Genomic DNA, 54,686 nt, shown 5'->3' with positions numbered 1-54,686 from the left:
GACGACCGAGGACTTGCCGCCGAAGTCGTACGACCACACGCGGTCCAGGATCTGCGCCTTCGACAGCACACGACGGGGGTTGCGCATCAGGAACCGGAGGAGCTCGAACTCGGTGGCGGTCAGCTCGATCGGCCGGCCGGCACGGTGCACCTCGTACGACTCCTCGTCGAGCACCAGGTCGCCGACGACGATGCGGGAGTCGCCCGCCTCGGAGATCGAGATCTGCGAGCGGCGGATGAGGCCCCGCAGTCGCGCCACCACTTCCTCGAGCGAGAACGGCTTCGTGACGTAGTCGTCGCCGCCGGCGGTGAGCCCGGTCACGCGGTCCTCGACCGAGTCCTTCGCGGTGAGGAACAGCACCGGGGTGTCGTCGTTGTTCTGCCGCAGCCGGCTGAGCACCTGCAGGCCGTCGAGGTCCGGCATCATCACGTCGAGCACCATCGCGTCGGGCTTGAACTCCCGCGCCGTCGTCAGGGCGTCCTGCCCGCCGTTCGCGCTCTTCACGTCCCAGCCCTCGTAGCGGAGCGCCATGGACAACAGGTCGGTGAGGCTGGCTTCGTCGTCGACGACCAGGATGCGCAACGGGGTTCCGTCGGCACGCGTGAGGCGCGGGGCTGCTGCAGGCTGGGAGATGGTCACGTCTTCGAGTATCGAGGAATTCCTATGAGCTGTCTGTGGGCCGCCCCTCCGCGCTCTGTGGATCGCTCCGAGTGCACTCGGCCGCTCCTTCGTAGGTTGGGGGGATGCTGCGATCCTCCGCTTGGCCACCGTCCGCCAAGCACGTCGACACCGCGGGGATCGAGGAGACGGCCGGGAGGCCCGGCTCGAGCCCGGCAGACCGTCTGACGGCCGCGCGCACGCTCGCCACCACCACCCCGCTCCTGTCCGCGGGGACCGCCGGCGGGTTCCTCGCCACGCTCGCCGCCGTCGCCGCGGGCGACGTCGCGACCGCCCGCACCGTCGAGCCGCACCTCGACGCGCTCGGCATCCTGCAGCAGGCCGACGTGCCGGTCCCCGCCGACTCGACCTGGGGCGTCTTCGCCGCCGAGGGCCCGGGGCTCCGCCTCGAGGCCGCGCTCCAGGACGACGGCACGGCGCTCCTGACCGGCACGAAGCCGTGGTGCTCCCTCGCGTCGACGCTGTCGCACGCGCTGGTGACCGCGCACGCCGGCGACGACCGTGTCCTCGTCGCCGTGGACCTGCGCCAGGACGGCGTCACCGCGCACGACGAGGCCTGGGTCGCCCGGGGCCTGCCCGACGTGCCGAGCGGCCCGGTGGACTTCGACGGTGCCACGGCACGGCTCGTCGGCGCACCCGGCTGGTACCTGCAGCGACCGGGCTTCGCGTGGGGCGGCATCGGCGTCGCCGCGTGCTGGTGGGGCGGTGCGGTGGGCCTCGGCAGGGTCCTGCGCGCGCTGGCCGCGGCCCACCCGGAGTCCGAACTGCTGCAGGCCGCGCTCGGTGCGACCGTGCTCGACCTCGCGGACGCCGAGGACGTCCTCGCCGACGCCGCCGCCCGGATCGACCGGTCCGAGGCCGCCGATGCTCCGGACGCCGACTGGCCGCTGCTCGCCCAGACGGTGCGCTCCCGGGTGCGCCGAGCGGTGGACGCCGTGCGCGAGCGGGTCGTCGCCACCGTCGGCCCGGCTCCCCTGACCTCGGACCCCGCGGTCGCGGCGCGGGTCGCCGACCTCGAGCTCTACGTGCTGCAGGACCACGGGGCCCGTGACCTCGCCCGGATCGGCCGCATCGTGACGGAGCGCGGCGGTGTCGCGTGGTGAGCTTCGACCACCGCGAGCCGGGCACCGACCCCGCGGTGTGGACGCCGTTCCTCGACACACGGTCGGCCGCACCCGTCGACCTGGACGGCATCGGCTCCGTGGTCGTCCTCGCGCCGCACCCCGACGACGAGACCCTCGGTGCCGGCGGGCTCATCGCGACCGCAGCCGATGCGGGACTCCCCACCCACGTCGTGCTCCTCACCCGCGGCGAGCGCTCGCACCCGGACTCACCCACCACGACGGCGTCGGAGCTGGCCACCGTGCGCGACGACGAGTTCACCCGGGCCCTTGCCACGCTGCACCCCGGGGCCACGGCGTCGTCGGTCGGGATACCCGACGGCGGGACGCGGGAGCACCGGGACGAGGTCGCCGACGCCCTGCGGCGAGCGCTCGACGACGCCGCGCGGCCGACGCTCGTGGTGGCGCCGTGGCGCGGGGACGGTCACCGGGACCACCGCATCGCGGGCGAGGTCGCCGAAGCGGTCACCGCCGAGGCCGCCGGGGTGTCGCTGCTGACGTACCCGATCTGGGCGTGGCACTGGGACGACCCGTCCGCGTCCGCACAGCCGTGGGACCGAGCCCGGGTCCTGCCGTTGGCCGACGCCGTCCGGGAGCGGAAACGCGCCGCCCTCGACGCCTACGCCTCGCAGGTCCGCCCGCTGTCCGGTGCCGCCGGGGACGAGGCGATCATCGACGACCGGCACGCCGCGCACCACCTGCGGTCGACCGAGTGGTTCTTCGTGCCGGAGCCGACGGCGTCGCGCTCGCGGGAGTCGTTCGACGCGCACTACGAGCGGAAGCCGGAGGGCTGGGACTTCGAGCGCTCCTGGTACGAACGCCGCAAGCGGGCGGTGACGCTCGCCGCGCTCCCCCGCGAGCGGTACCGGTCCGCGCTCGAGCTCGGCTGCGCCACGGGCGTCCTCACCGCAGCGCTCGCCGAACGGGCCGACGCCGTGCTCGGCACCGACATCTCGGCCGCACCGCTGGCCCGGGCTGCCGTCCGTGCGCCGAGGGCCCGGTTCGTGCAGGCCTCGCTGCCCTCCGAGTGGCCGACGGGTCGGTGGGACCTCGTCGTGATGTCCGAGGTGGGCTACTACCTGTCCCCCGCCGACCTCGACGAGACGATCGACCGGGTGCTGGCGTCGCTCGACGACGACGGCGTGCTGGTCTCCTGCCACTGGCGCCACCCCGACGACGAGGCGGTGTCGAGCGGTGACGCGGTGGACGCCCGGCTCGCGGAACGGTGGCCACGACCGGCGCTCGTCCGCCACGTCGAACCGGACTTCGTGCTGAGCGTCCTGCCCGGCCCCGGCGTCGTGTCGGTCGCACGGGCCGAGGGACTCGTCCGGTGACCGCGCCCTCCGGCGTCACGCGGATCGACGTCGTGCTGCCCGCCCACGACGAGGAGGACCGCATCGCCGCCTGCCTCGACGCCCTGCTCGCCGCCCGCGCCCGACTCGCCGGGGAACACCCCGACGTGGCGGTCTCGGTGACGGTCGTGCTCGACGGCTGCACCGACGACACGGCGACGGTCGTCGAGCGCTTCCCCGTCGACGTCGTCGCGACCGCCCACGTCGGCGTCGGTCGGGCGCGCACCATCGGGGCCACGCACGCGCTCCGGCAGCACCCCGCCGACCCGGCGTCCCGCTGGCTCGCCCACACCGACGCGGACTCGCGGGTGCCGGAGGGCTGGCTGGTCCAGCAGGCCGACGCCCTCCGGTCCGGGGCGCACGTGCTCGTCGGCGCCGTCGTCCCCGACCCGGACGACCTGGACCCGGTCGTGCTCGCCCGGTGGACGCAGGCGCACCCGCCCGGTGCCGCGCTCGGGCACGTGCACGGCGCGAACCTCGGCGTGCTGGCATCGGCGTACCTGGCGCTCGGCGGGTTCGACCCCGTCCCCGAGCACGAGGACGTCCGGCTCGTCGAGCGGGCGCACGCGATGGGGTTCCGCGTCGATGCGACGATCGACCTGCCGGTGGTGACGAGTGGTCGGTTCGCCGGCCGGACGCCCGGCGGCTACGCGGAGCACCTGCGCCGGGAGTACGGCGACGCGAGCTGAGGGCCCCTTAGACAGCTCATAGGCTGCCGATGGGGCGGCCACTGACCGGCTGCCTACGTTCTCCTCCGTCGGCCCCGCCGTGCGCTCTGCGCGGCCGGTGACCCCAGCCGGCCACCACCGAGGAGAACCATGTTCCTGACGTACCTCAGGCGCGAACTCACGAACCGCAAGAAGCAGACCGTCATCATCGCGATCGGCATGGCGTTGGCCATCGCCCTCGTGGTCATCGTGTCCTCGATCGCGGGCGGCGTGAAGGCGGCACAGTCCAGCGTCCTGCAGTCCGTGTACGGCGTCGGCACCGACATCACCGTCACGAAGACGACGACCCCGAGCGCGTCGGGTTCCGGTCGGCCGAGCTTCGACTTCGGCAGCCAGAGCGGTGACGACAGCGACAGCAGCGGTTCGACCGACCTGTCGCAGTCACGGCTCGCCGTCGCCCGCGGCACGAGCACGCTCAGCGCCGCGAACCTCACGACCGTGACGGGCACCGACGGCGTCAAGGCGGCGACCGGTGTCCTGACCCTCGAGAACAGCACGTTCTCGGGGCAGGTCCAGCAGTCGACCGACGGCAGCAGCACGGACAGCAGCAGCTCCGACGGCAGCAGCACGGACAGCTCCACCCAGCAGGGCCCGCCGAGTGGCGACTCCGGCCAGGGCGGCGGCTTCGGCGGCGGCTCGTTCAACGTCGACTCGTTCACCGTGACCGGCATCCCGGTCTCCGGCGACGCCGTCGGCCCCCTGACCAGCACCGAGCTCACCAAGGGCCGCACGTTCACCGCGAAGGACGCGGGCAAGGACGTCGTCGTGCTGGACGCGTCCTACGCGAAGAGCGAGTCGAAGGCGGTCGGCGACACCGTCGACATCGGCGGCACCGACTTCGAGGTCATCGGCATCGTCACCTCGACCGGCTCGTCGTCGACGACCGGCTCGAACACCTACATCCCCCTCGACACCGCGCAGGCACTGGCGGACCTCGACGGCAAGGTCACCTCGATCTACGTGTCCGCCGAGTCCTCGTCGGACGTCAGCGCGATCAAGACCGCCCTGCAGCAGAAGCTCACCACCGCCACGGTCTCCACCGAGTCCGACCTGGCGTCGAGCGTCTCCGGTTCGCTGAGCACCGCGTCGAGCCTCGTCTCGAACCTCGGCACCTGGCTGTCGATCGTGGTGCTGGCGGCGGCGTTCCTCATCGCGATCCTCTTCACGATCTCCGGCGTCACGAGGCGCACCCGCGAGTTCGGCACCCTCAAGGCCATCGGCTGGTCGAACGGCCGCATCACCCGGCAGGTCGCCGGAGAGTCGCTCGTGCAGGGCCTCATCGGCGGTGTCCTCGGCGCAGCAGCTGGTCTGATCGGCATCCTCGTGGTGAACATCATCAGCCCGACCATCTCGGCGAGCGCCTCGAGCACGACCGGTGGCGGCGGCGCGGGTGGCGGCGGTGCCATGCCCGGTGGCGCGGCGACCGCGGCCGCGGGCAGCGGCACGACGGGCGGTGCCCCGGCCGGTGGCTTCGGCGGCGGCGCGAGCACCGCGTCGACGACCGACGTGGTCCTGCACGCCCCGGTGACCGTCGAGGTGATCCTGCTGGCGATCGGCCTCGCGATCCTCGGTGGCCTCATCGCCGGCGCACTCGGCGGCTGGCGCGCGAGCAAGCTCCGTCCGGCCGAGGCCCTGCGGAGCGTGGCCTGATGCCCGGCCCCGCCACGGGCGCGGTGCCGACCGCCGGCCCCGCACCGACCCCGAGCACGCGACCAGAAGGAGTGACCGTGACCAGCACCGACACCGCACCCGGCCAGGCGGAGGCGAGCCGCGCCTCCAGTCCGATGTACCGGCTGACCAACGTCAGCAAGACGTACAAGCAGAAGAACCGCACCGTCACCGCCCTGACGAACGTGGACCTGACGATCCCGCAGGGACAGCTCGTGGCGATCCAGGGGCCGACCGGCGGCGGAAAGTCGACGCTGCTGCAGATGCTCGGGGCGCTCGACCGGCCGACGGCCGGCTCGATCCACCTCGGCGGCGACCGCGACGTGGCGAAGCTCGGCGACCGTGCGCTGACCGACCTGCGGGCGACCGAGATCGGCTTCGTGTTCCAGAGCTTCAACCTCATCCCGACGCTGACGGCGCTCGAGAACGTCGAGACGGCGTTCGCGGGGTCGCTCGCGAACCGGGCACGTTCGGAGATCCGCGAGCGGGCCACGGCGGCGCTCCGCGAGGTCGGGCTCGGCGAGCGGATGGAGCACCTGCCGGCCGAGCTCTCCGGCGGGCAGCAGCAGCGCGTGGCGATCGCCCGTGCCTTGGTGAAGAACCCGAGCGTCCTGCTGGCGGACGAGCCGACCGGCGCGCTCGACGAGGGCACCCGCGACGAGATCATGGGGCTCATCGAGAAGCAGTGGAAGGAACGCGGGCTGACGGTCGTCATCGTCACGCACGACTCGTGGGTGGCGAAGCGGGCCGAGCGTCGCCTGCACCTCAAGCAGGGGCAGGTGCGCGAGGTCTGAGGTGACCCGAGTCTCGCGGTGGGCGACAGTCCTCGTGGCCACGAGCCCGAGGACTGTCGCTCAGACCGAGTCTCGACCCACGGGGTAGTCGCAGTAGACGAACCAGCGGGAGTCCGGGGACCACGGCGGGACGTTGACCGTGCCCTGGCCGCCGTCGAGCACGACGAGGGTCTCCGGCACCGGCATGATCCGGGCGCCGCGGACGAGCACCCCGGGCAGCCGCCGCAGTTCCACGCGGTGGTCGGCCGGGTGGCCCTGCACCCCCGGCTCGTAGGACAGGTAGAGCAGGTGCTCCCCGTCCGGCGAGACGTGCGGGAACCAGTTCACCCGGTCGTCGTTCGTGATCCGGACCGGGTCGGTCGCCCCCGGCCAGAGCGCGACGAGCTGCGCGGTGCCCGGCGTGAACCGCTCCGAGTTCCACACGAGCATCTCGCCCGCGAACGAGACACCGTCGTCGGGGTGCTCGTCGCGGGTCAGGAACGTCGGGTCGCCGGTGGCGGGGTCGACGAGTGCGACGTCGGTGGTCCAGACGCCCGCCTCGGTGCGCTCCCCGACGATCGCCGCGAGGGTGTCTCCGTCCGGGGCGATGCCGTGCAGGTAGAACTTCCGGACGACCGGCAGCGCGGTGGTGACGTCGGTGAGGGTCGCGGCCGCTCCCCCGGCCGGCACCGGGACACGGTAGAGGTCCCCGTCGCGGCCGCTCACCACGACCGACTTGCCCGAGGGGTCGAGCACGTGGTCGTTGTTGATCTCGGGGACGCCCGGCATCGGCACCGGGACGAGCGCGGTCTCGTCGAGGACCTGTGCGCCGTCGGCGAGCGGCAGCAGCCACAGGTCGCCGTTCCCGTTCAGCACGAGGGTGCCGTCGTCGAGCACGTTCGGCGCCTCGACGAGCACCGTCCTCGACTCGAACACCAGCCGCGATGTCCGCGACGCCACGTCGTACACGTGCACCCGGCTGGTCTGTCCTGGCAGCAGCTGCCGCCCGCGCGCTCCACTCATGCGCCCCATCCTGCCCGGGCGGCACGGACCGGAACGCGAAAGCGACAGATTCCCGGCGATGTTCGCCGGGAATCTGTCGCTTTCGCGGAGCTGGAGCTGGAGCTGGGGTCGAGCCAGCTGCCTACTTCACCGCACCGGCGGTCAAGCCGGCCACGAACTGGCGCTGCACGATGAGGAACGCGATCACCACGGGGATGGACACGACCAGGGACGCGGCCATGATCTGGTTCCAGTACACGTTCGTCTGCGTGGAGTACTGCTGCAGACCGACCGCCAGGGTCTGCCCGTCGCCGTTGGTCATGACCGAGGCGAAGAGCACCTCGCCCCAGGCCGTCATGAACGAGTAGATGCCGACCGCCACCAGACCCGGACGGGCCGAGGGCAGGATGACCCGGAACAGGGCACCCATCGGGCCGGAACCGTCGACCATCGCGGCCTCGTCGAGCTCACGCGGGATCGTCTCGAAGTAGCCGGCGAGCATCCAGATCGAGAACGGGAGCGTGAAGGTCAGGTACGTGATGATCAGGCCGGTCCAGCTGCCGACGAGCTGGATGCCGAGCGAGTTCCCGAGGTTCGTGAAGATGAGGAACAGCGGGAGCAGGAACAGCACGCCGGGGAACATCTGGGTGGAGAGCACCGCGGTGGTGAAGGTGCTCTTGCCCTTGAAGTTCCAGCGCGAGACACCGTAGGCGGCGAACGTCGCGATGATCAGCGAGAACACCGTGGCGACCGTGCAGACCACGAGCGAGTTCACGAAGTACTTGCCGAGCGGCACCGTCGACCACATGTCGATGAACGGCTGGATGGTGATGTTGGTCGGGATCCACGTGAAGTCGTTCTGCACGTCACCGAGCGGCTTGATGGCCGTGGTGATCATCACGTAGAGGGGCACGACCGTGAACAGGGTCAGGATGACCAGGGTCACGACCTTGAAGGACTTGGCGCCGAATGTCTCACGCACGGACGGACCTCCGGTTGGTCACGGCGAGGTAGATGCCGGTGACGATGAGCAGGAAGATGAGCAGCAGGACGCTCATCGCGGCACCGGAGCCGAAGTTCCAGGTGATGAAGGACGCGTTGTAGATGTGGAAGCTCAGCAGGTCCGCGGCCGGGGGCTGCGCGGTCGAGCCGAACAGCACGAACGGCGTGTTGAAGTCGTTGAAGGTCCAGAGGAACATCACGAGCACGAGCGTCACGTTGACCGGGCGGACCATCGGCAGCGTGATCGAGCGCCACTGCCGGAACGGCTTCGCGCCGTCGACCGAGGCGGCCTCGTACACGTCGTTCGGCACCGACTGCAGGCCGGCCATCAGCATCAGGAAGGCGAAGGGCCAGGTCTTCCAGATCGCCACGACGACGACGGAGACGAAGGCGTTCGAGCCGATCAGCCAGAACGGGCCGGTGCCGTTGAACAGGTGCAACTGGTCGACCAGGACGTGGTTCACGGCGCCGGAGTCACGCTGGAACATGAACTTCCAGGTGATGATGCCGGCGTACATCGGCAGCGCGTACGGCACCAGGAACAGGGTGCGGAACAGCCCGCGGCCCCTGAACGGCTTCTGCAGTGCGACCGCGGCGGCCATGCCGAAGGTCCAGGAGAGGCCGACGACGAGCACCGTGAAGCCGCAGGTGATCAGGAAGGAGTGCAGGACGCCCTTGCCGATCGCCTGGTCGAAGTCGACGACGACCGAGTAGTTGTGCAGTCCAGCGAAGGGTGCAGCGCCCCAGTTGGCGATGAAGTACTTGGTGAGCTGGATGAACGAGATCCAGATGCCGGTGAGCATCGGGACGATGTGGATGAGCAGCTCGAACAGGATGGCCGGCGCGACGAGCGCGTAGGGCAGCCAGTTGGTCTTGCGCTTGCGACCTGGCGGACGGCCCGACAGCGTCGAGCCCTTCGTGTGCGTCAGGTCGATGCGCTCCGCATCGGGCAGGACCGTCGTGGACATGGGCGGGGGCCTTTCGGCAGGAGGGGGTTCGGGTGCTTCGCACTCCGGTCCGTGGCAGCGGACGGGAGGCACGGCGTGCGTGAGACGGGACGCTCACTGCCGGCGGATGGCCGGCTCTGGGGCTGTGGGGCCGGTGACGACCTGCCCCGGCGCGTCCGGCTGTGGACGCGAGGGGTGGAGGCCCGGGGGCGTCCTTGCGGACGCGCCCCGGGCCTCCTGGCTGGATCAGCCGTTCGCCTGGGACACCTGGTCCTGGGCGGTCTGCAGCGCGGTCTTGATGTCGCTGTCGGACACGGAGCCGCCGGTGGCGATCTTGGCGAACATGTCGTTCATCGCCTTGCCGACGGTGGACTCGAACTGGTCCTCGGCGGGGACCAGCGGGAGGGGCTTGGCCTTGTTGTTGTAGATGTCGAGGAACGTCTTCGTCTGCTCGTCGGTGACCGAGTCAGCCGCGGCGGCGAGCACCGGGAGGGCCGAGTACGGCTTGTCGAGCGTGGTCTGCGTGTCCGCGCTCGTCATGTACTTGACGAACTTGAGCGCGCCGTCCTTGTTCTTCGTGTTCTTGAAGATCGACAGGTTGATGCCGGCCGGGAACGACGCGATGTCCGCGCCGTCAGCGGTGGTCGGGAACGGCACGACGCCGAACTCGTCCGTCTTCATGCCCTGCGAGGTGATCGTCGCGTTCGCGTTGTTCTGCGTCAGCATCATCGCGGCCTTGCCGTTCGCGAAGTCCGAGACGGCCTGCGTGCCGTTGTCGTACTGCGCGTTCGAGGTGTTGACGACCTTGTCGGACTGCATCAGGTCGAGGTAGCGCTTGATGCCGTCGACGTTCGCCTTGTCGGTGAAGGTCGGCTTGCCGTCCTTGTCGAACCACTCGCCACCGTTCTGCGCCGAGGTGATGAACGCGAAGTGCGCGTTCTCGGTGTACGAACCGCCGGCGATGGTGAAGCCGTACTTGCCGCCGGTGGTGAGCTTCTTGGCGTCCGCCGTCAGGTCCTCCCACGTGGTGGGCGCCTCGACGCCGGCGGCCTTGAACATCGCCTTGTTGTAGTACAGGCCGTACGCGAGGCCGTAGAGCGGGACGCTCGTGACGGTCTTGCCGGGGGCGCCACCGGTGGAGAGCGCGACCTTGCCGAACTTGTCGGCACCGCCGATCGCCTTCATCTCGGAGTCACCGAACTCCTGGAACGCGTTCGTCGCCTGGAGCGAGGTGGCCCAGGTGTTGCCGATGTTGACGACGTCCGGGCCCTGGCCCGAGGTGACGGCGGTCTGGATCTTCGTCTGCAGGTCGTTCCAGCCGATGACCTGGAGGTTGACCTTGATGCCCGTCTCCTTCGTGAACTTCTTGAGGACGGGGGTCAGCACCTCCTTGTCGTTCTGGAGCGACGTGCCCTGGTTGGATGCCCAGTAGGTGAGCGTCTTGGAGTCGCCGGCGGATCCGGACGAACCGGAGGAGCAGGCTGCGAGGCCGGTCACGGTGAGTGCGGCGGCCGCGGTGATGGCCAGTGCGCGGATGGCAGTGCGCATGACTCTCTACTTTCTCGTCGTTGAGATGGTGCAGGGATGGTGCATGGGTGGTGCTGTTCGGGTGCTGCTGTTCGGGTGCTGCTGTGGTGTGCGGGGCGGACCCGGGCCGGTCAGGCCAGGGTCTGCTCCGCGGGGTCCCAGCCCTCTGGGAGGGTCTGGGAGGGCGACACGGTGCTCTCGACGAGCACCGCCTCGCCACGTTCTGCCGCCTCGGCGATGGAGACCATCACGTCGAGGACGTGGAAGGCGAGCGCACCGGGGACCCGGTTCTCGTCGCCGGCGCGGAGCGAGCGGGCGAGGTCGACCACGCCGGTTCCGCGCGAGTAGGTGGAGCCGACCGCGGGGATCGTCTCTGGCTCGTCGGCACCGAGCGCGTACAGCTCGGTGTCGCCGTCGAAGTTGTTCGGGTCCGGGAACACGACCGTGCCGGTCTCGCCCGCGATCTCGACGACACCCGTGCGCCCGCGGTCCGACTCGAACGAGAACACGCTCTGCGCACTCCCGCCGTCCTCGAACTCGATGAGCGCGGAGTGGTTCGTCGGGACGTCGACCGGGAACTCGGTGCCCGCCTTCGGGCCGGAGCCGATCGTGCGGGTGGCACGCGACTTCGACGCCGTCGCCGTGACCTTCTTCACCGGGCCGAACGTCTGCACGAGGGTCGTGATGTAGTACGGGCCGATGTCGAACAGCGGCCCGGCACCGTACGCGAAGAGGAACTCGGGGCTCGGGTGCCAGGACTCCGGGCCGGGGCTCTGGAAGAGCGTCAGGCCGTTGAGCGGCTTGCCGATGCGGCCGTCGCGGATGGTGCGGAGCGCGGTCTGCAGGCCGGCACCGAGGAAGGTGTCGGGTGCGACGCTGACGGTCTTGCCCGCGGCGCGTGCGGCGTCACGGAGTTCGGTCGCGCTCTCGCGGTCGAGGGCGTAGGGCTTCTCGCCCCACACGTGCTTGCCGGCGGCGAGGACCTGCAGGGCGACCTCGACGTGGGCGGCCGGGATCGTGAGGTTGACGACGATCTCGATGTCGTCGTCGGCCAGGAGCTCCTCGACGGTGCCCGACCCGGCGACGCCCCACTTCTCGGCCTGGGCGGCTGCGCGCGGCAGGTCGATGTCGGCGATGAAGCGGACCTCGACGTCGGGGAAGACGGTGAGGTTCGACAGGTACTGGTCGGAGATGACCCCGGCGCCGATGACGCCGACGCCGACGCGGCCGGTCCGGGTGCTGCTGTCGAGGGCGGTGGACGCCGTGGTGTCGGTCATGCGCGGGCCCCCTCGAGGAACGTGTAGGAGTCGGCGACCGCCTGGAAGACGTCGCCCTCGTGGCCGTCGAGCTCGACGACGTGGAGTGCGTCGGGTGCGGCGGCGAGGATCTCGCGGATCGGCATGATGCCGTTGCCCACGGCGACCTGCTTGTCGTCGTCGTGGGAGCCGTCGCCGTCCTTGACGTGCAGGAACTCGATCTTGTCGCCGTACTTGCCGATGATCGCCACCGGGTCGTCACCGCCGACCGTGACCCAGTAGGTGTCGAGCTCGAGCACGACGTCGTCGGACAGCGCGTCGGCGAAGACCTCGTAGGCGCTGACGCCGTCGATGCGGTTCGAGAACTCGAACGCGTGGTTGTGGTAGCCGAGCACCAGGCCGTGGTCGGCCGCGCGGGGGGCGAGGGCGCTCAGTTCGCGGGCGATGGCCTCGACGTCCTCGCGGGTGGTCCAGCGGGCCTCGTCGATGTGCGGGTCGATGAGGGTGCCGAGTCCGACGGTGACGCTCGCGTGGAAGATCCGCTCGAGGTCCTGCTCGCCGGCGTCCAGCAGCCGTGCGTGTCCGCTCGGGGCGGCCAGGCCGGCGTCGCGCAGCGCGGCGGCGAGTTCGTCGGCGTTGTCGACGAAGCCGAAGGCCTCGACGTTCGTGTAGCCGATGTCGGCGATGCGCTGGAGCGTGCCGGGCAGGTCGGCCGAGAGGGCGTCGCGGACGGTGTAGAGCTGAACCGAGATCGGTTGGGTCACCAGGGGTTCTCCTCGTCGAGATGGTGCGGTCGTCACTGACCGAGCGTCACACTATGACCACTTCTGTCGGCGGTCAAGCAGAAGTTCGTGGAAGGTCGACGAACTTCGTTGCGTGGCGCGTTCGATGTGTGCTTCACTCCCCCCATGGTCGACTTGACTCGGACGGCAGCGTCGCCTCCGGTCGGGACGAGCGAGCTCTTCCAGATCCTCCGCGACGGCGTGCCGCGGACCCGGGCCGAGCTCGCCGCACTGACAGGACTCGCACGCTCCACCATCGGCGTGCGCCTGGACTCCCTCATCGAGGTCGGTCTCGTCGGCCCCGTCGACACCGCCGTCTCCACCGGAGGACGGCCGCCGGCCCAGGTGGCGCTGAAGCCCCGCGCCCGGCTCGTGATCGCCGCCGACCTCGGCGCCTCGCACGGCCGTGTCGCCGTCACGGACCTGGTCGCTGCCCCGCTCGCCACCCGCGAAGCGCGCATCGACATCGCCGCCGGCCCGGTGGAGACCCTGTCGTGGCTGGTCGCCACCATCGACGAGCTGCTCGACGAGGTCGGCCGCGCCCGACAGGACGTCATCGCCATCGGGATCGGCGTGCCCGGTCCGGTGGAGTTCTCGACCGGACGCCCGGCGAACCCGCCGATCATGCCCGGGTGGGACGGCTTCGACGTGCCGTCGTGGCTCCGCCAGCACATCGCGGCGCACGTCCTGCTCGACAACGACGTGAACATCGCGGCCCTCGGCGAACGGGAGCACGGCTGGCCCGACGTCGACCACCTGTTGTTCGTCAAGGTCGCCACCGGCATCGGGTCCGGCATCGTGTCGGACGGCGAACTGCAGCGCGGCGCCCAGGGCACCGCCGGTGACATCGGCCACGTGCGGGTGTCCCGCGCCGGCGACGTCCCCTGCCACTGCGGCAACACCGGGTGCCTCGAGGCGGTCGCGTCCGGTCCGGCGATCGCCCGTGCCCTGCGTGCGAAGGGGCACGACGCCCACACCGGCGCCGACGTGCTGGACCTGGTGAACCGCTCCGACCTCGACGCGATCTACGCCGTCCGACAGGCGGGCCGCGACATCGGCGAGGTGCTCGCGACGTGCGTCTCGCTCATGAACCCGTCGGTGATCGTCCTGGGCGGCTCGATCACGCAGGCTGGTGAGCACCTGCTCGCCGGCGTCCGCGAGGTCGTCTACTCGCGGTCGATGCCGCTCGCCACCGAGCACCTCGTCATCGCCCAGTCGCGTGCGGGGTCGCTCGCCGCGCTGCAGGGCGCAGCGGCGCTCGCGATCGGCTACGCGCTCTCCCCCGCCGGGGTCGACGAGCTGGTCGCGTACGCCGAGGGGCGTGAGCTGGTCTCCTGACGTGGGCGCTGCGCCTCGTGAGCGCGTCGGATTCGGTCTTGCCGGTGGTCGGGGGGAGAATCGTCGGGTGACGATCGTGCAGCCCACCCTGTGGGGCGACCTGGACCCCGGCCCGGAGGAGCTGTCTGCCTCCGCCACGCCGGCTGCGGTCCCCGGGCGCGATGCGTTCACCGCCCTGCGCGGCCACACCGAGCGGATCGTCGCGCACTCCTCGGACCGCTTCGCCTGGCTCCGCGCCCGCGCCGCGGGCATCACTGCGACCGACGTCGCTCGGCTCGCCTCGCTGCACGCGGTCGAGGCCGTCGTCACCGAGAAGCGCTACGGCTCACGGTTCTCCGGCAACGCGTTCACCGAGCACGGCAAGGACCGCGAGCCCCACATCGCCGCCTGGGTCGCGGCCACGCACGGCATCCAGCCCTCGGCGCACCTGTTCCACGCCGCCGCGAACCGGGCGCACCTCGCCACCCCCGACGGCGTCGGTGTCCAGGGCTCGCGGGTGGTGCTCGCCGAGATCAAGACCACCGCGAAGGGCTGGCGGAGCATCCCCCGGCACTACCTGCGGCAGATCTGGTGGCAGCAGTACGTGCTCGGTGCCGACCGCACCCTGTTCGTCTGGGAGCGCCACGACGGCTTCGTCCCCGTCGCCGACGAGCCCGAGTGCCGCTGGGTCGACCGTGACGACGACCAGATCCGCGGACTCGTGCAGCTCGCCGACCTGGTGCTCGACAAGCTGCGCGACTTCCGCTCGTAGCCCGTCAGCTCAGACCTTGACGAGTCTCAGCCGGCTCATCCCCACGACCAGGACGCCGAGCAACCCGATCGAGACGCCCACGCCGACGCAGTAGATCGCCACGACGCCGTACCCCTGCGCCGGGTCGAGGAACGGGTACGGCACCCAGCCGTCGGTCGCGCCCCGGATCAGGATGACGATCGTCCACACCGCCGGGTAGACCAGGAACCACCAGACGTGGCGGAGGAGCAGCTTCGACCGGTCGGAGAACAGCAGCCAGTCGAGGACCGCGTACGCGGGGATGACCTTGTGCAGCACGTCGTTCGACCACTGCACGCTCGCCGACACGTCGACGTTCGTCAGCAGGGTGTTGTAGACGATCCCGGTCGTGGCGATGTAGACCGTGCCGGCGCCCCGGAGCAGGCTCACCCGCAGATCCCCACGCTTGCGGCGGGCCGAGGCGACGAGGGTCACCGCCAGGGCCACGGCGATGATGACGTTCGACTGGATCGTGAAGTAGCCGAAGAAGTTCCACGGGTTGTAGACGTCCGTCTTGGAGCTGACGAGCCACTGGGCGACGATCGCGACGACGACGGCGATGACGGCGATGAGCCGGAGCGAGTTCACGAGGGTGCGCACGGGACCACGCTACCGGGACGCCGGGCCCGACATGCGAAGAGGCCCGCACCGGAACCGGTGCGGGCCTCTTCGAGACTGATCAGAAGATCAGATGCTGTTGACGTCCAGCGGGATGCCGGGACCGAAGGTCGTCGAGACGGCGCCCTTCATGACGTAACGGCCCTTCGAGGAGCTCGGCTTGAGGCGGTTGATCTCCTCGAGCGCGGTCGAGATGTTCTCGTCGAGCTGCTCCGGCGTGAACGAGGCCTTGCCGACGACGAAGTGCACGTTGGCGTGCTTGTCGACGCGGAACTCGATCTTGCCGCCCTTGATGTCGTTGACGGCCTGCGCCACGTTCGGCGTCACGGTGCCGGTCTTCGGGTTCGGCATGAGGCCACGCGGGCCGAGCACCTTGCCGAGACGACCGACCTTGCCCATGAGCTCGGGCGTCGCGACGGCGGAGTCGAAGGACGTGTAGCCCTCGGCGACCTTCGCGATGAGCTCGTCGCCACCGACCTCGTCGGCGCCGGCTGCGATCGCGGCCTCGGCCGCTGCACCCGTCGCGAACACGATGACACGGGCGGTCTTGCCCGTGCCGTGCGGCAGGATGACCGTGCCGCGGACCATCTGGTCCGCCTTGCGCGGGTCGACGCCGAGCTTCAGTGCGACCTCGACCGTGGAGTCGGTCTTCGCAGAACCGGTCTCCTTGGCCAGGGCGACTGCCTCGGTCGGGGTGTAGAACTTGTCGGCCTCGATCTTCGCGGCCGCGGCTTCGTAGGCCTTGGACTTCTTCGCCATGGTGGTCTCCTTGCGAGATACGTGGTTGACGAGCCGGCGCGGCTCTCCCACGGAAAGGTGTCTGGGTGTGGGCCGGAGCCCGATCGGTGCTTAGGCCTCGACCGTGATGCCCATCGAGCGTGCGGTGCCGGCGATGATCTTCGCGGCCTGCTCGATGTCGTTGGCGTTCAGGTCGGCCTGCTTGGTCTCGGCGATCTGACGGACCTGGTCCATCGAGATCTTCGCGACCTTGACCGTGTGCGGGGTCGCGGACCCCTTCTGCACACCAGCAGCCTTCTTGATGAGCTCAGCGGCCGGCGGGGTCTTGAGGACGAACGTGAACGAACGGTCCTCGTAGACGGTGATCTCGACCGGCACGACGTTGCCACGCTGCGACTCGGTCGCCGCGTTGTACGCCTTGCAGAACTCCATGATGTTGACGCCGTGCTGACCGAGTGCCGGACCGATCGGCGGGGCCGGGTTGGCGGCTCCCGCGTTGATCTGCAGCTTGATCAGGCCCGTGACCTTCTTCTTCGGTGCCATGACTTGTCTTCCTCCTGGAATCGAACGCACGGGGATCCGTGCACTCTCCCGCTGGTCCGGCCGTTCCGGACCGCGGTGAAGGCCCACACGCACGAGGCGTGCGGGCCCAAACTCGATGAGTCTACCCGAACGGGGAGACCTGGACTAGAGCTTCGTGACCTGGTCGAAGCTGAGCTCGACCGGGGTCTCGCGCTCGAACAGCGAGACGAGGACGGTGAGCTTGCCGCTCTCCGGCTTGATCTCGGAGATCGACCCCGGCAGGCCCGCGAACGAGCCTTCCTTGATGGTGATCGTCTCGCCGACCTCGAAGTCGACCTCGGCAGCGGGCTGCGCCTGCAGGGAACCGCCGGACTTCGAGCCACCCTTGGTCGGGGCGGCCTCGGCGACCTGCACGAGGGACTTGAGCATGCCGAACGCCTCGTCGAAACGGAGCGGCGTCGGGTTGTGGGCGTTGCCGACGAAGCCGGTGACACCGGGGGTGTGCCGGACGACGGACCACGAGTCCTCGTTGAGGTCCATGCGGACGAGCACGTACGAGGGGATCCGGACGCGGGTGACCAGCTTGCGCTGCCCGTTCTTGATCTCGACGACGTCCTCCATCGGGACCTCGACCTGGTAGATCGACTCCTCCATCGACATCGACACCATGCGGTTCTCGATGTTCGACTTCACGCGGCGCTCGAAGCCCGCGTAGGAGTGGATGACGTACCACTTGCCCGGCTTCATCCGCAGCTCGACCTTGAAGGCCTCGTACGGGTCGACCTCGGCCTCTTCGGCGTCGTCGTCCTCGGCGTCGATCGCTTCGTCGGCGGCGAGGGTCTCGTTCGCCTCTTCGGATGTCTCGGACTCGAGCTCGATCTCTTCCTCGTCCTCGACCGCCTCGACGGCGGCCTCGGCCTCGTCGGCGGAGTCGATCTCGAGGGCGTCCTCGACGACGGCGTCGGCCTCGGGGTCCTTGGACTCCTGCAGTGCCGTCAGCTCCTCGTCGATGCCGAGGGATTCGTCGTCCTCGGACTCGACGGAGATCGCGCGCTCCTCGGCGGACTCGGCGGAGCGCTCCTCGCCGGTCTCGACGTCGCCTTCCTGGTTCTCCTCGACCTCGGAGGACTGCTCGGCAGCCGTCGCGAGGTCGATGTCGTCGCGGGAGTAGTCAGACACAGTCGATTCTTTCCGTTCGGTGGTGCGGGTCGGGATGGCGGACGGTCCTGGTCACGATCGGCACCGTCTCGGGCGACCGTACTCCAGTGGACTGCCGCACTCGGCAGTCGACGTCCGGGTCAGGCCGTGGGCCCGTTGCCGAAGACGTACCCGACGCCGAGACCGAACACGAAGTCGAGGATCGACACCAGGATCATCATCACGACGACGAAGACGAGGACGACCAGCGTGTAGCTGAAGAGCTCCTTGCGGGTCGGCGTCACGACCTTGCGCAGTTCGCCGATCACCTGACGGATGAAGAGCACGATGGCAGCGATCGGACCCCGGCGCTCGGCCCGGTCCTGCTTCGCCTTGGCGACGACGTCGTCCGCCGTCGTCTCCATGTCTTTGCTCGCCAACTTCTACCCTTCCAGAGTTGCAGGGCGGACAGGACTCGAACCTGCAACCTGCGGTTTTGGAGACCGCTGCTCTACCAATTGAGCCACCGCCCTTCAGAGCACGTCCGTCACCGATCGTGTTCCGGTGGTCGAGTGTACGGGAGTCCGTCACACGGTGTCCACTTGGCCCCCTCCACGGCGTGCCGCGCCGATAGGCTGGCACCCGTGAGCACCGCAGCCCCCGGCCCCGAGTCCACCGCAACCCCCGCCGCCGCGCCGACCGACCGGCCGCGCATCGCGTCCCGCATCGCGGCGATCGCCGAGTCCGCGACGCTCAAGGTCGATGCGAAGGCCAAGGCCCTGAAGGCCGCGGGCCGACCCGTCATCTCCTTCGCCGCCGGCGAGCCCGACTTCGCCACGCCCGACCACGTGGTCGCCGCCGCGGTCGAGGCCGCACAGGACCCGAAGAACCACCGGTACACGCCGGCGACCGGGCTGCCGGAGCTGAAGCAGGCCATCGCCGAGAAGACCGCACGCGAGTCCGGCATCACCGTCGACCCGTCGCGGGTGATCGTCACCAACGGCGGCAAGCAGGCCGTCTACCAGGCGTTCCAGACGATCGTCGACGCCGGCGACGAGGTCCTGCTCCCCGCCCCGTACTGGACCACCTACCCCGAGGCCATCCGCCTGGCCGGTGGCGAGCCGGTCGAGGTCTTCGCCGGCAGCGACCAGGGCTACCTCGTCACCGTCGAGCAGCTCGAGGCCGCGCGCACCCCGAAGACGAAGGCGCTGCTGTTCTGCTCGCCGTCGAACCCGACCGGCGCGGTGTACACCGCCGAGCAGACCACGGCCATCGGCGAGTGGGCACTCGAGCACGGCATCTGGGTGATCAGCGACGAGATCTACCAGGACCTCGTGTACGACGGACTCCGCTTCACCGGCATCCTCGACGCCGTGCCGGCCCTCGCCGACACCACCATCCTGGTCAACGGCGTCGCGAAGACCTACGCGATGACCGGCTGGCGCGTGGGCTGGTTCATCGGCCCGGCCGACGCGGTCAAGGCCGCGTCGAACCTGCAGTCGCACCTGTCGTCGAACGTGTCGAACGTGTCCCAGCGCGCCGCGATCGCCGCCCTCAGCGGGCCGCAGGAGCCGGTGGCGGCCATGCGCGAGGCCTTCGACCGCCGTCGCCAGGCCATCGTCGCCGGGCTCAACGCGATCCCGGGCTTCGTCACGCCGACCCCGCAGGGCGCCTTCTACGTCTACCCCGACGTCACCGCACTGCTCGGTCGCGAGTGGGCGGGCTCGACCCCGACGACGACCCTCGAGCTGGCCGACCTGATCCTCGAGCACGCCGAGGTCGCGGTCGTCCCCGGCGAGGCGTTCGGTCCGTCCGGCTACCTGCGCCTGTCGTACGCGCTCGGCGACGACGACATCGCCGAGGGTGTGGCCCGCCTGGCGGAGTTCTTCGCGTAGTCGCTGCGCCCACGACACCCCGCAGAACGCAGAACGGGCCGCCTCGTCGAGGTGGCCCGTTCTGCGTTCCGGGAGGCCCGTGGCCGGGTCGTGCCGGTTCGTTCAGTCGAGCAGGTCGCCGACCACGACGGGCTCCGGCACGAGCGACACCCCGAAGCGGTTCAGGACCGTGACCTGCACGTACCGTGCGAGCTCGGCCACCTGGGCCGCCGTCGCGCCGCCACGGTTGGTCAGGGCCAGGGTGTGCTTCGACGAGATCGCCGCGCGCGACCCCGGCACGGCGTAGCCACGGTGCACCCCCGCGTGCTCGATGAGCCAGGCGGCGCTGAGCTTGACGTCGTCGCCGGCCGGCCACCGTGGCGCGTCGGCGGGGAGGGTCTCGGCGAAGGCCGCGGACACGATCGGGTTCGTGAAGAACGACCCGGCACTCCAGGTGTCCCGGTCGTCTGCGTCGAGGACCATGCCCTTCGAGGCGCGCAGGCGCAGGACCTCGTCGCGGACCGTCGTGGGTTCCACGAGGGCACCGAGGTCGACCCCGAGCGAACCGGCGAGCTGGGCGTACCGCACCGGCACGCCGTGCTCCCCCGCCGTGCCGAGCCGGAACTCGACCGTCAGCACGACACCGCGGCGTCCGTGCTTGAGGGTCGACGTGCGGTAGCCGAGCGCCAGCTCGGCCGCGGGCACCCACGTGCGCTCCCCCGTGGCCGCATCGAGGAACTCGACCCGGGTGAGCACGTCGGAGAGCTCGACCCCGTAGGCGCCGATGTTCTGCACGGGGGCGGCGCCGACGGTGCCCGGGATGCCGCTGAGGGCCTCCAGGCCGGTCCAACCGTTCGCGACGGTGGTGGCGACGAACGCGTCCCATGGTTCGCCGGCGGCGACGCGGACGGTGACGCCGTCGGCGTCCGCGTCGGCGTCCACCCCCGACGTGCGGACCAGGACGACGGTGCCGTCGAAGCCGGAGTCGGCGACCAGCACGTTGCTGCCGCCGCCGAGGACCAGCCACTCGTGGTCGTCCCACGCGGAGCGCGTGTGGGCGACGAGCTCGTCGGTCGTCGTGGCCGTGAGCAGCCGGGCGGCCGCCCCACCGACGCCGAGCGTCGTGAGGTCGGCGAGCACCGGCTCGTGCACGGTCAGCGGAACGCCACCGTGACCTGCGCCTTGCCGAGCACGGTCTGCCCGCCGGCGGTCACGGTGAGGTCGATGCGCTTCGGTCGGCCGTCGTCGTCGACGGTGCCGACCTTGGCGACGATGCCGATGGTCGCGCCCTGCTCCGGGTCCACGACGACGGGGCGGGTGAAGCGGACGCCGTAGCCCGCGACCCAGCCGCTGTCGCCGAGCCACTCGGAGACCGGCTGCACGGCGAGGCCCATCGTGAGCATGCCGTGCGCGAGCACGCCGGGCAGGCCGACCGAGGCCGCGACGTCGTCGCGGTAGTGGATCGGGTTGAAGTCACCGGAGGCGCCGGCGTAGCGGACGAGCGAGTCGCGGGTGACGTGCACCTCGCGCTCGGCGACCACTGTGCCGACCTCGATCGCGGTGGCGGGTGCGGCGGTCATGCGTCGTCTCCTCGGACCACGAGGGTCGACGTCGCCGTGACGACGTGCTCCCCCGAGGCGTCGTTCATGGTGCTCTGGGCCGTGACCATCGCGTTGCCGCCGAGCGTCTTGACGCTCGTGACGGTCAGGGTCGCGGTGAGTTCGTCACCGGCCACGATGGGCCGGTCGTAGGTGAAGGACTGCTCGCCGTGGACGACACGGGAGAAGTCGATGCCGGCGTCCGGCTCGGCCAGGAGCTGCGCGAGCGTGGCTTCCTGCACGACGACCGCGAAGGTCGGCGGGGCGACGACGTCGGCGTACCCGGCGGCGCGGGCCGCATCGGGTTCGTGGTGGACGGGGTTGGTCGCGAACACCGCGCGCGAGAACTCGCGCACCTTCTCGCGACCGACCAGGTAGGGCTGGGCCGGCGGGAACGTCCTGCCGACGAGCTCGGGGTTCACTGACACGTCGGCAGTCTACCGACGCCCGTCCGGGGGCCTGTCGATGCTGAGGATGCATCGGCTAGGCTTGCTGCGCCGGTTCGGGGGAATCGGCGGTCCGGTCGCGACACCGGATCAGGGGACGGGGGAGCAACGATGGACACCAGGACCGAGTTCGCCGTGCACACGGGCGACCGGTGCACCGCGATGGAGGCCGCCGGCGCGGCACTCCGCACGGCGGGACACCGCGTCGAGTCGACCGGTGGGACCCTCACCGCGACGACCGGCAACCTGCTGCTGACGATCCTGCTCGGCGCGCTCGTGCACCCGTCCCGCGAGTTCCGCCGCTACGAGCTGTCGACGACCGTCACCGGGGCGTCCACCACGATCACGCTGCGGCACAGCGGACACGGCACGGCGGTCTCCGGCGGCAGCATCGGCGCGAGCCGGCGACGGGCCGCGTGGCACGAGGTGAACGCGGCGATCGAGCGCGCCCTGCGCGCGGCCGGCGTGCTGCAGACGCGCACCGACACGGGGTCGCACTCCGCGCTGTAGGGCCGATCCCAGGGCGGACGGGAGGCCCGGGGCGCGTCCGCCACGCACCTCCTGGCCCGCACCTGGTCCAGCGCACAACCGAAGTGCGTCCGCACCGCTGTGCACGCAGCCCGGGAACGACGCAGCCCGGGAACGACGAAAGCCCGGCGAACAGATCGCCGGGCTTGCTGTAGCGAGGGCGGGACTTGAACCCGCGACCCCACGATTATGAGTCGTGTGCTCTAACCAACTGAGCTACCCCGCCAGAGATCCGGAGCGACACGCGCACCGGGTCGGAGCCCCGAGTCAGGATTGAACTGACGACCCCCTCCTTACCATGGAGGTGCTCTACCACTGAGCTATCGGGGCGATGTGCCGCGAACGGCACCACACGAGGATAGCAGACCTCCGACGCTGCTCCGGAACCGGGCGAGACGCCCGGGCGTGCCGCGTCGGCGACCGCTAGTTCGCGTTGGTCTGGAGCCACGCCAGCGGGTCCACGGGGACCCCGTCGACGTGCACTTCGAGGTGCAGGTGCGGGCCCGTGGAGTTGCCCGTGCTGCCCACGAGACCGAGCTCGTCGCCGACCTCGATCTGCTGACCGGTGACCACCTTGAAGGAGTTGTCCTCCATGTGGCCGTACACGCTGACGAACTGCTTGCCGTCGACGTCGTGCTCCACCCAGACGTCGTTGCCGAAGCCGCCGTCGTTCGCCTGGACCTTGATGACGGTGCCGGCGGCGATGACCCGGATCGGGGTGCCCTCGCCGGGAGCGAAGTCGACGCCCATGTGGTTCGTCGAGCAGAACGAGCAGCCCGCCACCTGACGACCGCCGAAGCCGGAGGTGATCGGGACGCCGGTGAGGAACGGCCACTGGATCGTGCCGGTCGGGTCGTTGGTGAAGCTCGAGGCGTCGACGTTCTTGTACTGCGTGGCGTCCGACACCGTGTACTGGTCGCGGCTCGTCGACCCGTCGGCTGCGGCGCTGACGCTCATCGACTGGGTCGCACCGCTCGCCGTCGACCGGGCCGCGGTCGAGCCGGTCTCCGGCACGTAGAGCGCCTGGGCGGGCAGCGACGTCGAGACGACGAGGCCGGCGACGAAGAGGAGCGCACCGACGGCCGTCACGCGCGAGGCCGCACGGCGGAACGAGGCGCCCTGCTTCCGGGCAGCAGCAGCCGGGGCGGGCGCGGCAGCGGTGCGGCTGGCCGCGATGTGTCGGGTGGCGCGGTCGACCTGCACGGCCGGTGCGGCACGGCCGGTCCGCCGACGGGACGCCGGGACCTGGCCGATGACACGGCGGGGCTGGGGCGCGACGGACTCCGCTGCAGCCGTCGCGGTGCGCGGCGCCGTGGCGCGGACGTCCGGCGACGTGGGAGCCGGCGGCGTCGTGATGCGGGAGGCCGGACGGACCGCCGACTCGGGCAGCGCGGGCGACACCGGTGCGAGGTCGATCGGCGACACGGGAGCCGCGGCCGACGATGGCGTGGTCAGCCCGACGACCTCGTCGAACGACGGGCCCGCGGCACGGTCGGGTGCGACGTCCTGCGCGTGGTCCTGCGTGACGGGAGCACCCTTCGCAGCCGCTCGCTCCGCCTCGATCCGTGCTCGTCGGGTCAGGTGGACGACCGGGGTGGCGGCGTCGACGGGACCGGTGGGGACGGACGTCAGTGGGGAGTGGGGCATGCGTGCGGTGGCGATCCTGATCGGGGAAGGGGCGCGCTCGTTGGTAACGAGCAGATAACGGGACCTGAGCACGGTAGCAAACGTCGTCGCACGTCGCCAGTCGTGGTCGTGTCCACCGGGCACCCCCAGACCGAGGGACCGACGGACCTCAGACGCCGAGCGCCTCGGCTTCCAGCCCGCGCAGCAGCGCCTCGAGGTCGTCGGCCACCCCGGGGCTCGCGAACAGGAAGGAACGGGTGCCGCCGGCCTCCCAGATGCGGACCGATGCTCCGGCCTCGCGCGCGACGACGGAGCCACCGGCCATGTCCCATGGGTTGATCCCGCGCTCGTAGTAGGCGTCGACGACCCCGGCTCCTACCGCGCAGCAGTCGAGCGACGCCGCTCCCCCGCGCCGGATGTCCCGCACCTCGCCGATCAGCCCGGCGAGCACGGACACCTGCTCACGGCGCCGGTCGGCCGTGTACCCGAAGCCCGTCGCCACGAGCGTCTCGGCGAGCGAGGCCGGAGCGCTGACGGACAGGGGGACGCCGTCGCGGGTGGCGCCCTGTCCGGCGGCGGCACGGAACACCACCCCGGTCGCGGGGGCCACCACGACGCCGGCGATCGGCTCCCACGTCGTCGGGTCGGCGGAACCCCGCACGACGCCGATGCTCACGCCGTACTCGGCGCTGCCGTACAGGTAGTTCACCGTGCCGTCGATCGGGTCGACGACCCAGGTGATGCCCGACTCCCCCGACGCCGAGCCGGACTCCTCGCCGTGGAACGCGTCGTCCGGCCGGGCCTCGGCGATCCGGGCGCGGATGAGCGCCTCGACCTCGCGGTCCGCCGCCGTGACCACGTCGACGATGCTCGACTTCCGGTCGGCGACCTCGACCCCCTCGGCCCGTCGTCGTGCGGCGAGCGTGGCCGCTTCGCGCGCGATCGTCTCGGCGAGGTCGGCGAACTGGGACGGTGTGCAGTCGGATGCCATGCACCGATCCTGCCAGGGACGACGAAAGCCCCGTCCGGGTCGGACGGGGCTTCGCGATGGTGGCAAGTGAGGGATTCGAACCCCCGAAGGCTACGCCGGCTGATTTACAGTCAGATCCCTTTGGCCGCTTGGGTAACTTGCCATGCGCACCCAGCCGGTGTGATCACCAACCGAAGGCGCGCACAAAAGCATAGCGGATCCGGAACGGTGGTCGTGACCACCGCGAGCCGATCCGCGCGACCGGAACCGGGCCCTCAGTCCGCCGTTAGGCTGTCCGGCATGGCAGACAGTTCCTTCGACGTGGTCAGCAAGGTCGACAAGATGGAGGCGGAGAACGCCCTCAACCAGGCGGCCAAGGAGATCGAGCAGCGGTACGACTTCAAGGGCGCGGACGCGTCGGTCGCCTTCAGCGGCGAGGACGTCCTCATCAAGGCGAACTCGGAAGAGCGCGCGAAGGCCGTCCTCGACGTCCTGCAGAGCAAGGCGATCAAGCGCAACATCAGCCTGAAGAGCCTCGACGCCGGCGACCCCTACCCCTCGGGCAAGGAGTACCGCATCGAGGTGAAGTTCAAGAACGGCATCGAGCAGGACGTCGCGAAGAAGATCGGCGCGTTCCTGCGCGCCAACGCCCCGAAGACCGTGAAGAGCCAGATCCAGGGTGACGAACTGCGGGTCTCCTCGAAGAGCCGCGACGACCTCCAGAACACGATCCAGCTCCTCAAGGGTGAAGAGTTCGACGTCCCGTTGCAGTACATCAACTTCCGCTGACGTCCGTGGAGCACTGGCTCACCGTCGCGATCACGGTCCTGGCCGTCCTGCTGGACCTGGCGATCCGCGTCTTCTCGATCATCTACGTCCCGATCAACCGGAAGCCGCAGACGGCGACCGCCTGGCTGCTGGCGATCTTCCTCATCCCCTACATCGGCTTCATCGTCTTCCTGGTCATCGGGTCGACGAAGCTGCCGCGTGCGCGGCGTGAGAAGCAGACCGAGATCAACGCGTACATCCTCGAACAGACCGAGGGCATCGAACGCGTGCGCCGTGACCACCCGTGGCCGCTGTGGCTCGAGAGCATCACCACACTGAACCGTGAACTCGGCGCGATGCCGCTGGTCGGTGGCAACTCGGCGGAGCTCTACCCCGACTCCGAGGAGTCGATCGCGGAGATGACCCGGGCGATCGAGCAGTCGCGGCGGTTCGTGCACGTCGAGTTCTACATCGCGACGCTCGACGACACCACGCGACCGTTCTTCGACGCGCTCGCCCGTGCACAGGCCCGCGGCGTCACCGTCCGGTTCCTGCTCGACCACTGGGCCAGCCGCGGTTACCCCGGGTACAAGGACACGCTGGCGTTCATGGACCGCGCCGGCATCGAGTGGCACCTCATGCTCCCGCTGCTGCCGCTGCAGGGGAAGTTCCAGCGCCCCGACCTGCGCAACCACCGGAAGATCATGGTCATCGACGGCTCGGTCGCGTTCACCGGGTCGCAGAACCTGATCGACCCCTCGTACGACATCAAGTCGCACATCGAGAAGGGCATGGTCTACAAGGACCTGTTCGCCCGGTTCGAGGGACCGGTCGTCGCGGGGTTGAACGCACTGTTCGTCACCGACTGGTACAGCGAGACCGACGAACTGCTGCTCCGTGAGAGCGACCCCGTCCAGCGGGCCGACCGCGGCGACGCCCTCGACTGCCAGGTCGTGCCGTCCGGGCCCGGGTTCGACGGCGAGAACAACCTGCGCCTGTTCAACGCACTGCTCTACTCGGCGCAGAAGAAGGTGTCGATCACCTCGCCGTACTTCGTGCCGGACGACTCGATGCTCTACGCCATCACGACGACCGCCCAGCGCGGCGTCGAGGTCGAGCTCTTCGTCGGCGAGATGGGCGACCACGCCATGACGTGGCACGCGCAGCGCTCGTACTACGAGGGACTCCTCCGCGCCGGTGTGCGGATCTGGCTGTACCGGGCACCGACGATCCTGCACGCCAAGCACTTCACCATCGACGACGAGGTGTCGGTGATCGGGTCGAGCAACATGGACATGCGCTCGTTCAGCCTGAACCTCGAGGTCTCCGTGATGGTCCGAGGCCACCGCTTCGTCGACGCCCTGCGCGAGGTGCAGGACGCCTACAAGGAGCACAGCTTCGAGCTGACGCTCGACGAGTGGGTCGACCGTCCGCGCCGGTCCAAGGTGCTCGACAACGTCGCGCGGCTCACGGCAGCGCTGCAGTAGCGGACGACCGGGAGGCGCGGCTCGGCCCCGGCAGGGGCGCTCAGCGCATCGGGACGGTGGACGCCAGGGCCGCGACGGCCCGCTCGAGCGGCCCCCGTCCGAGGAACCGGCGCCAGACCATCGCGAACACGACCGAGCCCAGCGCGAACCAGCCCCACGCCTGGGCCGACTCCGGGTACTCGGGCAGCATCGCGATCACCACGAGGTGTCCCGAGTAGATCGTCAGGGGCATCGACCCGACGGCGGCGAGCGGGAACGCGATCCGCTCGGCGACCCGCCCGCGCCCGTCGAACACCAGGGTGCAGAGCGCGATGACCGCCACCGCCACCCCCGCGGTGCCGATCACGTCGACCGTCGTCGACGAGTGGTCGCGCGGTGACAGGAAGAGCTGGGCGAGGGCCTCGGCCGGCGTGCTGCCCTCGACGGCGTACGGGACGCCCGGGAACGCGAACGCGGCCCCGGCCGGCAGCGGCGCCAGCACCGTGCCGACGACGTACGCGGTGGCGGCGACCAGTGCGCCGGACGCGAGGAGCACGACCTGCCGGCCCCGCGCCTCCAGACCGGCCCGGGCGACGGCGAGACCGACCAGGACGTACGCCAGGAAGGTGACCACGGGGTAGACCAGGCCGAGCTGCTGTCCGACCATGCCCGCATCGGCGTAGGCCGGTGCGGTCGAGACGGCGACGATCGGCGACAACACGGCGCAGGCGCCCGCGATGGCGAGGAGGCACGCCGGGCGGACCCGGAGCACCGGGATCACCAGCAGGAACAGCACTCCGTACGTCGGCAGGATGACGTAGACCGGGGTGTCCAGGGCGATGAGCACGAACCCGATGCCGACGACCGCCGCGGCGCGGACCGCCAGGCGCGCCCGGACCCGCCCGATCGTCGGGGGTCCTGGCGGAGTCGTGCGACCGCTCGTCAGCCCGATCGACACCCCCGCGAGGACGGCGAACAGCGTGGACGGGCGCCCGTGCGCCACCGCGGACCACGTCGAGGGATCGGACCAGTCGAGCTGGTCCGCGATGCCGCCGATGTGCGCGGCCATCATGCCGAGCAACGCGACGGCCCGCGCGACGTCGACGCCCTGCAGTCGCACGCCGGACGCGGACGCGCCCCGGACCGCGGTGGGCGGGACGGGGCGCGTGTCGGTCATCGGTGTCAGTTCGTGGGCACGTCGACGCGACCGAGGGACACGTCGATCATCTCGTCGCGGGGCACGACCTTGATGCGCTCACGGCCCTCGGCAGCACCGAGCGCGAGCTCGTGGGTGTCCAGGTGGTGCCAGCCCTCGAGGTCGGTGTACTCGACGCCACGCTCGCGGAGCAGGGCCGGGATCGCACCCTCGGAGGGGTCCTCCGGCGTCCACCAGCTCGCCTGGTCGTTGACGATGTGCTGCACGGTCTCCATGGCGTCGGACTTCGTGTGCCCGATGAGCCCGACCGGACCGCGCTTGATCCAGCCGGTGGCGTAGACGCCCGGGATCTGCTGGTTGTCGTCGTCGAGGACCTGGCCCTCGTGGTTCGGGATGACGCCGTGGCGCTCGTCGAACGGCAGCCCGGGCAGCGGGGAACCGAAGTAGCCGACGGCGCGGTAGGCCGCCTGGATCGGGATCTCACGGATCTCGCCCGTGCCCTCCACACCGCCCTCGCCGTTCGGCCGGGTGCGCTCGTACCGGATCGCGGTGAGGTTGCCCTGCTCGTCGCCGACGAACTCGGTCGGCTTCGCGTAGAAGTGCAGGTGCAGCCGCCGGCTCGCCTGGCCGGTCTCGCGGGTGCGCCACTGCTCGAGCACCCGGTTGATGACCATGACCTGCTTGTTCGTGGCGATCGCGGTCTTCGACGCCTCGTCGTGGTCGAAGTCCTCGTCGTAGACGACCATGTCGACGTCACGGACCTCGCCGAGCTCGCGGAGCTCGAGCGGCGTGAACTTGACCTGGGCGGGACCACGGCGGCCGAAGACGTGGACGTCTGTGACGGGCGACGCCTTGAGGCCCTCGTACACGTTCGCCGGGATCTCGGTCGGCAGCAGGTCGTCGGCGTGCTTCGCGAGGATGCGGGAGACGTCGAGCGCGACGTTGCCGACCCCGATCACCGCGACGCTCTCCGCGGTCAGCGGCCAGGTGCGCGGGACGTCGGGGTGGCCGTCGAACCAGCTGACGAAGTCGGCGGCACCGTAGGAACCCCGGAGTTCGACGCCGGGGACGTCCAGGTCGGCGTCCTTGATCGCGCCCGTCGAGAAGACGACCGCGTTGTAGTGCTTCTTGAGGTCCTCGAGGGTGATGTCCTCGCCGAAGCGGACGTTGCCGAACAGCCGGACGACACCGCGGTCGAGCACGTCGCGCAGGGCGTTGACGATGCCCTTGATCCGCGGGTGGTCGGGGGCGACGCCGTAGCGGACGAGTCCGTACGGCGCGGGGAGCTGCTCGAACAGGTCGATCGACACGTCGTGTCCGTGGGCCTCGCGCAGCAGGATGTCCGCGGCGTAGATGCCGGCGGGTCCGGCGCCGACGATGGCGATTCGGAGGGTGGGCACTGATCGTCTCCAGTTCGTTCGGGTGGGGTGCTCCCGGTGGTGCGTCCCGCGCGGCGACCGTGGGGTCGACCGGTCGCGGGTGGTGTTCAGCGGCTGCGGTCGACGACGGAGTCGGCGAAGCGGGTGAGTGCCCGCTTGACGGTGCCGTCGGGCAACGGGGCGAGGGCGTCCACGGCTTCGCGGGCCCAGCGGACCGCGACCGTGCGCGTCGACGCAGTCGCCTCGTGGTCACGCAGTGCGGCGACGGCCGACTGGTACGGCACGGAGCCGACCGCGTCGTCCGGGGCGCCGTTCACGTCGCGCTCGATGCGCAGGACGAGGTCCTGCGCCGCCGGGTCGGTCGCCGCGTGCCGCCGCAGGTGCAGCATCGGCAGCGTGTCGACGCCGGCACGGAGGTCGTTGCCGGCGATCTTGCCGGTCTTGTCCGTCGCCGGTGCCAGGTCGATGACGTCGTCGACGAGCTGGAAGGCGACGCCCACCTTCTCGCCGAAGGTCCCGACGGCGTCGAGGTAGGCACGGTCGGCACCGGAGAACATGACACCGGCGCGGGCGGCGGTCGCGATGAGCGAGCCGGTCTTGTCGCTGAGCACCTGGATGTAGTGCTCGACCGGGTCGTCGTCGGGCTGCGGGCCGGTGGTCTCGTGCAGCTGACCCATGCAGAGGCGCTGGAAGGTCTCGGCCTGCATCCGGATGCCCTCGGTACCCAGGTCGGCGGTGATGAGGCTGGCGCGGGCGAAGAGCAGGTCGCCGGTCAGGATCGCGACGTTGTTGCCGTACGTGATCTGCGCTGCGGGGACCCCGCGGCGGACGGGCGCTTCGTCCATGACGTCGTCGTGGTAGAGCGACGCCAGGTGGGTCGTCTCGATGCTGACGGCGGCCTTGACCACGGCGTCGGTCACCCCGTCGCCGAGCTGCGCGATGAGCAGCGTCAGCGTCGGACGGATCCGCTTGCCGCCCGCGGACAGCAGGTAGCGGCTCGTGGTGTCGGCCAGGGTGTCCGTGGAACGCATGGCGTCCTCGAGCCCCTGCTCGACGAGCTCGAGACCGTCGTCGACGGCGGCGATGAAGCGGCGGTCGGCGGGCGTGGCGAACAACCGCTCGCCGATGCCCAGCGAGGCGCGGAGGCTCGGCGCGCGACGTGCGACCGGGACGCTCGGATTCAAGTGCTGCTCCGTCTTCGGGGGATGGTGACCGGTCAGTCGTCGGCCGGGTCGACGCGCGGCTGCTCGCCGGTGGTCTGGTGGTCGCGGCGTGCCTTAGCACGACGGGCCGCGGACTCGCGCACCGTGTCGGCGACGGGCTTGCGGCCACGGTGCAGTGCGACGATACCGGCCGTGAGGTTCCGGTAGGCGACCACGGAGAAGCCGACGCCGCGCAGCCACTGGGTGAGGACCTGCTGGTCCGGCCAGGCGTCGATCGACTCGGCGAGGTAGCGGTAGGCGGCGGGGTTGCTGCTCGAGAGCTTCGCGATGCCCGGGAGCACGCGCTTCAGGTAGGTGCCGTAGCCGAGGCGCAGCAGCGCACGCGGCGGGGTCGAGAACTCGCAGATGACCACACGGCCGCCGGGCTTGAGGACCCGCAGCATCTCGGCGAGCGCCTGCTTCGGGTCGTTCACGTTGCGCAGCCCGAACGAGATCGTGACGGCGTCGAACGTGTCGTCGTCGAAGGGCAGGTGCTCGGCATCGCCCTCGACGAAGGTGATCTCGGGGTGCCGCTCGCGACCGACCGCGATCATGCCGGCGGAGAGGTCGAGCGCACTGACCTCTGCCCCCTTCTTCGCGAAGGCCGCGGCACTCGTCCCGGTGCCCGCGGCGATGTCGAGGACCTTCTCGCCGGGCTGGGGGTCGACCGCCCGCACCGTGGCGACACGCCACAACGGGGCGTTGCCCGCCGACAGGATGTCGTTCGTGAGGTCGTACTTGGCCGCGACGTCGTCGAACATCGCCGCCACCTCGTCCGGCCGCTTGTTCAGGTCCGCTCTGCTCACCCGACCAATCCTAGAGGTCCCGACCGTACGTTCACCGGACTCGCAGCAACGGCCCACTCGTCGAGCGCGCGACCAGGTGGTCCACCGACCGCGCGTAGCATCGGAGCCGTGACCCGAACCACCACGGCGGCGCCCCCGCTGACGGTCTCCACCCGGATCCTCGACGACCCGGGCACCGTCCTCCGCCACACCCTGCGCGACCGTCCCCTGGCCTTCGTCCGGAACGGTGACGGCATCGTCGGCATCGGGGAGGCGCTGCGGTTCACGTTCACCGGCCCCGACCGGATGCGCGACGCCGCCGCGGTCTGGCGCACCGTCGTGGAGTCGGCCGTCGTCGACGACCCGGTGCAGCTGCGCGGCTCCGGCCTGGTCGCGTTCGGCTCCTTCGCCTTCGCCGACGACTCCGCCGACGAGAGCGTCCTGATCGTCCCGCGCGTGGTCATCGGCCGACGGCGCGGCAAGGCCTGGCTCACGGCGATCGACACGACCGTCGGCGCCGAGCCGCTCACGTTCACGCGGACCTCGGTGCCGGTCCCCCACGTCGGACCACACGTCTCCGTCGCGCTGCACCCCGGCCGGATCAACGAGGCCGCCTACGCCGCGAACGTCGCCGAGGCCGTGCGACGCATCGCCGCCGGGAGCGCGCAGAAGGTCGTCCTCGCCCGCGACCTCGTCGGCAGGATGCCAGCGGACGCCGACCACCGCGCCCTGCTGCTCGACCTCGCCGCCGCCTACCCGCAGTGCGTCACCTTCGCGGTCGACGGCCTGGTCGGTGCGACCCCCGAGACGCTCGCCCGCACCGACGGCACCCGGTTGACGGCGCGGGTGCTGGCCGGCAGCGCCGCACGCGGTGCCGACGAGGTGTCGGACCGTGCTGCTGCCGAGGCCCTCGCCGCCAGCGCGAAGGACGTCGAGGAGCACGCGTTCGCGATCGACAGCCTGCTCGCCTCGCTCCGCCCGCTCGTGACCGAGTTGCGCGCCGACCCCGAGCCGTTCCGGCTGCAGCTGCCGAACCTGTGGCACCTGGCGACCGACGTGCAGGCGACCCTGCCGCCGGACACCACCTCGCTCGACGTCGCCGACGCCCTGCACCCGACCGCCGCCGTCGCGGGCACCCCGACCGACGTGGCCGTCCGGCTCGTCGCCGAGCTCGAAGGCGTCGACCGCGGCCGCTACGCCGGCCCGGTGGGCTGGATGAGCGCCACCGGCGACGGCGAGTGGATGCTGGCGCTCCGCAGCGCCCGCATCCACGACGACGGCACCGTCCGGGCTTGGGCGGGCGCGGGCGTCGTCGCGGGGTCGGAACCGGCGCGCGAGGTCGCCGAGACCGCCCTGAAGTTCCGACCGGTCACCGACGCGCTGGCCTGAGCGGCGCGGCGGCCACGCGTCAGTCGGCCAGCGGGACCTCGATGACGACGCGCTCGGCCGGGTCGGTGAGCACCCGCTCGAGGTCGCCCCACGTCTCCGCGCGGCGGTACTCCCAGCCGAGGCCGGTCACGACCCGTTCGACATCGACGTGCTGCGGCGTCGACATCATCCGCCGCATGTCCTCTGGTGGGGTGGTGCGTGCCACCTCGAGCCCACGGAAGATCGCGCCGCCGTGGTCGTTGCCGACGACGACCTGCACCCGGTGCGTGCGTTCCTCGGCGCCCGTGACGAACGCCCCGAGGTCGTGCAGCAGGGTCAGGTCGCCGAGCAGTACGCGCGTGGTGCCGACCGACGCCGACGACTGTTCGAGGGCCGCGGCGATCCCGAGGGCCGTCGACACGGTGCCGTCGATGCCGGCGAGCCCACGGTTCGCGTGCACCCGGATCTTCTTGCCGAGCACGCGCCCGTCGGCGACGCGGATGATCTGCGAGGCGCCGAACACGAGCCGGTCGTGCGGCCACGTCACGCCCCACACGGCGTCGGCGAGCATCGCGCGGTCGACGGGTCGACGGCGGAGGGCGACCTCGTCGCGCAGGAACTTGTTGCGCTCGGCACGGTCCGGGGACCGCTTGGCACCGAGGTCGGGTCCGGCGTCACCGTCGCCCAACAGCTGCCGGCTCGCACCGACCCAGCGCCCGACCCACGCACGGTGCTCCGGCCGGGTCCGGCCCGTCACGCGGACGTCGGACACGAAGGTGGTGTCGGAGGGCCGGGAGGCGCGGGCCGGGTCGAAGGGATCGGCCGCGTGTCCGCGGACCACGAACGTCTCGACCCCCTGCCGCTGCAGGAGCGCCGGGACCTCACGGCTCAGGGTGGGGTGACCGAGCACGACGGCACGACGGACCGCGCCGCCGAAGTCCTGGTCGCGCAGGAGTTCGCGGTAGGTGACGACGAGGTTCCGGCCGAATCGTGCGCCACTGGAGACCTCGGCGAGCAGGGGCGCCCCGAGCTCCCACGCGATGCGCTCGGCGTCCTCGCCGGCGTCGTGGCCGGCGATGACGACCGTGCCCGGCTCGTCGTCCGGCGACAGCTCGGCCACCGGGAGTCCGCCGTGCGCACGACGGGTGGCGAACGCGGTGTCGGCCTCGTCGTCGGGGACACCCTGCACGCGCTCGGCGTCGAGGTCGGCGGACAGGGGTTCACGGAACGCGACGTTGAGCTGCGCCGGCCCCGGCTGCCCGGTGTGTCCGGCGGCAGCGGCGACGGCCTGGCGGGCGAGGTCGCGGAGCGCTGCACGCACCGAGGCGTCGGCTCCGTGCGCAGAGGGCGCCTCGACGTCGCGGACGAAGGCGACCGCGTCGCCGAACATCCCCGGCTGGACGGTGGTCTGGTTGCTGCCGATGCCGCGGAGCTCGTCCGGCCGGTCGGCGCTCAGCACGATCATCGGGACACCGGAGTGGTGCGCTTCGAGGACGGCGGGGTGCAGGTTGGCGACGGCGGTGCCCGAGGTCGTCACGACCGCGGCCGGTCGACCGGACTCCACCGCGAGCCCGAGGGCGAAGAACCCGGCGGTGCGCTCGTCGAGCCGGACGTGGACGGTCAGGCCGCCGGCTCGCTCGAGGGCGACGGCCGCGAGCGCAAGGGCCTGGGATCGTGAGCCCGGGCTGACGACGACGTCGGTGACGCCGGCGCGCACGAGTTCCTGCAGCAGCGTCAGGGCGGCGTCCGTCGCCGGACTGCCCGATCCGGCGGGACCGTCAGCGATCGGTGCGGCCGTCGTCGTCTCGGTCGTGGAACTGGTCTTCGAGGTCTCGGAGGGTCGCGTCGTCCTGGTCCTTGTCCGTGAGGGTGTCCCCCGGAACGGGCGTGGTGCCGAGGAAGTCCGGGTCGTCTTCGGGTCCACGGTACCGGGCGGTCGTGCCCGGGGACGCCGGCGAGCGGCCGAGCAGGAACCAGAGCACCCCCCCGAGGACGGGGAGGACGATCACGAGGAGGATCCAGACACCGCGCCTGAGGGATCGGACACGTTCGCGGGGCATCGTCGCGCAGTCGATGGCCGCGTACACCGTGAAGGCGACAGCGGCGACGACGACGATCAACCACAAGCGGACCATGCCCAGGAGTCTAGGTCGCGAGCCTGTGACGACCCTGCCGGTCGGCCGTCCGTAGACTCGCAGGGTGAAAGCGTGGCTCCTGTACACCCTGGCCCGGCTCGGCATCTTCGCGGCGGCGCTCGTGCTCCTCCGGCTCCTGACCCCGATGCCCTGGTACTGGGCGACGATCATCGCCGCCCTCGTCGGGCTGCTGGTGTCCTACATCGCGCTCGCCGGACTCCGCACCAAGGTCGCCCTGAGCCTGGCGAACCGCCGCGGTGGCCCGGAGCGCGATGCGGACACCGACTTCGAGGACGACTTCGTCGACGCGGCGGACACCGACGCCGCGGACACCCCGACCGTGCGCCCGGTGTCGGACGCCGACCGGCACGCGGCGCGCCGGGACACCGACGCGGAGTAGTCCGGCGGAGTCCTACGGCTGGACGGCGAGCGTGATGCCGAGCACGACGCCGAAGACCAGCGAGGCGAACGACGACAGCTGCAGTGCCGTGATGAGTTCACGGGGCTTGCGGGACGACACCCCGATCGCGAGCGCCGGCAGGGCCAGCAGCAGCGAGAAGTACGTGAAGCCCGTGCGGAAGTAGAGCAGGACGAACCAGAGCAGCACGACGTACGGCAGCAGCAGGAACAAGCCGTACAGCACCCGTGCCACCGGTCGTCCGACGACGACGGCCAGGGTGCGCTTGCCGGCGAGACGGTCCTCGTCGATGTCGCGGATGTTGTTCACCATCAGCACCGCGCAGGCGAAGAACCCGGCGGCGACCGCGGCGGCCCATCCGCTCGTGGTGGCCTGGCCGATGAGCACGTACTGGGTGCCGAGCACGGCGACGACGCCGAAGAACACGAAGACGAAGACCTCGCCGAGCGCGTTGTAGCCGTAGGGCTTCTTGCCGCCGGTGTAGAACCACGCGGCGACGATCGCGGCGGCGCCGACGAGCAGCAGCCACCACAGCTGGGTGAGCACCACGATGACGATCCCGGCGACGGCAGCCAGCCCGAAGAACGTCAGCGCGACGGTCAGCACCGTGCGGGGCTTCGCGAGGCCGGCCCCCGTCAGTCGAGCGGGGCCGACGCGGTACTCGTCGGTGCCGCGGACCCCGTCGGAGTAGTCGTTGCTGTAGTTCACGCCGATCTGCAGGAACAGTGCCACCGCCAGGGCGAGCAGCGCGATGGCGAGGTGCCCGTCCTGCGCCAGGAACGCGCCGAAGTCGCCCGTGGTGCCGCTGTCGACGAAGCCCACGGTGGTGCCGAGCACCACGGGGACCACACCGAGCGTCAGCGTGCGGAGCCGTGCCCCGCCGATCCAGTCCCGCGCGGTCGCCCGGCGCTTCGAGCGGACCGGGGCCGCAGCCTTGGCCGGGTTGCCCGAGCGGCCCTGCTTGTGCGTCGTGTTCTTCGTTCGTGCCACGACCACCGATCCTATCCGCGCCGCGACGCACTGCACCGCGGTGCCGTGCCGTGCGGTGCCGTGCCGTGCCGTGCGGACCTACCGCGCCGCCAGGTCCTGGATCGCCCGCCGGTCAGGTTTGCCGGACGCGAGCATCGGCAGCCGGTCGACCACCACCACCGCGGCCGGACGTGCGGCTCGGCCGAGGGCGTCGCCGACGTGGGACCGGACGGTGTCGAGGTCGAGCGGCTGCTCGGTGACGACGACCGGCACTTCGCCCCACTCCCCCGAGGCCCGTCGGGTGACGACTGCACCGAGCTGGTCGGGCAGGTCGCGCACGAGCCGCTCCACCGCGCCGAGCCGGACCTTCTCGCCGCCGGAGATCACCACGTCGTCGAGGCGTCCGAGCACCCGGACCACCCCGTCCGACACAGCGGCGGTGTCCCCCGTGCGGTACCAGCGCAGGCCGTCGCGCTCGACGAACGTCGCGGCCGTGCGGTCGTCGTCGCCGAGGTACCCCTCGGCGAGCATCGGACCCGACAACTGGAGCTCGTCATCCACCACCGCGGTGCGGACGGTCCCGAACGGCACACCGTCGTACACGCAGCCGCCGCTCGTCTCGCTGGCGCCGTAGGTCGTCACGATGCGCACGCCCGCGGCGACCGCTCGCTCGCGGAGCGCCGCCGGGGTCGCCTGCCCGCCGACGAGGACCGCGTCGAACCCTGCCAACGCAGCCGTCGCGCGGTCGTCGTCGAGCACGCGGGCGAGCTGCACGGGGACGAGCGACGTGTAGCGACGGGGCGCCGCTGGGCCGGTGACGAGCTGGTCAGCGGCGTCCGCGAACGCCGTGGCGTCGAAGTGTCCCGGTGCCACGACGACCGGCGTCGTCCCCGCGGCGATCGAGCGGGTCAGGACGTTGAGACCCGCGATGTAGTGCGTGGGCAGCGCCAGCACCCAGCTGCCCGGTCCGCCGAGCGCTGCGTCCGCCGCTGCGGCACCGGCGAGGAGCGCCTCGGACGAGAGGGCCACGCGCTTGCCGGTGCCGGTGGACCCGCTCGTCTCGACCACCAGGGCGACCCGCTGCCGGACGTCGGCCGGTGGCGGGGTCGGCAGCGCCGGTGCCCCTTCGGCGACGGGGAGCAGCGCGGGGCCGCCGGCGAGCGCTGCCTCCAGGCCGCGGAGCACCGCCAGCGGATCCGACGTGCCCAGCGCGACCAGTGGACGGGTCATGCCGGCACCGCCGGGCTCAGTAGTGCCACGGGAACGACGTCCACTCGGGGGCGCGCTTCTCGAGGAACGAGTCGCGGCCCTCGACGGCCTCGTCGGTGCCGTAGGCGAGCCGCGTCGCCTCGCCCGCGAAGACCTGCTGGCCGACCATGCCGTCGTCGACGGCGTTGAACGCGTACTTGAGCATCCGGATCGCCGTCGGGGATTTGCCGAGGACGATCTCGCCCCAGCGGATCGCCTCGCGCTCGAGCTCCTCGTGCGGGACGACCGCGTTCACGGCCCCCATCTCGTACGCGCGCTGCGCCGAGTACTCCTGCGCGAGGAAGAAGACCTCGCGCGCGAACTTCTGGCCGATCTGCTTGGCGTAGTAGGCGCTGCCGTACCCGCCGTCGAACGATCCGACATCGGCGTCGGTCTGCTTGAACCTGCCGTGCTCGGCGCTCGCGATGGTCAGGTCGCAGATCGCGTGCAGCGAGTGCCCGCCGCCGGCTGCCCAACCGGGGACGACGGCGATGACGACCTTGGGCATCATGCGGATCAGGCGCTGCACCTCGAGGATGTGCAGTCGTCCCATCGACGCCTGCGCGGCCGCGGGGTCGACTCCTTCGGGCGGCGCACCCTCGTCGCCGACGTACTGGTAGCCGCTGCGCCCTCGGATGCGCTGGTCGCCGCCGGAGCAGAACGCCCAGCCGCCGTCCTTCGGGCTCGGGCCGTTGCCGGTCAGCAGGACGACGCCGACGCGGGGGTCCTGGCGGGCGTCGTCGAGCGCCCGGTAGAGCTCGTCGACGGTGCGCGGACGGAAGGCGTTCCGCACCTCGGGCCGGTCGAACGCGACCCGGACGATCCCCTTGGAGACGTGCTTGTGGTACGTGATGTCCGTGAACTGCTCCGCGATCGGAGCCGCGGTCCAGACGTCGGGATCGAACAGGTCGGAGACGGGAGCAGCCATGCCCCCAACGTACCGCTGCCGGTCAGGCGCCCATGCCGGTCAGGACCTCGGGTGCGACGAACACCAGGATCACGATGAGGATCACCGGGTTGGCGAAGAAGGCCACCACGACACCGATCGCCCCGTACCACCGGCCGAGGCCACCGACGGCCGCGACGAAGCCGAGCACCGCCGCGATGAGGGTCAGGAAGACCACGACGAAGCAGATCCCGAACGCGAACTCGGTGTCACCGCCCATGAAGACCGCGAAGGCGCTGGCGTCCACCGCGGCGGACACCACCGCGAGGCCGAGGGCGATCTTGCCGACGATCGGGCTGCGGCGCTTCCGACCCGCCGTCTGGCGGACGTCGACGGTGTTCTGCTGCATGAGCCGCGCGAACTCGTCGGTGTCGCGACCGGGGCGCTGCGCACGCTGCTGCGGTTCCCGCGCCACCGCGCCTCCCTCGTTCCGGACGGTTCGATCCGGGTCGTGACCAGTGCCGACCGAGGCCGACCGAGGCATGCTAATGCCCTGCCCTGGCGGTCCCCTCCGAGGAACCGGCAGGTGCCCTGGGTGCGGTGGGAGGATGGCCGACGTGCTCCCCGACCTCGCCGAACTCACCGCCGACGCGCACGTGGTCGCCCTGCCCATGCGGGTGCGGTTCCGCGGCATCACCACGCGCGAGGCGCTCGTCCTCCGCGGCCCCTCGGGCTGGACCGAGTTCTCACCCTTCGTCGAGTACGACGACGCCGAGGCCGCCGCGTGGCTCCGGGGCGCGATCGACTTCGGCTGGACCGAGCACGAGGCCGCCGCCGACTCGGTGCCGGTGAACGCCACGGTGCCGGCGATCGCCCCGGAGCAGGTCGCCGCACTGCTCGCGCGCTACCCCGGGTGCACCACCGCCAAGGTCAAGGTCGCCGAACCCGGCACCACCGTCGACGAGGACGTCGCCCGGGTCGCCGAGGTCCGACGGGTGATGGGCCCCGCGGCCGCCGTCCGGGTGGACGCCAACGGACTGTGGAGCGTCGACCAGGCCACCGAGGCGCTCGAACGCCTCGCTCCCTTCGACCTGCAGTACGCCGAGCAGCCCTGTCGGACCGTGCCGGAGCTCGCCGCGCTGCGGGCACGGATCGACGGCCTCGGGGTGCGGATCGCCGCGGACGAGAGCGTTCGCAAGGCCGCGGACCCGCTCGCCGTCGCACGAGCCGGAGCGGCTGACGTCCTGGTCGTCAAGGCGCAACCGCTCGGGGGCGTCACCGCGGCGCGTACGGTCATCGCCGAGGCCGGGTTGCCGTGCGTGGTCTCCAGCGCGCTCGACACCTCCGTGGGCCTCGGCATGGGCGCGTTCCTCGCCGCGGCCGCGATGTCCCCGGGGTACGCCGCCGGGCTCGGGACCGCCGCGATGTTCGCGTCCGACGTCACCGCGGACCCGCTGCTGCCGGTCGGGGGCCGCGTGCCGGTGCGACGGGTCGCGGTGTCGGCGGACCTGCTCGACCGGAACGCCGCGTCGCCGGAGCGCACGGCGTGGTGGCTCGCGCGGGTGGCGCGGGTGCACGCCGTACTGGCCGCCGCGTAGACCCGTCTCCCTGGCCCTGCACGCGACCGGACGACGGACGGGAGGCACGGTGCCAGCTGGCACCGTGCCTCCCGTCCGGTCCTGGTCGCGACCAGAGCCGCGTCAGCGACGCGCGTCGCTCACAGGCCCGAGTAGCTGTGCAGGCCCTTGAAGAAGACGTTCACGACCGAGAAGTTGAACATCACGGCGGCGAAGCCGATGAGCGCCAGCCACGACGACCGCGCACCGCGCCAGCCGCGGGTCGCACGGGCGTGGATGTACCCGGCGTAGACGACCCAGATGATGAAGGTCCAGACCTCCTTGGTGTCCCAACCCCAGTACCGGCCCCAGGCACGCTCCGCCCAGACCGCACCGGCGATCAGGGTGAAGGTCCAGAGGACGAAACCGACGAGCAGGACGCGGTAGGTCAGGACCTCGAGGCGGTCGGCGTCCGGCAGGGTCGCCATGAAGCGGAGCTTGCCCGAGGCGGTCCGGCCCTGGCGGTACGTCTGCACGAGCTGCGCCACCGCGAGCCCCGCACCGAGCGCGAAGAACCCGGTGCCGGCGATCGCCACGAAGACGTGGATGACGAGCCAGTACGACTGCAGCGCCGGCTGCAGCGGCACGACGGGGACCCAGTAGTTCACCGTCGCGATGCCGAGCAGGATGATCGTCAGCCCGGTGATGAAGACGCCGAGGAACTTCAGGTTCTGCCAGAACTGCACGAGCAGGAAGATGAGCGTGATGAGCGCCGTGCCGGTGAGCGAGAACTCGAACATGTTGCCCCACGGCACACGGTCGGCCGCGATGCCGCGCAGGACCACCGATGCGACGTGCAGCACCAGCGCGAGGATCGTCATGGCCATGCCGACGCGCTCGAACTTCGTGCCGCGCGCGGCCGAGCCGCCGGCGTTCGCCGGGGGTGCCGCGACCGGTTCGAGCACGACGGTGCCGCCCCGGACGGTGGCGACGGTCTTCGCCGAGCGGGCCGCGCCCACCGAGGCGGTCGCCGCAGCGTCGTCCGAGTCCGCACCAGCGTCCTTCGCCGCTGCCGTCACCTCGCCGGAGCGTTTCGCCATGTCCAGCGCGAACGAGATGAACGCGATGACGTAGACCGCCATCGCGGAGTACGTCAGCACGACCGAGTAGGTCGCGAGGTTCGTGGTCATGTCGTTCACTGGGGCATCCTAACTCCGAGGTCCGACGTGTGGCGCTGTGCGATGTCCGCGACGGCCCGTTCGAGGTTGGGGTCCTCACCGCGGGCGAGGCCCGCGTACTCCAAGTCGTACTCGCCGTGCTCTGCGCCCTTGCGGGGGACGACCTTCACCCACACGCGTCGGCGCGGGACGAAGAGCGACGTGAGCAGCCCGAGCGTCGAGAGCAGCGCGAAGGCGGCGACCCACGCCTGCGACGGGTCGTGGTGCACGTCGAGCGACACGTAGCGCTTGACGCCGTCGAAGGTGATCGACCCGGCACCGTTCGGCAGCTTCTTGGTCTGCCCGGGCTCGAGCGCGATGCTCGCCGTGTCGGACTGACGGCCGGCGATCTGCGTGAGGCCCTTGGTGTCGAGCGTGTAGACGCTCTGCGGCACGCCGCTGTCGAGGCCGAGGTCGCCGGTGTAGACCTGCAGCGTCAGCAGCGGGTTCTGCGTGTCCGGGTAGGCGCTCGTGTACGCACCCGAGGCGAGCTTCGACGCCGTCGGGTAGAAGAACCCGACCATGCCGAGCTGGTCCGGCAGCGCGTCCGGCACCTTGATGACGCCGGTGGACGTGTAGTTGGCGTCCTCGGGCAGGAACGGCACGACGTCCTGGAACGCCACGTTGCCCTCGCCGTCGCGCACCGTGACGTTCATCGCGTAGCCGTTGCCGAGCAGGTAGACGTTGGTGCCGCCCACGTGCAGCGGGTCGTTCACGCCCAGGCGGCTGGTCGTCGACTCGCCGCCCTTCTCCTTGCTCGTCACGGTCGCCGAGTAGTCGAGCGCCTGGCCGAGGGCGTCGAGGTTGCGCTCCTCGTACTTCGTGACGAACTTGTCGAGCGTCAGGTTGTAGCCCTTGAGGTCGGTCTGCTGGAACCAGCGACCCGGGTTGAACGAGTCGTAGGAGCCGAGGACGTTCGAGAACGTCTGCCCCTCGACCAGCAGCCGCTGGCCGGTGAACCCGAACCCGCCGCCGACACCGACGGCCAGCAGGACGCCGACGAGCGCCGCGTGGAACACCAGGTTGCCGGTCTCGCGCAGGTAGCCGCGCTCCGCGCTCACCGAGTCGCCGAAGCGCTCGACGCGGTACCCGGAGCGCTTCAGGATCGCCATCGCGCGCGTCACCGCGTGCTCGCTGGACGGGAGGCCCGTGGTCACGTCGATCCCGGTGGTGCCGTCGATCATCGCGTCGGGCTGCACCGCCACGGTGCGGAAGCCCGCCAGTCGCGTCAGGCGGACGGGGGTCCGGGGCGGACGGGTGCGGAGCGCCTGCCAGTGGTGCTTCGTGCGCGGCACGATGCAGCCGATCAGGGAGACGAACAGCAGCAGGTAGATCGCCGAGAACCACACCGAGGTGTAGGTGTCGAAGACCTGCAGCTTGTCGAGGATCGGGTAGAGCGTGGCGTGGTCGGCCTTGTACTGGACGACACCGTTCGGGTCGGCGGTGCGCTGCGGCACGAGCGAGCCCGGGATCGCCGCGAGGGCGAGCAGCATGAGCAGGAACAGCGCGGTGCGCATGCTCGTGAGCTGTCGCCAGAAGAACCGGAGGGTGCCGACGAAGCCGAGTTTCGGCTGGTTGATGCCGGCGTCGCCGGGTCCGGAGCCGTCGACGTGGTCGGACGGTCGCTGCGGGTCCGACGCGGTGTCGGCGCCCGTCGCTTCGGTTTCGGGATCAGACCGCGGGGACAAAGCTCTGGATCACCGCCCCGACGCTCGACATGACGGCCGACCAGATTCCGGTGACCATGAGCAGACCGATGACGATCAGGATCGCTCCTCCGATGATGTTGACGGTGCGCATGTGCCGCTTCACGGCGCGGATCGCACCGGTCGCCCAGCCGGCCCCGAGGGCGACGAGGACGAACGGGATGCCGAGGCCCAGGCAGTACGCGACGCCGAGCCACATGCCCTGCCAGGCACTGCCCGACTGCACGCTGAGCAGGTTGATGGCGGCGAGGGTCGGGCCGAGGCACGGGGTCCAGCCGAGGCCGAACACGATGCCGAGCAGCGGGGCGCCGACGAGTCCGGTCGCGGGTGTCCAGCTCGGCTTGATGGTGCGCTGCATGAACGTGAACCGGCCGACGAACACCAGCCCCATCGCGATGACGACGACGCCCAGGATCTGCGTGATGAGGTCGCGCCACCGCACGAGCCAGAACCCGAGCGCCCCGAACACCGTCGTGTACGCGACGAAGACCGCCGTGAACCCGAGGATGAACAGGAGCACGCCGAGCACGACCCGCCCGCGGCGCTGCCCGCCCTCGGCGATCCCACCGACGTACCCGAGGTAGCCGGGCACGAGCGGGAGCACGCACGGCGACAGGAACGAGACGAGCCCCGCGAGCGCCGCCACGGGCAGCGCGACGGCCATCTGGCCGCTGAGGATCGCCTCGGCGAAGGGGTTGGAGGCCACGGGTCAGGAGGCCTTGCCAGCGTCGACTTCGTCGCTGATCAGGGTCTTCAGGATGCTCGTGCCGTCGACGGCGCCGAGCACCCGGGCAGCCACGCGGCCCTTGGTGTCGAGGACGATCGTGGCCGGCACGGCGTTCGGGGCGATCTGACCGGACAGGGCGAGCTGCATCGTGCCGGTCTTCTGGTCGAGGACGGTCGGGTAGTCGACGCCGAAGGTGCGCTCGAAGGCGGCTGCGGTCGCCGCCTCGTCGCGAACGTTGACGCCGATGAACGCGACGTCATCGGCATCGGCGTAGGACTCGTGCACCTCGTTGAGGTACTTCGCCTCGGCGCGGCACGGCGGGCAGCTCGCGTACCAGAAGTTCAGGACGACGACCTTTCCCTTGAGGTCCTTCGACGAGACGGTGTCGCCGTCGGAGTCCTTCGCCTCGAAGTCGACCGCGTCGGACCGCTTGTCGGCGGTGACCTCGGTCACCGCACCGTCGCCGGAGATGTAGTTCTGGGTGGTGCCGTTGCCGTACTGCTTGGCGAGGCCACCGTTGTCCGACGAGCACCCGGACAGGAGGAGCGCCGCGGCGACCGCCGTCGCTGCGAGGACCGCGAACCGCTTGCTGATGACGCTCACACTGCTCCTTCGTCGATGGCGGTCGCGCGCAGCTCCTGCGCGGGATCCGTGTACCCGACCTCGGTGAACCGACCGGTCGACGTGGCGGGCACCCGTTCGACGGTCGTGATGCTCGACAGGTCGCAGCGGCGCTTGCGTGGGTCGTGCCAGAGCGACTCCCCCGCGAGCTTCCGGTGGACCGTCCAGATCGGCAGCTGGTGGCTGACCAGGACGACGTCGCCGCCGTCCACGCTCTCCCACGCCGTGGTCATCGCGGCGAGCATGCGGTTCGCGATCGACTCGTACGCCTCGCCCCAGCTCGGCCGGAACGGGTTCGCGATCCAGGGCCACTCCGCCGGACGGCCGAGCGAACGCTTCGTGAAGCCCGGGGGCTGCCCCTCGTACCGGTTCGTCGGCTCGATGAGGCGCTCGTCCAGCGTGACGTCGAGCCCGTACGCGGCCGACCACGGCGCCGCGGACTCCTGCGTGCGCTGCAGCGGCGAGGCGACGATCCGGCGCACGTCGACACCGGCGTCCTTCCACGCGGTCGCCGAGGCAAGGGCCATCTGCTTGCCGAGGTCGCTCAGTCCGAAGCCCGGGAGCCGCCCGTACAGGACGCGGTCGGGGTTGTGCACCTCACCGTGCCGGACGAGGTGGAGTCGGGTGGCGGGCATGGGTTCCAGTGTAGGTCGCCCACCGGTGCTCACCGGCCCCACAGCCGATTCACCGGATGCGGAAGCGCTCAGCCGAGCTCGCCCGACAACCGCCCGTGGATGGCCACCGACCCGGTGTTGAGGCCCACGACCTCGACCGTGGACCCGTGCTTGGTGAACCGTTGCTCGACGCCGTCCAGTGCCGCGACCGTCGAGGCGTCGAAGACGTGCGCCTCGGACAGGTCGATGACCACGTGCTCCGGGTCCTCGGCGTAGGAGAACCGCGTGACGAGGTCGTTCGACGACGCGAAGAACAGGGCGCCGCGCACCCGGTACCGCACGGTGTGCTCGTCGACCGGCTCGCGGACGACGGTGACGACGTGCGCCGCCCGGCGAGCGAAGACCAGTGCTGCGACGACGACCCCGACGAGCACGCCGGTCGCGAGGTTCTCGGTCACGACGACCACCACGACGGTGATGAGCATGACGGCGGTCTCCCCGAGGGGCATCCGCCGCAGGGTGCGCGGACGGATGCTGTGCCAGTCGAAGGTCGCCACGCACACCATGAGCATCACGGCGGTCAGCGCGGCCATCGGGATCTCGGCCACGAGGTCGTGCAGCACGATCGTCAGGACGAGTACGGAGGCACCGGCGACGAAGGTCGAGATCCGGGTCCGTGCGCCCGCGGTCTTCACGTTGATGACCGTCTGGCCGATCATCGCGCAACCACCCGTACCGCCGAAGAACGCCGACGCGATGTTGGCGACGCCCTGCCCCCAGGACTCCCGCCACTTGCTCGAGCCGGTCTCGGTGATGGAGTCGACGAGCTGCGCGGTCAACAGGGTCTCGATGAGGCCGACGATCGCGACGCCGAACGCGTACGGCGCGATGATCTGCAGCGTCTCGAAGGAGAACGGGGTGACGATGCCGTTGAACCCGGGCAGTGCGGTGGGCAGTTCGCCCTCGTCGCCGACCGTGGGGACGACGACGCTGAAGAGCATGGTGATGCCGGTGATCACGACGACCGCGATGAGCGGCGCGGGGACCGCCTTGGTCAGGAACGGGAAGCCGACGATGATCGCGATGCCGAGGGCGGTGAGCGGCCAGACGACGAACGGGACGTCGGGGCCGAGCAGGTTGGGCAGCTGCGCGGTGAAGATGAGGATGGCCAACGCGTTGACGAACGCCACGTTGACGCTGCGCGGGATGAAGCGCATCAGGCGCGCGACCCCGAGGAACCCGAGCACGAGCTGGAACACGCCACCGAGGACGATCGCGGGCACGAGGTACTCGATGCCGTGTTCGCGGACGAGCGGCGCGATGACCAGGGCCACCGAACCGGCCGCGGCGGACACCATCGCCGGACGGCCGCCGACGATCGAGATGACGACGGCGATGATGACGCTCGAGAACAGGCCCACCGCGGGGTCGACCCCGGCGACGACGGAGAACGAGATCGCCTCGGGGATGAGCGCGAGCGCGGTGACGACACCGGCGAGGACCTCGCGGGTGAGCATGCGGGGTGAGCGGAGGGCGGTGAGGACGCTCGGGGCCGCCGGCGCGTGTGTGATCACGGACATCGATCGGAACTCTACCCTCACGTGAGGGTAGAGTTGTGCACCGTGAGCACCACCGACACCCCGGACACGATGCACATCGGCGAGCTGGCGGACCGTGCCGGCATGTCCCTGCGGACGATCCGCCACTACGACGAGGTCGGGCTGCTCGTGCCGAGCGGCCGCACCACGGGCGGGTTCCGGGTCTACACCGCGCAGGACCTGGACCGGCTGCTCGTGATCCGCCGCATGAAGCCACTCGGGTTCACGCTCGACGAGATGGCGGACCTGCTGCGGGTCGTCGATGCGCTGGCGGCGAAGGACCCCGACGACGAGCCCGCGCTGGCTGCACGCCTCGACGAGTACCTCGACGATGCCCGGGCCCGGCACGCCAAGCTCGTCGAGCGCGCCGGCATGGCCGAGGAGTTCATCGGCACCCTGGGGTCACTCCGTGCTTCGCTCCCCTGACACCCCGCTGTCCTCGGCGAGCACCCGAGCCCGCATGCGCTGCCGCTCGAGCTCGAGCTTCAGCTCTCCTTCTTCGACGTGCAGCTGCCAGTCGATAGCTCCTCGTTGCGCCCAGTCCCACATGCTCTCGCCGGGCGCAGGACCGATGTGCGGCCGCTCGGCAGGAGCCGCTTCCTTCCGTACCAGTTCTCGCCAAGCACGACGCAGACGAGTCGTCATCACGGTCTCCTCTTCTCGATGAACAGTTCCGCCAGCACCCTTGCAGCGGGTTCTTCTCCGGCGGGTACTTTCTGCATGTCGTACATCGCCTGTGCCAGATTGCGTCCGATCTCGCGACGTCCGACCTCGCTCGCGGTGATCAGGTCGAAGACCACCGTCAGCCGCGTCCAGTAGCGGTCCCGCTGCTCGCGCGCGACGTCCCGCCGCCACCGGATGACCGCCCACAGCCCACCGACGAACGCCGCGAGCAGCGTGAACGCCGCCGTGCACAGCGCTGCTGCCACGACCGCGACCGCCGCAGGCGGCCAGGTCGCGAGCTCCCCCGTCCCCGTCCCCACCCGGTCCCCCTCTCGTCTCGCGACCCGGCCACGTCGAGAACGCTACGGACCCACTCGACGCCCCACGGGCCTCCCGGTCAGACCTGTGGACGACGCCGGAAGCGAGCCGCCCTGTGGAGGAAAACACCCTGCGGACCGACGCCGCCGGACGCAGACGGTTAGACTCGACCACCGTGATCGAACGCACCCGCATCGCCGACCTCGCTGCCCTCCCCGACGGCCCCGTCTCCGTGGCCGGATGGGTCGAGACCGTCAGAGACCAGAAGAAGGTGCAGTTCGTCGTCCTCCGCGACGAATCCGGCGCCGTCCAGCTCGTGAACCCCGCTACGCGCGAGGCCGAGGACGGTGACGACGCCGCCCAGGCCGCGCTCGCCACCACCACCGAGATCTCGGCCCTCGCCCACGGCACCTTCATCCACGCCACCGGCACCCTGAAGCACGACGAGCGCGTCAAACTCGGCGGGCTCGAGGTCAAGGTCGGCACGCTCGAGGTGGTGAGCGCCGCGATCCCGGAGACCCCGATCGCCGACGACTCGTCGCTCGACAAGCGGCTCGACTGGCGCTTCCTCGATCTGCGCAACCGCAAGCAGAACCTCATCTTCCGCATCCAGACGACCCTGGAGCACGCGTTCCGCACCTACTGGGTGGACCGCGACTACATCGAGATCCACACCCCGAAGCTGATGGCGTCGGCGTCCGAGTCGCGCGCCGAGCTCTTCCAGCTCGAGTACTTCGAGACGACCGCCTACCTGGCGCAGTCGCCGCAGAACTTCAAGCAGATGGCCCAGCCGGCCGGCTTCGGCGCCGTGTTCGAGATCGCCGACGCGTTCCGCGCGGACCCCTCCTTCACGAGCCGCCACGCGACCGAGTTCACGAGCGTCGACGCTGAGTTCTCGTGGATCGAGTCCCACGAAGACGTCATGGCGATGCACGAAGAGGTCCTGGTCGCCGGCATCACCGCGGTCAAGGAGAAGTACGGCAAGGACATCGAAGAGGTCTTCGGCTTCGAGCTGCAGGTCCCCGCGACGCCGTTCCCCCGCGTGACCCTGGCCGAGGCCCGGAAGATCGTGGCCGACAGCGGCCACGACGTCGTCCGCGCCGACGGCGACCTGGACCCCGAGGGTGAGCGCCGCGTTGCCGCCTGGGCGAAGGAGCACCACGGTTCGGAGTTCGTGTTCGTCACCGAGTACGACGCCTCGATCCGGCCGTACTACCACATGCGCAAGCCGGGCGACCCGTCGCTCACGAACAGCTACGACCTCATCTTCAACGGCGCGGAGATCTCCACGGGCGCACAGCGCGAGCACCGCGTCGACGTGCTCGAGGCGCAGGCCGTCGAGAAGGGCCTCGACCCCGAGGAGCTCGGCTGGTACCTCGACTTCTTCCGCTACGGCGTGCCGCCGCACGGTGGGTTCGGCATGGGCCTCGCGCGCGTGCTCATGCTCATGTTGGGTGAGCCGTCCATCCGCGAGGTCACGTACCTCTTCCGTGGACCGACGCGCCTGACCCCGTAGTCACATCGCGCGGCGCCCCGCGCGAGCGCACATGGTGAACAGAAATGGTCGCCTCCCGATGCGGGAGGCGACCATTTCTGCTCACGAAGCGCCGCAGCGCACGCAGCGCCGGGGGCGGGACGGGAGGCCCGGCTCAGCTCTGCCAGTCGATGGCAGCCCGCCCCGTGACCAGTCCACGGATCTCGGCTGCGGCAGCCTGGTGGTCCGGGTGCACCTGGTACTCGTCGAGTCCGGCGAGGTCGTCGAACGACGCGACGACGGCGACGTCGCTGTTCTTCTCCGGGTAGGCGACGTTCTCGACGACCTCGAGCGAACGGATCGACCCAATGGTGCCGGTCAGGCCGGTCAGGAGTTCACGGATCCGGGCGATGGTCGCGGCGCGGTCGAGGTCTTCGCGCAGGGTCCAGGCGACGACGTGGGAGATCATGCGGGGGAACCGGCCTTCTCGAGGGCACGTGCGAGCCGGTCGGCGTCGACGTGCCAGTTGCTGTGGACGCGCCCGTCGACCAGCACGACGGGGATGTCCTCCGCGTACTCCTGGCGGAGGGCGTCGTCGTCGAGGATCGAGCGTTCCTGCAGGGTCGCGCCGGGGTGTTCGGCGACGACGCGTTCGACCACGGGCCGTGCGTCGTCGCAGAGGTGGCATCCGGGCTTCGTCAGGAACGTCACTGCGGGCATGGCTCAAGCGTAGCCCGCGGTCCGCATCCCCTGGGGAATGCGAAAGCCCCGGCGAACCGGGGCTTGACGCTGCAGGCTCGGGGCCTACTTCTTGTTGCGACGCTGGTGGCGCGTCTTGCGAAGCAGCTTGCGGTGCTTCTTCTTCGCCATGCGCTTGCGACGCTTTTTGATGACAGAACCCATGTGGACCTCGCTCGGACTGTGCTGATGTATCGGACACCGGGCCGTCGAGACCGCGGAAAATCAACCCGGCCGAGTCTACCGGAGGGCTGACGCGATGTCGAACGCGCCCGGAACGGACGGGTGTGCGCTCAGCCGACGTCTGCGATGCCGCCGCGCAGCACGTCGGCGACGGCTGACTCGGGGACACGGAAGGACCGGCCGAAACGGATGGCGGGGAGCTCACCGGCGTGGACCATGCGGTACACGGTCATCTTCGAGACACGCATCATCTCGGCGACCTCAGCGACGGTGAGGAAGCGCACGTCGTCGAAACTGCCGGTCATGATCCGCCTTCGGTGGCTCGCACGCGATCCGCGCACGGGTTTGGTGTGACCTGTGTGGTCACTGGCAACTGTAGAGGCGCGTGCGACCCAGTGTCCAGGCTCAGTCTTCGTCGCCGCGGCGGGTGAAGCGCTTGCGGCTGCGGTCGACGACACGCTCCCAGCCCTGCTGCGCACCGGAGATCGCCGCGGTGGCCCGGTAGGACGCCTCGGCCATGACACGCCCGAGCTCGGTCCCGACCTCGACGGTGGTCTTGCCGGCAGCACCGTTCCGGCGGACGGACACGGGCTGACCGTCGGGGGTCCAGGCCGTGGTCGCGGGCATGCCGTCGGCGTCGACCGCGCCGGTGAACGGCAGGACCCAGTCCTCCAGCGACACGAGCGGTTCCGGGTCGAGCCGGTAGAAGCGGTGCTGCCCTTCTTCACGGCTGGTGACGAGTCCGATGTCGCGCAGGACCCGGAGGTGCTTCGACACCGTCGGCTGGCTGACGCCCAGTCGTTCGACCAGTTGCCCGACGCTGAGTTCCCCGCCGGTGACGTCCGATCCGTACGCGGCGAGGAGGGTCCCGAGCAGCTCGCGCCTCGTGGGGTCCGCCACGACGGAGAAGATGTCGGCCATGCGGGCAAGGCTAGCCGGGGCACCACGGATGTACCATGACGAACCGTCCCGGCCCATGTCCTCGGAGGCATACGATGCTCGACCGTACCGAGCCGCTCCCGCGGCACGTGACCGTCACCCGACGACGCGGCGGACGGATCGCGACGGTCCTGCGCTCGTCGCCGTCACGTCTGGCGATCCTGGTGTTCGTCGCCCTCATCTTCGTGTTCACAGCGCTGTTCATGACCCCGTGGGCGGCAGCCGACGGGACCGGCACGCACTTCTCCGACGCGCTGTTCACGGCGGCGTCGGTGGTCTGCGTCACGGGCCTCGCGACCGTCGACATGGCCACGCACTGGTCGGTGTTCGGCAAGGTCCTCGTGGTGATCGGGACGCAGATCGGTGCGGTGGGCGTCCTGACCTTCGCGTCGATCCTCGGGCTCTTCGTGACCCGCAAGCTCGGGCTCCGCGCGAAGCTGATGGCCGCCGGCGACTCGAACCCGCTCCGCACCCACCACGGGGCGGTCCCCGAGGGGCAGGCCGTCCGCCTCGGCGAGGTCGGCACCCTGCTCGCCACGGTCGCGGTGAGCACCCTGTCGATCGAGATCGTCCTCGGCCTGCTGCTGCTGCCGTCCGTGCTGATCGCCGGCATGCCGTTCTGGACCGCGGTCGGTGACTCCTTCTACTACGCCGCCATGGCGTTCACGAACACGGGCTTCTCGCCGAACGCGGACGGCCTCGACCCGTTCGCCCACGACTACTGGTTCCTGACGCTCCTGATGATCGGTGTCGTCGCAGGGTCGATCGGCTTCCCGGTCATCCGCACCCTGACGAAGCAGCTCCGCACGCCGCGCCGCTGGCCCATCCACGTCAAGCTCACGCTGGCCACGAGCGCCGTCCTGCTCATCGGCGGTGCGATCGTCTACACCGCGCTCGAGGCGTCGAACCCGACGACCTTCGGCGAGGAAGGGGCCGGCCGGACCGCGTTCCAGGCCCTCTTCCTGTCGACGATGACCCGGTCCGGTGGCTTCTCGCTCGTCGACTTCGACCAGCTGAACGGCTCGAGCCTGCTCGTCACCGACATGCTCATGTTCATCGGCGGCGGGTCGGCCTCGACCGCCGGCGGCATCAAGGTCACGACGCTCGCCGTGCTGTTCCTCGCCGCGGTCGCCGAGGCCCGGGGGCGGCAGAGCATGGAGGCGTTCGGCCGCCGCATCCCGAGCGACGTGCTGCGGGTCGCGGTCGCCATCGTGCTCTGGGGGGCGACGATCGTGGCCGTCGCGACCGTGGTGCTCCTGCAGATCACGGACGATTCGCTCGACCGTGTCCTGTTCGAGGTGATCTCGGCGTTCTCCACCAGTGGGCTGTCCTCGGGTGTCTCCGCGAACCTGCCCGAGTCCGGCAAGTACGTCCTGGCCGCCACCATGTTCCTCGGCCGGGTCGGTACAGTGACCATCGCCGCAGCCCTGGCCGCGAGTCAGAGCCGGCAACTGTTCCGCCGTCCCGAGGAGAGGCCGATCGTTGGCTGACCGAACCCGTCCCCCGCACCCGATGGGTGCGATCAGTCACGACGCACCCGTGCTCGTCATCGGCCTCGGCCGGTTCGGCGCCGCCACCGCCGGTCAGCTCGAACGGCAGGACCGCGAGGTGCTGGTCGTCGACACCGACCCGGGCCTGGTGCAGAAGTGGTCGGACCGGGTCACGCACGCCGTGCAGGCCGATGCGACCGACATCGACGCCCTGCGCCAGATCGGTGCGCAGGACTTCGCGATCGCGGTCGTCGGCACGGGCAGCGACCTGGAGTCGAGCGTGCTGATCACCGCGAACCTGGTCGACCTCGGCATCCCGCAGATCTGGGCGAAGGCCATCAGCCGGTCGCACGGCACGATCCTGTCCCGCATCGGCGCGAACCACGTCGTCTACCCGGAGCGCGAGGCCGGCGAGCGCACGGCGCACCTGGTGTCCGGGCGCATGCTCGACTTCATCGAGTTCGACGACGACTTCGCGGTGGTGAAGATGTTCCCGCCGCGGGCGGTGCGCGGCAAGGACCTCGCGACCACGGTGATCCGCACGCGGTTCGGCCTGACGGTGCTCGGCATCAAGCCGCCGGGCAGCCCGTTCGTGCCTGCGACGCCGGAGAGCATCATCGGCGAGAACGACGTGATCATCGTCTCGGGGTCCGAGACGGACCTGGAGCGCTTCGCCGCCTACGAGTAGTCCCGACCGCGGCTACGACGCCGCGATCTCCTCCGCGCGAGCGATCGCCGCGCGCGACGCGCGCAGGAACGTGTCGGCCAGGTCGGCGTCCTGCAGCACCGCGACGGCCCGCTCGGTGGTGCCCTTCGGGCTCGTGACGGCACGCCGCAGGTCTGCGGGTCCGCGATCCGACCGGTCGAGCAGCTCGACGGCACCCCGGAGCGTGCCCTGCACCATCGCGGCCGCCTGCTCGGGGGCGAAGCCGAGCGCCTCGGCGGCACGCTGCCACTCCTCGACGAGCAGGAAGACGTAGGCCGGGCCCGAGCCGGACACCGCCGACAGGGCGTCGAGCTGCGCCTCGGGCACCTCGAGCACCCGTCCTGACGCCGTGAACACCGACGACGCGAGCGCGACGGCCTCGGCGTCCGCCGATGCCCCGGCGCTGATCCCGGTGACGCCGTGGCCGACGCCGATCGGCGTGTTCGGCAGCGCACGGACGACGCGGACCCCGGCCGGCACCCGCGCCTCCATGCTCGCGGTGGTGGTGCCGACCGCCACGCTGACCAGCACCGCACCGGGCTCCAGGTCGGCGGCGACCTCGTCGAGCAGGTCCGCGATCACGTACGGCTTCACACCGACGACGACGAGTGCCGCGCCACGGACGGCCGAGCGGTTCGCGTCGGGGTCGGTGTCGCTCGCGGTGGCGTCGAGCCCGCGCTCCCGATGGGCGGCCGCCGACGCCTCGGACTTCGTCGTGAGGGTCACGGTCGCCGGGTCGAGTCCGGCGGCGAGCAGGCCGTCGAGGACCGAGCCGGACATGGAGCCGACGCCGAGCAGGGCGGTACGGGGCAGGTCGATCGTCATGCTCCCGACCCTACCGACCGCCCTCGCCTAGGATCGTCTTCCAGATCGGGAGAAGGGGACAGCTGTGAGCGCTTCAGGAGGCACGAAGGCGATCCTCGCCGCACTCGGTGCGAACGTCGGCATCGCGATCGTGAAGTTCGTCGCGGCGGCGATCAGCGGGTCCGCGTCGATGCTGGCCGAGGGCGTGCACTCCCTGGCCGACTCCGCGAACCAGCTCCTCCTGCTGCTCGGTGGTCGCCGGGCGCGCCGCGCTGCCGACGAGGAGCACCCGTTCGGCTACGGCCGCGAGCGCTACGTCTACGCCTTCGTCGTCTCGATCATCCTGTTCTCCGTCGGCGGCGTCTTCTCGCTCTACGAGGGCATCGAGAAGCTCGCCCACCCGCACCCGCTCGAGAACTGGTGGCTGCCGCTCGTCGTGCTCGTCATCGCGATCGGGCTCGAGGGCTTCTCGCTCCGCACCGCGCTGAAGGAGGCCCGCCCGCAGAAGGGCACGCTCAGCTGGGTCCAGTTCGTCCGCCGCGCCAAGGCCCC

Annotated in this window: 60 protein-coding genes and 4 tRNA genes (2 of these 64 running past the window's edge); 19 read left to right on the top strand and 45 right to left on the bottom strand. The window is 70.8% G+C overall.

Annotated features, from left to right (window positions below):
• Nucleotides 1-639, bottom strand: partial view of a response regulator transcription factor gene (locus EDF53_RS02840; RefSeq protein ID WP_017888661.1) — the 5' portion only. It extends 102 nt beyond the left edge of the window; 639 of the gene's 741 nt are visible here — the first part of the coding sequence; the start codon lies at nt 637-639; its stop codon lies off the left edge, out of view.
• A gap of 104 nt (nt 640-743) precedes the next feature.
• Here EDF53_RS02840 and EDF53_RS02835 point away from each other — a divergent pair, with 104 nt between their 5' ends.
• The 5 genes from EDF53_RS02835 (at nt 744) to EDF53_RS02815 (ending at nt 6,341) form a co-directional block, all read left to right on the top strand.
• Entirely contained in the window at nt 744-1,781 is a 1,038-nt protein-coding gene (locus EDF53_RS02835; RefSeq protein ID WP_123292119.1) for an acyl-CoA/acyl-ACP dehydrogenase, read from the top strand.
• On the top strand, nt 1,775-3,133 hold the full coding sequence (locus EDF53_RS02830; RefSeq protein ID WP_123292118.1) for a bifunctional PIG-L family deacetylase/class I SAM-dependent methyltransferase: 1,359 nt from the start codon (nt 1,775-1,777) through the stop codon (nt 3,131-3,133). The genes EDF53_RS02835 and EDF53_RS02830 overlap by 7 nt, the downstream gene beginning before the upstream one ends.
• Nucleotides 3,130-3,840: a glycosyltransferase family 2 protein gene (locus EDF53_RS02825; protein WP_185020915.1), complete on the top strand. Its 711-nt coding sequence runs from the start codon at nt 3,130-3,132 to the stop codon at nt 3,838-3,840. The genes EDF53_RS02830 and EDF53_RS02825 overlap by 4 nt, the downstream gene beginning before the upstream one ends.
• Before the next feature lie 129 nt (nt 3,841-3,969).
• Nucleotides 3,970-5,529: an ABC transporter permease gene (locus EDF53_RS02820; protein ID WP_123292116.1), complete on the top strand. Its 1,560-nt coding sequence runs from the start codon at nt 3,970-3,972 to the stop codon at nt 5,527-5,529.
• A gap of 134 nt (nt 5,530-5,663) precedes the next feature.
• Entirely contained in the window at nt 5,664-6,341 is a 678-nt protein-coding gene (locus EDF53_RS02815; RefSeq protein ID WP_111084468.1) for an ABC transporter ATP-binding protein, read from the top strand.
• Between the two features lie 60 nt (nt 6,342-6,401).
• On the opposite strand, the gene EDF53_RS02810 is transcribed toward EDF53_RS02815, so the two are convergent.
• From EDF53_RS02810 to EDF53_RS02785, 6 genes are all read right to left on the bottom strand, one after another.
• Nucleotides 6,402-7,343, bottom strand: a complete 942-nt coding sequence (locus EDF53_RS02810) for a hypothetical protein (RefSeq protein ID WP_148058253.1) — start codon at nt 7,341-7,343, stop codon at nt 6,402-6,404.
• Nucleotides 7,344-7,464: 121 nt separating this feature from the next.
• Complete coding sequence (locus tag EDF53_RS02805) at nt 7,465-8,304, bottom strand: carbohydrate ABC transporter permease (RefSeq protein WP_111084253.1); 840 nt, start codon at nt 8,302-8,304, stop codon at nt 7,465-7,467.
• Nucleotides 8,297-9,292, bottom strand: coding sequence for a carbohydrate ABC transporter permease (locus tag EDF53_RS02800; RefSeq protein ID WP_111084254.1), 996 nt, complete (start codon nt 9,290-9,292; stop codon nt 8,297-8,299). The genes EDF53_RS02805 and EDF53_RS02800 overlap by 8 nt, the downstream gene beginning before the upstream one ends.
• Before the next feature lie 225 nt (nt 9,293-9,517).
• A complete protein-coding gene (locus EDF53_RS02795) occupies nt 9,518-10,819 on the bottom strand; it encodes an ABC transporter substrate-binding protein (protein WP_123292114.1) in 1,302 nt (433 codons plus the stop codon).
• Nucleotides 10,820-10,929: 110 nt separating this feature from the next.
• Nucleotides 10,930-12,075 carry a Gfo/Idh/MocA family protein gene (locus EDF53_RS02790; RefSeq protein ID WP_123292113.1) on the bottom strand — a complete coding sequence of 382 codons (1,146 nt, stop codon included), beginning with the start codon at nt 12,073-12,075 and terminating at the stop codon, nt 10,930-10,932.
• Nucleotides 12,072-12,818 carry a sugar phosphate isomerase/epimerase gene (locus EDF53_RS02785; RefSeq protein ID WP_123292112.1) on the bottom strand — a complete coding sequence of 249 codons (747 nt, stop codon included), beginning with the start codon at nt 12,816-12,818 and terminating at the stop codon, nt 12,072-12,074. Before EDF53_RS02785 ends, EDF53_RS02790 begins: the two co-directional genes overlap by 4 nt.
• Nucleotides 12,819-12,962: 144 nt before the next feature.
• Between EDF53_RS02785 and EDF53_RS02780 the strand changes: the two genes are divergently transcribed.
• Together EDF53_RS02780 and EDF53_RS02775 are read left to right on the top strand one after the other, a co-directional pair.
• Entirely contained in the window at nt 12,963-14,174 is a 1,212-nt protein-coding gene (locus EDF53_RS02780; protein WP_185002799.1) for an ROK family protein, read from the top strand.
• 67 nt (nt 14,175-14,241) lie between these two features.
• On the top strand, nt 14,242-14,925 hold the full coding sequence (locus EDF53_RS02775) for a YqaJ viral recombinase family protein (protein WP_185020914.1): 684 nt from the start codon (nt 14,242-14,244) through the stop codon (nt 14,923-14,925).
• A gap of 9 nt (nt 14,926-14,934) precedes the next feature.
• On the opposite strand, the gene EDF53_RS02770 is transcribed toward EDF53_RS02775, so the two are convergent.
• The 6 genes from EDF53_RS02770 to EDF53_RS02745 all read right to left on the bottom strand — a co-directional run bounded on the left by EDF53_RS02770 (nt 14,935) and on the right by EDF53_RS02745 (nt 18,491).
• Nucleotides 14,935-15,543, bottom strand: coding sequence for a Pr6Pr family membrane protein (locus EDF53_RS02770; protein WP_123292111.1), 609 nt, complete (start codon nt 15,541-15,543; stop codon nt 14,935-14,937).
• Nucleotides 15,544-15,630: 87 nt separating this feature from the next.
• A complete protein-coding gene (gene rplA / locus EDF53_RS02765; RefSeq protein WP_123292110.1) occupies nt 15,631-16,320 on the bottom strand; it encodes a 50S ribosomal protein L1 in 690 nt (229 codons plus the stop codon).
• 90 nt (nt 16,321-16,410) lie between these two features.
• Nucleotides 16,411-16,842: a 50S ribosomal protein L11 gene (gene rplK, locus EDF53_RS02760; RefSeq protein ID WP_022906459.1), complete on the bottom strand. Its 432-nt coding sequence runs from the start codon at nt 16,840-16,842 to the stop codon at nt 16,411-16,413.
• Nucleotides 16,843-16,986: 144 nt separating this feature from the next.
• On the bottom strand, nt 16,987-18,000 hold the full coding sequence (gene nusG, locus EDF53_RS02755) for a transcription termination/antitermination protein NusG (protein WP_123292109.1): 1,014 nt from the start codon (nt 17,998-18,000) through the stop codon (nt 16,987-16,989).
• 119 nt (nt 18,001-18,119) lie between these two features.
• Complete coding sequence (gene secE, locus EDF53_RS02750; RefSeq protein ID WP_228504884.1) at nt 18,120-18,383, bottom strand: preprotein translocase subunit SecE; 264 nt, start codon at nt 18,381-18,383, stop codon at nt 18,120-18,122.
• Nucleotides 18,384-18,418: 35 nt separating this feature from the next.
• Nucleotides 18,419-18,491: transfer RNA gene (locus EDF53_RS02745), tRNA-Trp, on the bottom strand.
• Nucleotides 18,492-18,671: 180 nt separating this feature from the next.
• Here EDF53_RS02745 and EDF53_RS02740 point away from each other — a divergent pair.
• Nucleotides 18,672-19,853, top strand: a complete 1,182-nt coding sequence (locus tag EDF53_RS02740) for a pyridoxal phosphate-dependent aminotransferase (protein WP_123292341.1) — start codon at nt 18,672-18,674, stop codon at nt 19,851-19,853.
• A 102-nt stretch (nt 19,854-19,955) separates the two neighbouring features.
• Here EDF53_RS02740 and EDF53_RS02735 read toward each other — a convergent pair whose 3' ends face one another.
• The 3 genes from EDF53_RS02735 to EDF53_RS02725 are packed head-to-tail and all read right to left on the bottom strand — an operon-like array spanning nt 19,956 to nt 21,858.
• Nucleotides 19,956-20,972 (bottom strand): UDP-N-acetylmuramate dehydrogenase, encoded by a 1,017-nt coding sequence (locus EDF53_RS02735; RefSeq protein WP_260215199.1) that lies wholly within the window; start codon nt 20,970-20,972, stop codon nt 19,956-19,958.
• Nucleotides 20,973-20,986: 14 nt separating this feature from the next.
• Nucleotides 20,987-21,412 carry a MaoC/PaaZ C-terminal domain-containing protein gene (locus tag EDF53_RS02730; RefSeq protein WP_123292107.1) on the bottom strand — a complete coding sequence of 142 codons (426 nt, stop codon included), beginning with the start codon at nt 21,410-21,412 and terminating at the stop codon, nt 20,987-20,989.
• A complete protein-coding gene (locus EDF53_RS02725; RefSeq protein ID WP_123292106.1) occupies nt 21,409-21,858 on the bottom strand; it encodes a MaoC family dehydratase N-terminal domain-containing protein in 450 nt (149 codons plus the stop codon). Before EDF53_RS02725 ends, EDF53_RS02730 begins: the two co-directional genes overlap by 4 nt.
• 129 nt (nt 21,859-21,987) lie before the next feature.
• Between EDF53_RS02725 and EDF53_RS02720 the strand changes: the two genes are divergently transcribed.
• Complete coding sequence (locus tag EDF53_RS02720) at nt 21,988-22,386, top strand: hypothetical protein (protein ID WP_123292105.1); 399 nt, start codon at nt 21,988-21,990, stop codon at nt 22,384-22,386.
• A gap of 170 nt (nt 22,387-22,556) precedes the next feature.
• Here EDF53_RS02720 and EDF53_RS02715 read toward each other — a convergent pair.
• The 5 genes from EDF53_RS02715 to EDF53_RS02695 all read right to left on the bottom strand — a co-directional run bounded on the left by EDF53_RS02715 (nt 22,557) and on the right by EDF53_RS02695 (nt 25,163).
• Nucleotides 22,557-22,630 (bottom strand) — tRNA-Met (locus tag EDF53_RS02715).
• A 32-nt stretch (nt 22,631-22,662) separates the two neighbouring features.
• A tRNA-Thr gene (locus EDF53_RS02710) sits at nt 22,663-22,734 on the bottom strand.
• Nucleotides 22,735-22,827: 93 nt separating this feature from the next.
• Nucleotides 22,828-24,051 (bottom strand): M23 family metallopeptidase, encoded by a 1,224-nt coding sequence (locus EDF53_RS02705; protein WP_123292104.1) that lies wholly within the window; start codon nt 24,049-24,051, stop codon nt 22,828-22,830.
• A 148-nt stretch (nt 24,052-24,199) separates the two neighbouring features.
• Nucleotides 24,200-25,021: an inositol monophosphatase family protein gene (locus tag EDF53_RS02700; protein ID WP_123292103.1), complete on the bottom strand. Its 822-nt coding sequence runs from the start codon at nt 25,019-25,021 to the stop codon at nt 24,200-24,202.
• Between the two features lie 57 nt (nt 25,022-25,078).
• A tRNA-Tyr gene (locus EDF53_RS02695) sits at nt 25,079-25,163 on the bottom strand.
• Nucleotides 25,164-25,300: 137 nt separating this feature from the next.
• Here EDF53_RS02695 and EDF53_RS02690 point away from each other — a divergent pair.
• Entirely contained in the window at nt 25,301-25,789 is a 489-nt protein-coding gene (locus EDF53_RS02690; protein WP_111084269.1) for a YajQ family cyclic di-GMP-binding protein, read from the top strand.
• Between the two features lie 5 nt (nt 25,790-25,794).
• Nucleotides 25,795-27,255, top strand: a complete 1,461-nt coding sequence (gene cls / locus EDF53_RS02685; RefSeq protein ID WP_123292102.1) for a cardiolipin synthase — start codon at nt 25,795-25,797, stop codon at nt 27,253-27,255.
• Between the two features lie 40 nt (nt 27,256-27,295).
• Here the strand turns inward: cls and EDF53_RS02680 are convergent, their stop codons facing one another.
• From EDF53_RS02680 to EDF53_RS02665, 4 genes are all read right to left on the bottom strand, one after another.
• Nucleotides 27,296-28,411, bottom strand: coding sequence for a heparan-alpha-glucosaminide N-acetyltransferase domain-containing protein (locus EDF53_RS02680; RefSeq protein ID WP_123292101.1), 1,116 nt, complete (start codon nt 28,409-28,411; stop codon nt 27,296-27,298).
• 5 nt (nt 28,412-28,416) lie between these two features.
• Nucleotides 28,417-29,790 (bottom strand): FAD-dependent oxidoreductase, encoded by a 1,374-nt coding sequence (locus EDF53_RS02675; protein ID WP_123292100.1) that lies wholly within the window; start codon nt 29,788-29,790, stop codon nt 28,417-28,419.
• Nucleotides 29,791-29,876: 86 nt separating this feature from the next.
• Complete coding sequence (locus tag EDF53_RS02670) at nt 29,877-30,953, bottom strand: polyprenyl synthetase family protein (protein ID WP_111084273.1); 1,077 nt, start codon at nt 30,951-30,953, stop codon at nt 29,877-29,879.
• Between the two features lie 32 nt (nt 30,954-30,985).
• Nucleotides 30,986-31,777 carry a demethylmenaquinone methyltransferase gene (locus EDF53_RS02665; RefSeq protein WP_111084274.1) on the bottom strand — a complete coding sequence of 264 codons (792 nt, stop codon included), beginning with the start codon at nt 31,775-31,777 and terminating at the stop codon, nt 30,986-30,988.
• A 108-nt stretch (nt 31,778-31,885) separates the two neighbouring features.
• Here EDF53_RS02665 and EDF53_RS02660 point away from each other — a divergent pair, with 108 nt between their 5' ends.
• Nucleotides 31,886-33,145: an isochorismate synthase MenF gene (locus EDF53_RS02660; RefSeq protein WP_123292099.1), complete on the top strand. Its 1,260-nt coding sequence runs from the start codon at nt 31,886-31,888 to the stop codon at nt 33,143-33,145.
• 19 nt (nt 33,146-33,164) lie between these two features.
• On the opposite strand, the gene menD is transcribed toward EDF53_RS02660, so the two are convergent.
• On the bottom strand, nt 33,165-34,853 hold the full coding sequence (gene menD, locus EDF53_RS02655; RefSeq protein ID WP_311316830.1) for a 2-succinyl-5-enolpyruvyl-6-hydroxy-3-cyclohexene-1-carboxylic-acid synthase: 1,689 nt from the start codon (nt 34,851-34,853) through the stop codon (nt 33,165-33,167).
• Between the two features lie 49 nt (nt 34,854-34,902).
• Nucleotides 34,903-35,259: a PLD nuclease N-terminal domain-containing protein gene (locus tag EDF53_RS02650; protein WP_131921755.1), complete on the bottom strand. Its 357-nt coding sequence runs from the start codon at nt 35,257-35,259 to the stop codon at nt 34,903-34,905.
• Between the two features lie 64 nt (nt 35,260-35,323).
• On the opposite strand from EDF53_RS02650, the gene EDF53_RS02645 reads away from it, so the two are divergent.
• The gene (locus tag EDF53_RS02645) at nt 35,324-35,659 is read left to right on the top strand and encodes a DUF4229 domain-containing protein (protein ID WP_123292098.1); all 336 of its coding nucleotides are present in this window, start codon (nt 35,324-35,326) and stop codon (nt 35,657-35,659) included.
• A gap of 12 nt (nt 35,660-35,671) precedes the next feature.
• Here the strand turns inward: EDF53_RS02645 and EDF53_RS02640 are convergent, their stop codons facing one another.
• From EDF53_RS02640 to EDF53_RS02625, 4 genes are all read right to left on the bottom strand, one after another.
• The gene (locus EDF53_RS02640) at nt 35,672-36,673 is read right to left on the bottom strand and encodes a 1,4-dihydroxy-2-naphthoate polyprenyltransferase (RefSeq protein WP_123292097.1); all 1,002 of its coding nucleotides are present in this window, start codon (nt 36,671-36,673) and stop codon (nt 35,672-35,674) included.
• A 72-nt stretch (nt 36,674-36,745) separates the two neighbouring features.
• On the bottom strand, nt 36,746-37,876 hold the full coding sequence (locus EDF53_RS02635; protein ID WP_123292096.1) for an AMP-binding protein: 1,131 nt from the start codon (nt 37,874-37,876) through the stop codon (nt 36,746-36,748).
• 16 nt (nt 37,877-37,892) lie between these two features.
• The gene (locus EDF53_RS02630; protein WP_123292095.1) at nt 37,893-38,822 is read right to left on the bottom strand and encodes a 1,4-dihydroxy-2-naphthoyl-CoA synthase; all 930 of its coding nucleotides are present in this window, start codon (nt 38,820-38,822) and stop codon (nt 37,893-37,895) included.
• 22 nt (nt 38,823-38,844) lie between these two features.
• Nucleotides 38,845-39,255 (bottom strand): hypothetical protein, encoded by a 411-nt coding sequence (locus EDF53_RS02625; protein WP_123292094.1) that lies wholly within the window; start codon nt 39,253-39,255, stop codon nt 38,845-38,847.
• 133 nt (nt 39,256-39,388) lie between these two features.
• Between EDF53_RS02625 and EDF53_RS02620 the strand changes: the two genes are divergently transcribed.
• The gene (locus EDF53_RS02620) at nt 39,389-40,378 is read left to right on the top strand and encodes an o-succinylbenzoate synthase (RefSeq protein WP_123292093.1); all 990 of its coding nucleotides are present in this window, start codon (nt 39,389-39,391) and stop codon (nt 40,376-40,378) included.
• Nucleotides 40,379-40,497: 119 nt separating this feature from the next.
• On the opposite strand, the gene ccsB is transcribed toward EDF53_RS02620, so the two are convergent.
• The 6 genes from ccsB to EDF53_RS02590 all read right to left on the bottom strand — a co-directional run bounded on the left by ccsB (nt 40,498) and on the right by EDF53_RS02590 (nt 46,801).
• Nucleotides 40,498-41,526 carry a c-type cytochrome biogenesis protein CcsB gene (ccsB, locus tag EDF53_RS02615; protein ID WP_123292338.1) on the bottom strand — a complete coding sequence of 343 codons (1,029 nt, stop codon included), beginning with the start codon at nt 41,524-41,526 and terminating at the stop codon, nt 40,498-40,500.
• A 5-nt stretch (nt 41,527-41,531) separates the two neighbouring features.
• On the bottom strand, nt 41,532-43,241 hold the full coding sequence (locus EDF53_RS02610) for a cytochrome c biogenesis protein ResB (protein ID WP_235036025.1): 1,710 nt from the start codon (nt 43,239-43,241) through the stop codon (nt 41,532-41,534).
• Nucleotides 43,225-43,923 (bottom strand): cytochrome c biogenesis CcdA family protein, encoded by a 699-nt coding sequence (locus tag EDF53_RS02605; RefSeq protein ID WP_123292336.1) that lies wholly within the window; start codon nt 43,921-43,923, stop codon nt 43,225-43,227. Before EDF53_RS02605 ends, EDF53_RS02610 begins: the two co-directional genes overlap by 17 nt.
• 45 nt (nt 43,924-43,968) lie before the next feature.
• Nucleotides 43,969-44,589, bottom strand: a complete 621-nt coding sequence (locus EDF53_RS02600) for a TlpA disulfide reductase family protein (RefSeq protein WP_123292092.1) — start codon at nt 44,587-44,589, stop codon at nt 43,969-43,971.
• Nucleotides 44,586-45,242, bottom strand: coding sequence for a histidine phosphatase family protein (locus EDF53_RS02595; RefSeq protein WP_123292091.1), 657 nt, complete (start codon nt 45,240-45,242; stop codon nt 44,586-44,588). Before EDF53_RS02595 ends, EDF53_RS02600 begins: the two co-directional genes overlap by 4 nt.
• A 68-nt stretch (nt 45,243-45,310) precedes the next feature.
• Nucleotides 45,311-46,801, bottom strand: coding sequence for a SulP family inorganic anion transporter (locus EDF53_RS02590; protein ID WP_123292090.1), 1,491 nt, complete (start codon nt 46,799-46,801; stop codon nt 45,311-45,313).
• Nucleotides 46,802-46,870: 69 nt separating this feature from the next.
• Between EDF53_RS02590 and EDF53_RS02585 the strand changes: the two genes are divergently transcribed.
• Nucleotides 46,871-47,245 (top strand): MerR family transcriptional regulator, encoded by a 375-nt coding sequence (locus EDF53_RS02585; protein WP_111084475.1) that lies wholly within the window; start codon nt 46,871-46,873, stop codon nt 47,243-47,245.
• On the opposite strand, the gene EDF53_RS18925 is transcribed toward EDF53_RS02585, so the two are convergent.
• Entirely contained in the window at nt 47,222-47,464 is a 243-nt protein-coding gene (locus EDF53_RS18925; protein ID WP_148058252.1) for a hypothetical protein, read from the bottom strand. The two genes, EDF53_RS02585 and EDF53_RS18925, sit on opposite strands and share 24 nt — an antisense overlap.
• Complete coding sequence (locus tag EDF53_RS02580) at nt 47,464-47,802, bottom strand: hypothetical protein (protein ID WP_123292089.1); 339 nt, start codon at nt 47,800-47,802, stop codon at nt 47,464-47,466. The genes EDF53_RS18925 and EDF53_RS02580 overlap by 1 nt, the downstream gene beginning before the upstream one ends.
• A gap of 173 nt (nt 47,803-47,975) precedes the next feature.
• Here EDF53_RS02580 and aspS point away from each other — a divergent pair, with 173 nt between their 5' ends.
• Nucleotides 47,976-49,316 carry an aspartate--tRNA(Asn) ligase gene (gene aspS / locus EDF53_RS02575; RefSeq protein ID WP_123292088.1) on the top strand — a complete coding sequence of 447 codons (1,341 nt, stop codon included), beginning with the start codon at nt 47,976-47,978 and terminating at the stop codon, nt 49,314-49,316.
• A 133-nt stretch (nt 49,317-49,449) separates the two neighbouring features.
• Here aspS and EDF53_RS02570 read toward each other — a convergent pair whose 3' ends face one another.
• The 5 genes from EDF53_RS02570 to EDF53_RS02550 all read right to left on the bottom strand — a co-directional run bounded on the left by EDF53_RS02570 (nt 49,450) and on the right by EDF53_RS02550 (nt 51,116).
• Nucleotides 49,450-49,743 (bottom strand): Dabb family protein, encoded by a 294-nt coding sequence (locus tag EDF53_RS02570; RefSeq protein WP_123292087.1) that lies wholly within the window; start codon nt 49,741-49,743, stop codon nt 49,450-49,452.
• A complete protein-coding gene (locus EDF53_RS02565; protein WP_123292086.1) occupies nt 49,740-49,994 on the bottom strand; it encodes a glutaredoxin family protein in 255 nt (84 codons plus the stop codon). The genes EDF53_RS02570 and EDF53_RS02565 overlap by 4 nt, the downstream gene beginning before the upstream one ends.
• Before the next feature lie 84 nt (nt 49,995-50,078).
• Nucleotides 50,079-50,177 (bottom strand): 30S ribosomal protein bS22, encoded by a 99-nt coding sequence (locus tag EDF53_RS02560; protein WP_003792170.1) that lies wholly within the window; start codon nt 50,175-50,177, stop codon nt 50,079-50,081.
• A gap of 128 nt (nt 50,178-50,305) precedes the next feature.
• Entirely contained in the window at nt 50,306-50,500 is a 195-nt protein-coding gene (locus tag EDF53_RS02555; RefSeq protein ID WP_022902482.1) for a helix-turn-helix domain-containing protein, read from the bottom strand.
• Nucleotides 50,501-50,600: 100 nt separating this feature from the next.
• Complete coding sequence (locus EDF53_RS02550) at nt 50,601-51,116, bottom strand: helix-turn-helix transcriptional regulator (RefSeq protein WP_123292085.1); 516 nt, start codon at nt 51,114-51,116, stop codon at nt 50,601-50,603.
• Between the two features lie 74 nt (nt 51,117-51,190).
• Here EDF53_RS02550 and EDF53_RS02545 point away from each other — a divergent pair, with 74 nt between their 5' ends.
• The gene (locus EDF53_RS02545; RefSeq protein ID WP_123292084.1) at nt 51,191-52,624 is read left to right on the top strand and encodes a TrkH family potassium uptake protein; all 1,434 of its coding nucleotides are present in this window, start codon (nt 51,191-51,193) and stop codon (nt 52,622-52,624) included.
• 22 nt (nt 52,625-52,646) lie between these two features.
• Nucleotides 52,647-53,312, top strand: a complete 666-nt coding sequence (locus EDF53_RS02540) for a TrkA family potassium uptake protein (protein WP_111084290.1) — start codon at nt 52,647-52,649, stop codon at nt 53,310-53,312.
• A gap of 12 nt (nt 53,313-53,324) precedes the next feature.
• On the opposite strand, the gene proC is transcribed toward EDF53_RS02540, so the two are convergent.
• Nucleotides 53,325-54,155, bottom strand: coding sequence for a pyrroline-5-carboxylate reductase (gene proC / locus EDF53_RS02535; RefSeq protein WP_123292083.1), 831 nt, complete (start codon nt 54,153-54,155; stop codon nt 53,325-53,327).
• Nucleotides 54,156-54,219: 64 nt separating this feature from the next.
• Here proC and EDF53_RS02530 point away from each other — a divergent pair, with 64 nt between their 5' ends.
• On the top strand, nt 54,220-54,686 hold the 5' portion of the coding sequence (locus tag EDF53_RS02530; protein WP_123292082.1) for a cation diffusion facilitator family transporter. Its footprint extends 490 nt past the window's final position; 467 of the gene's 957 nt are visible here — the first part of the coding sequence; its start codon is at nt 54,220-54,222; its stop codon lies beyond the right edge, outside the window.

Origin of the sequence: Curtobacterium sp. PhB78 (assembly GCF_003751685.1) — a bacterium.
In the GTDB taxonomy this organism is placed as follows: domain Bacteria; phylum Actinomycetota; class Actinomycetes; order Actinomycetales; family Microbacteriaceae; genus Curtobacterium.
The sequence above is the reverse complement of the archived record's forward strand: the minus strand, read 5'-3'. Positions and strand labels throughout refer to the sequence as shown.

What these genes read in the sequence shown, in the direction of transcription:
- EDF53_RS02835 (WP_123292119.1), top strand. Translation starts at nt 744, where the DNA reads ATGCTGCGATCCTCCGCTTGGCCACCGTCCGCCAAGCACGTCGACACC.
- EDF53_RS02820 (WP_123292116.1), top strand. Translation starts at nt 3,970, where the DNA reads ATGTTCCTGACGTACCTCAGGCGCGAACTCACGAACCGCAAGAAGCAG.
- EDF53_RS02815 (WP_111084468.1), top strand. Translation starts at nt 5,664, where the DNA reads ATGTACCGGCTGACCAACGTCAGCAAGACGTACAAGCAGAAGAACCGC.
- EDF53_RS02810 (WP_148058253.1), bottom strand. Translation starts at nt 7,343, where the DNA reads ATGAGTGGAGCGCGCGGGCGGCAGCTGCTGCCAGGACAGACCAGCCGG.
- EDF53_RS02800 (WP_111084254.1), bottom strand. Translation starts at nt 9,292, where the DNA reads ATGTCCACGACGGTCCTGCCCGATGCGGAGCGCATCGACCTGACGCAC.
- EDF53_RS02795 (WP_123292114.1), bottom strand. Translation starts at nt 10,819, where the DNA reads ATGCGCACTGCCATCCGCGCACTGGCCATCACCGCGGCCGCCGCACTC.
- EDF53_RS02790 (WP_123292113.1), bottom strand. Translation starts at nt 12,075, where the DNA reads ATGACCGACACCACGGCGTCCACCGCCCTCGACAGCAGCACCCGGACC.
- EDF53_RS02780 (WP_185002799.1), top strand. Translation starts at nt 12,963, where the DNA reads ATGGTCGACTTGACTCGGACGGCAGCGTCGCCTCCGGTCGGGACGAGC.
- rplA (WP_123292110.1), bottom strand. Translation starts at nt 16,320, where the DNA reads ATGGCGAAGAAGTCCAAGGCCTACGAAGCCGCGGCCGCGAAGATCGAG.
- rplK (WP_022906459.1), bottom strand. Translation starts at nt 16,842, where the DNA reads ATGGCACCGAAGAAGAAGGTCACGGGCCTGATCAAGCTGCAGATCAAC.
- secE (WP_228504884.1), bottom strand. Translation starts at nt 18,383, where the DNA reads ATGGAGACGACGGCGGACGACGTCGTCGCCAAGGCGAAGCAGGACCGG.
- EDF53_RS02730 (WP_123292107.1), bottom strand. Translation starts at nt 21,412, where the DNA reads ATGACCGCCGCACCCGCCACCGCGATCGAGGTCGGCACAGTGGTCGCC.
- EDF53_RS02720 (WP_123292105.1), top strand. Translation starts at nt 21,988, where the DNA reads ATGGACACCAGGACCGAGTTCGCCGTGCACACGGGCGACCGGTGCACC.
- EDF53_RS02705 (WP_123292104.1), bottom strand. Translation starts at nt 24,051, where the DNA reads ATGCCCCACTCCCCACTGACGTCCGTCCCCACCGGTCCCGTCGACGCC.
- EDF53_RS02700 (WP_123292103.1), bottom strand. Translation starts at nt 25,021, where the DNA reads ATGGCATCCGACTGCACACCGTCCCAGTTCGCCGACCTCGCCGAGACG.
- EDF53_RS02690 (WP_111084269.1), top strand. Translation starts at nt 25,301, where the DNA reads ATGGCAGACAGTTCCTTCGACGTGGTCAGCAAGGTCGACAAGATGGAG.
- EDF53_RS02680 (WP_123292101.1), bottom strand. Translation starts at nt 28,411, where the DNA reads ATGACCGACACGCGCCCCGTCCCGCCCACCGCGGTCCGGGGCGCGTCC.
- EDF53_RS02650 (WP_131921755.1), bottom strand. Translation starts at nt 35,259, where the DNA reads ATGGTCCGCTTGTGGTTGATCGTCGTCGTCGCCGCTGTCGCCTTCACG.
- EDF53_RS02635 (WP_123292096.1), bottom strand. Translation starts at nt 37,876, where the DNA reads ATGACCCGTCCACTGGTCGCGCTGGGCACGTCGGATCCGCTGGCGGTG.
- EDF53_RS02630 (WP_123292095.1), bottom strand. Translation starts at nt 38,822, where the DNA reads ATGGCTGCTCCCGTCTCCGACCTGTTCGATCCCGACGTCTGGACCGCG.
- EDF53_RS02620 (WP_123292093.1), top strand. Translation starts at nt 39,389, where the DNA reads ATGGCCGACGTGCTCCCCGACCTCGCCGAACTCACCGCCGACGCGCAC.
- ccsB (WP_123292338.1), bottom strand. Translation starts at nt 41,526, where the DNA reads ATGACCACGAACCTCGCGACCTACTCGGTCGTGCTGACGTACTCCGCG.
- EDF53_RS02605 (WP_123292336.1), bottom strand. Translation starts at nt 43,923, where the DNA reads ATGGCCGTCGCGCTGCCCGTGGCGGCGCTCGCGGGGCTCGTCTCGTTC.
- EDF53_RS02595 (WP_123292091.1), bottom strand. Translation starts at nt 45,242, where the DNA reads ATGCCCGCCACCCGACTCCACCTCGTCCGGCACGGTGAGGTGCACAAC.
- EDF53_RS02590 (WP_123292090.1), bottom strand. Translation starts at nt 46,801, where the DNA reads ATGTCCGTGATCACACACGCGCCGGCGGCCCCGAGCGTCCTCACCGCC.
- EDF53_RS02585 (WP_111084475.1), top strand. Translation starts at nt 46,871, where the DNA reads ATGCACATCGGCGAGCTGGCGGACCGTGCCGGCATGTCCCTGCGGACG.
- EDF53_RS18925 (WP_148058252.1), bottom strand. Translation starts at nt 47,464, where the DNA reads ATGACGACTCGTCTGCGTCGTGCTTGGCGAGAACTGGTACGGAAGGAA.
- EDF53_RS02570 (WP_123292087.1), bottom strand. Translation starts at nt 49,743, where the DNA reads ATGATCTCCCACGTCGTCGCCTGGACCCTGCGCGAAGACCTCGACCGC.
- EDF53_RS02565 (WP_123292086.1), bottom strand. Translation starts at nt 49,994, where the DNA reads ATGCCCGCAGTGACGTTCCTGACGAAGCCCGGATGCCACCTCTGCGAC.
- EDF53_RS02560 (WP_003792170.1), bottom strand. Translation starts at nt 50,177, where the DNA reads ATGGGTTCTGTCATCAAAAAGCGTCGCAAGCGCATGGCGAAGAAGAAG.
- EDF53_RS02555 (WP_022902482.1), bottom strand. Translation starts at nt 50,500, where the DNA reads ATGACCGGCAGTTTCGACGACGTGCGCTTCCTCACCGTCGCTGAGGTC.
- EDF53_RS02550 (WP_123292085.1), bottom strand. Translation starts at nt 51,116, where the DNA reads ATGGCCGACATCTTCTCCGTCGTGGCGGACCCCACGAGGCGCGAGCTG.
- EDF53_RS02545 (WP_123292084.1), top strand. Translation starts at nt 51,191, where the DNA reads ATGCTCGACCGTACCGAGCCGCTCCCGCGGCACGTGACCGTCACCCGA.
- EDF53_RS02540 (WP_111084290.1), top strand. Translation starts at nt 52,647, where the DNA reads ATGGGTGCGATCAGTCACGACGCACCCGTGCTCGTCATCGGCCTCGGC.
- proC (WP_123292083.1), bottom strand. Translation starts at nt 54,155, where the DNA reads ATGACGATCGACCTGCCCCGTACCGCCCTGCTCGGCGTCGGCTCCATG.